A 57,671-nucleotide genomic window follows, 5' to 3' on the forward strand; every position below is an offset into this window, starting at 1 on the left:
ACCATAATAAGCTGCACTTGGTACTTCTTTTTCACCTAAAAAATCTTTTTCTATACGTATATCCTTCGTTGCTATCATTTTTATCACCTATACTTTTTCATTCTAAATCCTTATCCAAAAAATCCGCCCTCTAAAAACACGAGTATCATTCAGAAGAATTTTTCAGTATCCACCTTCACTATATAGCACCTTTTTTGAAAGCGCAAACATTTATTTTTCTGTATATCCTTTTTATTAAAGTTTATAGAAAATCATTCTTCTACTTTCCTTATTTCCACTCGTTTAATTTGATGCATATCCTTTTCAAGGACTTTAAAATAAAAACCGTGTTTCTCAATAATATCTCCTTCAGCAACGATTTGTTTTTGTACCATAATCCAGCCACCAATTGTATCTACATCATCAGCAATTAAATGTATGCCAAGCAAATCATTTACTTCACTAATAAGCACTTTTCCCTCTACGATTTTATAACCTTCACTTACATGCTCTATAGGAGGATTCTCATCTTCATCGTATTCATCTCGAATTTCTCCAACAATTTCTTCTAAAATATCTTCTAGTGTAACAATCCCAGCTGTACCACCATATTCATCATACAATACAGCTAATGGAATGTGTTTTCTTTGCATTTGTAATAGTAAATCATGAATTGGAATATTTTCTAGCACTTCAATAACTGGCCTTGTATATGGCATAATCGAGCACTCCTCATCCCGATTACCATCCATATAACGAATAAATAAATCTTTTACATTAACCATCCCAATAATTTCATCTTTATCTTCACCAAATACAGGATATCTCGTGTACTTTTCTTGCGCGATTACTTTAATATGTGTTTCAAATGGTTCATCCTCATATAAGCCTACAACTTCCGTACGAGGTACCATAATTTCTTTTGCTACTCTATTATCAAATTCAAAAATATTATTTACATATTTAAATTCCCTTTGGTTAATCTCTCCGCTCTCATAGCTCTCAGATAAGATTAACCTTAATTCTTCTTCTGAATGAGCTACTTCATGTTCAGAAGCTGGATGTAATCCGAATAAACCAGTTACAACCCTCGCTGAACCATTCAAAGCCCAAATAAACGGATACATAACTCGGTAAAAATAAATAAGTGGTTTCGATAACAATAAGCTAACTTGTTCTGCTTTTTGTATAGCAAATGTCTTTGGAGCAAGTTCCCCAATGACAACATGTAAAAATGTAATTACTGCAAAGGCAATAATAAATGAAACTGTACTGGAAATTGCAGGTGAGAATTTTAATTTTAAAAACAACGGCTCGAGTAAATGTTTAATGGTTGGTTCCCCTAACCACCCAAGCCCTAAAGCAGTAATTGTAATACCTAGCTGACAGGCCGATAAATATTCATCTAAATTTGAAGTTACCTTTTTAGCTGCCAGTGCACCTCGTCTTTTTTCGCTAACGAGTTGATCAATACGACTGCTACGTACCTTAATAATTGCAAATTCAACAGCCACAAAAAATGCTGTTAACCCAATAAGAATGACTACCATCAATAATTTTAAAATATCCACATATGCTCTTTAGCTTTCTTAGCTAAAGTTACACCTCCTTTTAAAAAGAAGTTTCACTTTAGTTTCTTCAATTATTGGAAAGCAACTCTATATAAAATCCACCAATTTTCAAACCTCATACAATTCTAAAGGTAAACCATCAGGATCTTGGAAAAAGACGAATTTCTTCCCCGTTATTTCATCAATACGGATTGGTTCCGTCTCAACACCACATTGGTTTAAATGCTTCACAGCTTCTTCTATATTTGTAACAGCAAATGCTAAATGTCTAAGACCGGCTGCTTCTGGAAAACTTTTGCGCTCAGGCGGATTTGGAAATGAAAATAATTCGATTTGATACTCTTCTCCTACACATAAATCTAATTTATAAGAATCTCGTTCCTTTCTATATACTTCATTTATCTCTTTAAACCCTAATATCCTAGTATAAAAATCCTTTGACGTCTCATAATTCGAACAAATAATTGCAACGTGATGCACTCTACATATATTCATGCTCTCTCTATTCCTTTCTTTACCAAAGATGCATATTCTCCCTTGAAATGAAAAACATATATAGCAGAATATCTCTTTTAGGGGGCTTACCATGAAATTCATTACTTTTTTCGTCGGACTAATTGTTGTTTTCTTGCTCGCTTATATTGCTAGCAATAATAAGAAGCATATTAAATTTAAACCAATTTTTATCATGCTTATTATACAGTTAATTTTAACCTATTTACTATTAAATACAGAAATCGGCCTCATACTTATTAGAATCATTTCCAGTTTGTTTACCAAGCTACTCGAGTATGCTGCTGATGGAATAAATTTCGTATTTGGTGGTCTTGCAAATAAAGGTGAAATGCCATTTTTCCTTACTGTATTATTACCAATCGTCTTTATTTCTGTTTTAATTGGTATATTACAACATTTCAAAATACTACCATTTTTTATTCGTTGGATCGGGTACTTTCTTAGTAAAATAAATGGTCTTGGTAAATTAGAATCTTACAACGCTATCGCCTCTGCCATTGTCGGCCAATCAGAAGTTTTTATTACAGTGAAAAAACAATTAGCTCAAATTCCAAAACACCGTCTTTATACACTTTGTGCCTCTGCTATGTCAACCGTATCTATGTCTATCGTAGGTGCCTATATGACAATGATTGAACCTAAATATGTAGTAACTGCACTCGTTCTCAATTTATTTAGCGGTTTTATTATCGTACTCATCATTAACCCTTACGACGTTAAAGATGACGAAGATATTTTAGAAATCAAAGGTGAAAAACAAAGCTTTTTTGAAATGCTTGGAGAATACATTCTTGATGGTTTTCGTGTAGCCATTGTTGTCGGCGCTATGCTCATCGGATTCGTCGCATTAATTAGTTGTATTAATGACCTGTTCCTCATTATATTCGGTATTACGTTCCAACAATTAATCGGCTATGTATTTGCACCTATCGCATTCCTTATCGGTGTACCCAGTTCTGAAATTGTCGCGGCTGGCAGCATTATGGCAACGAAGCTTGTAACGAATGAATTTGTCGCAATGATGGACCTTAGTAAAATTTCTAATAGCCTTTCTCCCCGTACAGTTGGTATTATTTCTGTTTTCCTTGTATCTTTTGCCAATTTTTCTTCCATTGGTATTATTTCAGGTGCGGTAAAAGGATTAAACGAAGAACAAGGAAACGTTGTTGCGAGGTTTGGCCTTAAATTACTATATGGAGCTACTCTCGTTAGTATTTTATCTGCAATTATCGTAAGCATTATGTTGTAATTAGGTAAAATTTTATCATTTTCTTATCCCTATCTTTTGTATACAATAACGAATAGGTGTCTTATAAATAATCAAGACATCTATTTTTTATACATGTACAATCGCTTTTATTTAGCGTAAAATATTTTTTATGTGTTTGAATACACTTCTAAATGTATACACTTTGATAGTTTTAAAGGAGAAAAAATGATGAAATCCGACACGAACAACAATACGCGAGCCAAAAAAGGACGCTCAAAGAAAAAACGCCTACTTTGGTTCCTTCTTATTCCATTACTAATTGTAGCACTTGGAGCAGGAGGCTACTCCTTCCATATATACAGTAAAGCAAAGTCCGTCTTAAATAATGCTTATGCTGAACTAGGTCGAGGAGATAAGTCCAGTAAACGTGAAAAAGCTGTTAAACCTATGACCGACAATATTTCCGTACTAATTATGGGTGTTGATGAAAGTGATATTAGGGAAAAAGGTTATGGAAAAGCAACTCGAACAGATGCGTTATTACTTGCAACAATTAATAAAAACGATAAATCCGTTAAACTTGTAAGCATTCCACGTGACTCACGCGTCTACATTAAATCACGTGATAAATACGATAAAATCACACATGCGCACGTATTCGGTGGTGTAGACAGCACAATTGATACGGTAGAGAACTTTTTAGATGTTCCAGTTGACTACTATGTAAAATTCAATTTTAAATCCTTTATTAAAATTGTTGATTCTCTTGGTGGTATTACTGTAGACGTTCCAGTTGAGTTCACAGAGCAAAATAGTAAAGATGAAGCAGATGCCATTCATCTAAAAAAAGGACGTCAACATTTAAATGGAGAAGAGGCACTGGCACTAGCTAGAACTCGTCATATCGATAGTGATTATATGCGTGGTCAACGTCAACAGCTTGTATTAGAGGCCATTGCTGAAAAGGCACTATCTCTTAATTCCATTAATAAAATCGGTGGCCTACTAGACGCTGTCGATAAAGATTTAAAAACCAATTTAACTTTTGATGATATGATGACAATTACAAAAAATTCAATGGATTCAAATTTAAAAATGGAAAAAATGCAAGTAGAGGGTACAGATAAATATATAGGTGGTATTTATTATTACGTTCCAAATGAAAAAAGCGTCGATACTATTTCAACTACCCTTCAAAAACATCTCGGTGTTACGAATAAAAATGAACATAAAAAATTATAATAAAAAGGCTGCTAGATCTTTCTAGACAGCCTTTTTATTATATTTTTCAACATATTTTTCATACACATTGTGACAAGAAGTGACAATTATTACAGCGGTGTAACATTTTTTATGAAAACATTACACATACAGTGAAAATAATAGTATACTAGTACGTACATAATGTTATTTTCATCATTTTTATACAAAAAATGTAATACATATATTTATACATAAATTTCTGGGGGGAAATAAATGAAGCTAAGTAAAATACTGATTGGTTCTGCAATTGCTGGGGGCATATTACTTTGTGTAGGCGGTGTTGGGGGATATCAATATGTATCCAAATTAAATAATCAATTAGATACTACTGCATTACCAAATACTACATTTGAAGGTATTTCTCTCGACGGAAAAAATAAGAAGGATATTCAAGCAATTATTAATCAAAAGGTAACTGAGTTAGATCAAAAATCCCTTACCTACATATTCCAAAACGATAAACAAACTTACACATGGAAAGATTTAGGGATAAATTATAAAGAGAAAGATATTATTGACAAAATCTTCAAAGAACAAGAAGGAAACGTAATGAATCGTTATAAAATGCGTAAGCAAGCTGAAAACGGTGAATTAAAACGTGACTATAAATTAACACCACAATTAAATGCAACAGCTTATGAAACCTTTATAAAAGATAAATATAATGAAACATTAAAAAATCCTGTTAACGCAGAATTAAGTATTGAAGGCTCAACAGTAAATATTAGTCAAAGCCAAAACGGAGAAAAAATTGATAAAGGGAAACTAAGCGGTTTAACAAATGAAGCTATTACTACTGGTAAATCAGATGTTACATTACCAGTTACATTCATAAAACCAGAACGTTCTACAGAAGACATACAGAAAATGGGTATTAAAGAAGTCATTGCTGAATATTCTACTCCAATGGCTGGCCGTAACGGAAATCAATCATTTAACGTAAATAAGTCAGCTAATACTTTAAGTGGGGTTATTGTCGCACCTGATGAAACATTTAGTTTTAACGGTCGCGTTGGCGTAACTGATGCTGCACATGGTTATAAATCTGCAGCAGTATATTCACAAGGTAAAGTAATACAAAGTGCAGGCGGAGGAGTTTGCCAAGTCAGTAGTACATTATACAGTGCAGCTTTAAGGGCAGATTTAGGCATTGTTTCTCGAAGCAATCATTCTATGCCAGTAAATTATTTACCACTTGGGCAAGATGCAGCAGTAGCAGATTATGGTCCAGATTTAAAATTTAAAAATAATACAGGCAATCATATTTATATTCAAGCATTTTCAAATGGAGGTAGTATTACTACACGCATTTTCGGTACAAATACTGGTAAAAATGTTGAAGTTTCTTCTCAAGTAATTAGTAGAACTAGTGATAAAATCACCGCGGTTACGTATAAAAAAGTAACACAAAACGGGGAAGTAATATCAAATGGACAAATTTCAAAAAGCGTATATAAAAGCGCTCCAAAAGAATAGATAATACCAACCGAATAGCATAAAGAAAAAGGCGTGATTAAATCACGCCTTTTTCTTTTGCAGTAATAGTAAAAAAGTTTCAAGATGGTCTTTCGTTTCTTCTAAAGACCACATACGATTTCCTTGCTTCGCAGCTAATACACACGCCTCTTCCCACGCGTTCTTTTTCTTCATATTTATTAATTCATCACGTAATTTCAAAACAATTTCTTCGTCTTCTTGTTCAATAAACTCTTCCATCACGCTTACTATTTCATCCTCATGAATACTTAACGTACAGTACGATTTAAGAAAGTATTGTAATGTCGTATACATAATGTACTCCCCCTTCTTATTTATCAGATGGATAAGAAGTAATAATCTTAAACCCTAATTCTCCTGACTTATCTCTTGCTAAAACAGTAACAGTTTTTACTAACTTGTCTTTTACACTCATATTTTTCTTTATTACCGTTTTTCCAACAGGAAATGAATGAGTTGTATTTAATACGAGACGAGCCTCTTTAGAATTTTTTAACCAATCTTGAATTTCCTTGTCATGTTGCTTCAAGCTATCTTTTACAGCTTTCGTCGCTGTTTCTTTATCATAGTATGTACTTGCGGCTGACACTTTATCTGTCTTCAAGCGATTCTTCAAATCCTCTTCTGACTTGCCTACATGTCTTTCAATCGTATGACCATTTTTAGGTGGTCCTTCCATTTCATCTAAAATATTATCACTAATTTTTTCTACCGATGTAGCTTGATTCCCTGTCTGTTTCTCTGTTTTTTGTTCTTTTCCTGCACATCCGCTTAAGATCAGCATTAATACCAATAAACTACTGAAGAAAAGACTACTTATTCGTTTCATCATATCACCTCTTCCATGATTATTATCGCAACTTCACTAAAAGTCAATTTCACAACGAAAAAATCTATCAGTTTTCATTTTTTTTATCTATTTTTCCATATTTACCCCAGCAATTTCATCAACCCTCTATTTTTCGCCTTTTATAATATATACCCCCTATATTTTTCGATTATTTCCCAGATGAAATCACCGATAACATAACTATAAAACTCTTTTATACAAAGGTTTTTATAGTATTTTTAAAAACATTTTAAAATACCCCTATTTTCATATACCCAATACCCATATAAGGTATAAAATGCCCTTCTTATCAACGTTTTTCTACATTATGTAAATTTCTCCTTGCCTATACAAACGAAATGTGGTGTAATGCAAAAAAAGATAAAGGATTTTAAACAATGGCTGAAACGATTCAAAATTTCTTAACAGAATACTATTCAATCGCAATTCCACTTAGTATCTTAATTAACATCATCATTAGTCTTTTAGGTTTTATCCCTAGTATTTTTTTAACCGCCATTAATATACAGCTCTTTGGCGTAACAAATGGTACTGTTATTTCGATCGTAGGCGAAGCATTAGGGGCTATTATCTCGTTTTATATTTACCGCATGGGCCTTCAAAAGTTCACTCACGATAAAGTAAATAAATACCCAAAGGTAGAGCGTCTTCTTTATGTAGAAGGTAGAGAGGCCTTTCTACTCGTTCTATCATTTCGCTTGATACCTTTCATCCCATCAAGTATCGTGACTTTATTTGCGGCTCTAGGTAAGATGTCATTACTCTCCTTCAGTATTGCCAGCACAATAGGGAAAATACCGGCATTGTTAATCGAAGTATATTCTGCCTATCATGTCATGAACGGAACAAATGAAGCAAAGTGGATTGTAACAATCGCAGGCGCTATTGGATTGTTTTATTTGTGGAAAAAATGGAGAAAAAAAAATAAAGAAGGAGCATAGGCTCCTTCTTTATTTTTGAGGTATTTTATTAATAGCTATCCTTTTTAATCCTTAGTTAATACCAACAGCACTAAATGATTGCTTAACTGCTGCTACTTCCGCAGAAGTCGCACCATATAAATCAGCTGCAGCTTGTACTGCACCAGCACGAGCTTGGCTAAATGTAGTAGATTGCGTGAAATATTGTGTGTTTGCACGGTAATAAATTGCACCTAACTTATCTTTACCAATGCCCGTTACAGTTACACCCGAATGCGTACCACCATTTGCTAATAAATAAGCTTGTTTGTTAATGATACCACTGTTTGTATGAACCCCACCGTTATCACTAGTACCAGTGTAACGCTTAGAATAATGGTCTGGATCACCGTATTTCGCTGGATCACTCATAGAGCGAAGCGCATCTCCTGCTTTACCAGGCGTATAAATATCTTCACCAATCTCCCAATCCGGGTTACGGTTATCATAGAATTCTACTAAAGTACCAAAAATATCAGAAATTGCTTCATTTAGCGCTCCTGATTCATTTTGATAAATTAAGTCCGAGCTATTTTCAGTAACAGCATGCGTTAATTCGTGACCAATTACATCAATTCCACCAGATAATGAAGTGAATGTTACACCATCACCATCTCCGTATACCATTTGTGAGCCATTCCAGAATGCATTATTATACTTACTTCCGTAATGAACTGTCGATTTTAACGGAGCTCCTGCATCATTAATAGAGTTTCTGTTAAATGTAGCTTTATAATAATCATATGTTCTACCTGCATAGTAATGAGCATCTACTGCTGCTGCATCATACGCTGCATTAAAAACATTATCTGCATCTACCCATAAAGTTCCTGGCAATGTAGTACGATTTTTCGCATCATATGTGAAAATTGTTGCCCCGCGCGTATTATCTTGTAAGTAGTAAGATGAACCAGATAACGTTGTATTAAGCGACTTCGTATCTCCTAATACACCTTTACCAGTTCCTACTTTATTTGTTCCTGTTACAGGTTTTACTACTGCTTTCGCATCCTGTTTAGGAGCCTCTTGCTTAACTGGTGATTTATCTTCATTTGTTACATGATCCAATTTATTATATTTATTTAATACTTTACCGCTGTCTGCTTCAATGAAATAGTAGTAGTTTCCTGGACTTGGATCTAAGAAGTTTAGATTTACAACGTATGCATATGTTGTTTCTTCACCATTTTGATATACATATAAGTCCGCTTTTGGTTCTACCTCATATTTCGGTGTTACCCCTAAATCTTGCTGCGCGATTTCAATTGCTTTTGCGCCTTCAATCTTATTTTTATTTTTCAACTTTTCCTTTTTGTCTAAATCAGGTGCAACTGTTCCAGACAATACTTTTAAAGAACCGTCTTTACTTACGTGAGCCACTTGAGTAGAACCCCATACAGGCACTCCTTCGTAAACTTGTTGCATACGTACTACTGTTGAATCAGTTACAGCATCTTTCTTCACTTGTTTCACTTTGAAAGAATCTTGCGCACTCTTTTCCCCTAGCTTGTAATCACCTTTTGCTGCATTTAAGTAATCAAACACAACAGATTCCGCTTTCTTACCAGTCGCTCCAGTTAGATCACCAGAAATAAACTCAGGTGACTGTACTGTCTCATTGTACTTCTTCGTAGAGAGTACATTTTTAGAATCCGCAAATGCAGAGCCTGTCCCTCCAAATGTTGTAACTGCCATTCCTGTCGCTAACACTAACGCTAAACTTTTCTTTTTCATGAACCTTCCCCCTAATAAAAAATTTTTTTGAAAAAGAGTAGTTTTATATTAGCATTATGTTTCCACTATTAATATACTAAAAATTCAAATAATTATTTTCTCAAGTTTTGTAGAATTTTGAGGAACAAATATTGAAAAACCCCTTTCCGATTGGAAAGGGGTTTCTGTTAAGAATTTATTAATTCTACTACTTTTTCGCCTTGACCATAAATATCCGATGTCCAAGCATATTGCGGTTCCAATACCACTAATACAGCTACCAAAGCCAAAGCACCAATAATTATTTTTTTCATATTATTTTCCTCCCTTTTCTTCTAATAAATTAATTGCTAATTTATAGTAGTTATTACTTTCCTTAAATTCTAGTAATTCCTCGTGATATCCTGCTAGTTCTAAATACACCATTTTTAATTCCTTTTTATTTTCTTCGCCTCTAAAAAATGGGATTGCCTCAACTTCTAAAAATCTTTTATAAACATCTTTCGTTTCAAAGTATTTATTCTTAAGCATTGAAAGTATATATAGCATACTTTTATACTTTTCATCCCTCTTGGCAACATCTATTCCTTTATTAATCCAATCTTTCGCTTCTTCAAATTCTTTTAATTCAATACACTGCAAAGCGATCTCATACACTGCATCAATATAATTTAAATCCTCTTCCTTTTTGTACTTTAGGCATTGTAAATAATAATCTTTTGCTTTTGCATAATCTTTTAAGTTATAGTACAAGAAGCCTAAATTATTTAAAGCAATAGCTGTTATACTTTCTTTATCAGCAAAAGAATTTGCTTCCCTCAAAATATTATTATAAATAGATAGTGCCTCATTATATTGCTTTTTTTGTATATAACTCAACGCAATAAGTAACTGGCAATTTATCACATAACGGAATTTATATTCATTCTTAAATCCTTCCATTGCTACATTAGCAAAATGTAAAGTCATATGTTCAACTTCTAATTCATTATAAACAAGAGCCAAATTGAAATATATTCCATTCTCATGATAACCTTGTTCCTTTGCCATTACTTCTGTTCGAGTCAAATACTCCAATGCCTTCTTATATCTATGTTGTAAAAAATAATATAACCCTTTGCTATACGTATATAATAATTTTTGGAATGGTGAATACTTTTTGTACATCTTCTTTAAGCTCTCTAACTCTTTTTCGACAGCAGGAAAATCCCTTTTCATAATTAAATAACGTGTATACAGCAGTTTATAATAATTTATAATTTCAAAATCCAACACATGCTTCATTTCACCTTGCAACTCTTCATATATACGTTCTACTTGTTGCTTGTCTAAATGAACTAGTGCATTCAACCATTCATCCAGCTTCCCCTTCACATCTTCTTCTACATCCCTCAAATCCGTCACGGCAATTTCTAATCTTGCGCAGAGCAATTGTAGAATTTCTTCTGATGCTTCAATCTTTCCATTTTCAATCTTACTTAAGTATGAGACAGAACAAATGCCCTGACATAATTCTTCTTGTGTCATTTTTTGCTGTAGCCGTTTATAAAAGACTTGTTTGCCTATTTTTTCTAATGTTTGTTGCATTGTCCTCCTCCATTCTCATTACCCCCATTACTCTAATAATACATAAAATCTGCAGAAATATAAATTGATAAATATAAATTTTCTAAAAAATATGCATAATTTCATTTTTTTCTCTCTTGACTTCACATCAATATCTCTTCTTTGCTACGAATGGTGAAAAATTGGTATACTATAACCAAATTATGGAGGTGTTCTCGCGATGACTCATTATAAAGACGATAGTTATGCCTTACATACAGACCTATATCAAATCAACATGGCTTATACATATTGGAAAGATGGTATTCATAATCGCCGTTCTGTTTTTGATTTATATTTTCGAAAGCTTCCATTTGAGAACGGCTACGCTGTTTTTGCTGGCCTTGAGAAAATTGTAGAGTACATAGAAAATTTCAGTTTTACTGAAAGCGATATCGCTTATTTAGCAGAATTACAATTTGAAGAAGAATTCCTTCATTATTTACAAAATATGAAATTCACTGGGACGATTCGCAGTATGCAAGAAGGTGAAGTTGTATTTAATAACGAGCCTTTATTACGTGTTGATGCACCACTTGGTGAAGCACAAATTATTGAGACTGCCCTCTTAAATATTGTGAATTACCAAACATTAATTGCCACAAAAGCAGCACGTATGAAACATGCTGCAAGTAATGATGAGCTTTTAGAGTTCGGCACAAGACGTGCCCATGAGTTCGATGCTGCCCTTTGGGGGACGCGTGCTGCCTTTATTGGTGGTTTCTCCTCTACAAGCAACGTTCGTGCTGGGAAACGCTTTGGGATTCCTGTAGCTGGCACACACGCTCACTCTTTCGTTCAAGCATATCGCGATGAATACGTCGCGTTTAAAAAATACGCTGAAACTCATAAAAAGTGCGTCTTTCTCGTTGATACATATGACACATTGAAATCTGGTGTTCCAAATGCGATTCGTGTTGCAAAAGAATTTGGGGATCGTATTGATTTCTATGGCATACGTCTTGATAGTGGTGATATGGCTTATTTATCGAAAAAGGCACGAAAACTATTAGATGAAGCAGGGTTTACAAATACAAAAATTATCGCTTCTAGCGATTTAGATGAATACACAATTATGCACCTTAAATCTCAAGGAGCAAAAATTGACGTATGGGGCGTTGGGACAAAATTAATTACGTCCTTTGAGCAACCTGCATTGGGGGCTGTTTACAAACTAGTTGCGATTGAAGATACTGACGGAAAATTAAATGATACGATTAAAATTTCATCTAACCCTGAAAAAATTACCACTCCAGGACTGAAACGAATTTATCGTATTATCAATCGGGTAAACGATCATGCAGAAGGCGATTATATTGCGTTAGATTCTGAAGAACCTGGAAAAGAAGAGCGCTTAAAAATGTTCCATCCAGTTCACACATATATAAGTAAATTCGTAACAAACTTTGAAGCCCGTGAACTGCATAAAGATATTTTCGTTAACGGTGAAAGAACATATGAACTACCAAGTATATTAGATATTCAAAAATATAATGAACAGAGTCTCTCTCTATTTTGGGAAGAATATATGCGAACTTTAAATCCTGAAGAATACCCTGTCGATTTAAGCCAAGAGTGTTGGGATCATAAAATGAATTACATTCAAACTGTTCGAGAACAAGTTGAAAAAAACATACAAAAGTAACCAGAGAAGTTTCTCCTTCTCTGGTTTTTTCAATACTATATGGATATTTGTAAAAAATATATTAAAATAATAAGACGAATGTTTTTAATTTGTAAATTTTAATATAATACTATTTAAAAGCAAAATAATATTTGATATTATTTTATTGAATCAATTTCAACAAAATCACTAATAAAAAAGGGGACGCAGGTTGCGTCCTCTTTTTTATAAATCTTTCACTCGTAATACACGCATTGCATTTAACACTGCAAGTAGTGTTACACCAACATCTGAGAAAACAGCCTCCCACATTGTTGCAATACCAAAGGCACCAAGTAATAAAACGATCCCTTTTACACCTAGAGCAAAGATGATATTTTGCCACACTATACTTCTTGTGCGTTTTGCAATTTTTACAGCTGTCGCAATTTTTGAAGGCTCATCAGTCATAATAACGATGTCTGCCGCTTCAATTGCTGCATCTGACCCTAAACCACCCATCGCAATACCAACGTCTGCACGGGCTAATACTGGTGTATCGTTAATACCGTCACCAACGAAGGCAATTTTTTCTTTTCCGTGCTTCGCTGCATCAATTTTTTCAATCTCTTCTACTTTTTGTTGCGGTAGTAATTCCGCATGAACTTCATCTAAGCCTAATTCTTTACCAACAGCTTCACCAACTGGTTTTGCATCACCAGTTAACATTACTGTCTTTTTAATACCTAGTTCTTTTAACTTTTGAATCGCTTGCTTCGAATCCTCTTTTACCTCATCAGAGATAACAATATAACCTGCATATCTTCCATCTACAGCAACGTGAACTAATGTACCTACTGTTTCTGGTTGCTTAAATTCAATATTTTCTTTTCTCATTAATTTTGCATTACCTGCAAAAATTTCTTTTCCTTGTACTTTTACGACTGTACCGTGACCAGAAATTTCGTTATAATCATCGATTATTTTTTCATCAATTGATTTTCCATATGCCTTTCGAATAGATTGGGCAATTGGATGGTTAGAATATACTTCAGCAAATGCCGCATACTCTAATAACTCTTCACTTGTAGTACCTTCGCTCGGTTCCATTTTTGTAACTTTGAAAACACCTTTTGTTAATGTTCCTGTTTTGTCAAAAACAATATATTTCACATCATTTAAAGCTTCTAAATAGTTACTACCTTTTACTAACACACCACTTTTAGATGCACCACCAATACCTCCAAAGAATCCAAGAGGAATGGATACAACTAACGCACATGGACAAGAGATTACTAAGAACACTAAAGCTCTATAAATCCACTCAGAGAATGTAGCTCCTTCTAAAATAAGTGGTGGAATAAACGCCATGATTGCCGCTGTAATAACTACAACTGGAGTGTAGTAACGTGCAAACTTCGTAATAAAGTTTTCCGTTGGTGCTTTTTTACTGCTTGCATTTTGAACTAAATCTAAAATTTTCGATACAGTTGATTCACCGAATTCTTTTGTAACTTCAATTGTCAACACACCGTTTTGGTTCACAAAGCCACTTAATACATCATTTCCAACTTCAACTTCACGTGGTACAGATTCACCTGTTAATGCTGAAGTATCTAACATTGATGTTCCTTCAATTACTTTTCCGTCTAACGGCACTTTCTCACCTGGCTTAACGATAATATAATCGCCAATTTGTACATCTTCTGGTGATACTTGTTTCGTTTCATTTCCAACCTTTACATTCGCATAATCAGGACGAATATCCATTAATGAAGTAATTGATTTTCGAGAGCGGTTTACCGCAATGCTTTGGAATAGTTCTCCTACTTGATAAAATAGCATTACTGCTACAGCTTCTGAGTATTGTTGAATTGCAAAAGCCCCTACAGTTGCAATTGCCATTAAGAAGTTTTCATCAAATACTTGGCCACGAGTTATGTTTCTTACCGCTCTCCAAACGATATCTCCACCTATTAATAAATAAGCAAGGACGAATAACGGAATTGTTACCATTTGTGGTAAGTCCGCTAATGCAGCAATCGCTGTCAAAATTCCGCCGACCACTAATCTCCCTACCATCTTTTTCACATTTGCTTCACCATGATCATGACTATGCCCGTGGTCATGACCGTTCTTCTCTTCACGAACAACTTTCACATCTGGCTCTAACTTTTGAACGACATTTGTTATATTTGCTACAGTCGCTTCTAGTTCTCTTTTATTCGCAACTTCTACTCGTAGTTTCTTCGATACGAAATCAACAGTTGCTTCTGAGACAGCTGGCATTTCCTTCACTTTATTTTCAATTTTCATTGCACAGTTCGCGCAATCTAAACCTTCTAATATAAATACTTCTTTAGCAATTTTATTTTTTTGTTCTTCTTGCACTTTAATATGCGGTTCTAATTTTGTAACGAGTTGTTTTGCTTCCGTAACAACTTCGTTTTCTTTATTTTGTGCCGTTTCTAAAATCATTGTCTTTGTTGCAAAGTTTACAGAGCAAGAATTTACTCCTTCTATACTCCCAACACCTTTTTCAATTTTCATTGCACAATTCGCACAATCTAAACCTTCTAACATCAGTTTCTTTTTCACTAACGCTTCAGCCATCGTTCTCCCTCCTCGCGTTCTTTTTATTCTTCTTCGTTTACGTGTTCAAACGCTTGCTCGAAGATATGAATTACGTGCTGGTCAGCTAACGAATAATAAACAACCTTTCCTTCTTTACGATTCTTCACAAGTTTCGCTTGCTTTAACACACGAAGCTGATGCGAAATAGATGATTGTGTCATTCCTAATAAATAAGCTAAATCACAAACGCACATTTCAGCTTCAAATAGCGCATGTAATATTCTCGTACGTGTACGGTCACCTAACACTTTAAATAGTTCTGCTACTTTACTTAAACTTTCATCAGTTGGAATTGTTTGTTTTACTTGCTCTACAACTTCTTCATGAATTATCGTTTGAGAACATGTCTCTTGTGGTGTTTCTACTTTATTTCCAGCCATTATAGCTCACCTCTTTAATTGAACATATGAACAATCATTCATATATCTTATACTCTTATTATATGAGCGCCTACTCATATGTGTCAATGAAATCTGATTTTTTTTTATGAACTTTCCGTTCACATTTTAATAAGTCATATACATATTTTTCGCATCCTCTATATTCTCATACAAAAAAGGATGCACAATTCGCACACCCTTTTTACTTACTTTTCATTTTCACCGCATCCACAATTAAAGAAACAAATCCTAACTGATTATCCCGATTTCTATGGTCAAAACGTTTCGAACGATAAATAAATCCATCTTTCTCATTCCAATCATTATAGTGAAACTTACCATTCTCATCACAGTATTCTAAGAGCCTCACTTGAAAACCTGCTGATTCAAATATGGACGTGATTGTTTTATAGTTATGAACAATTTTATGGCTTGCTGCAGGATGATCTAATGGACCAGGTCCACCTACTTGTACCCCTTGCTGATATTCTTCATCTGGAAAAAATGCATCTGGTACTGCACAACGAATATATCCATTCTCCATTAAAAACTCATAACAAATTTTTGCAGCTTCAATTCCTTCTTCATATGATAAATGCTCCCATACATGTTCTGCCAAAATTACTGATAAAGAATTAGGTTGAAATTTATCAAGCCAAGTTTCTCTCCGTAATAAATTTAATTCTTCTTCATTCGTATGTAACCAACCAGGGTTATTATTATAACCCTCTGCTCCAACTACAACTTTTGTTTCTTCCATTTTGCTCCCACCCTTTTTTCATATTCCGACATAAAAATTCAACAAAGTAATATATATTCCCTTTATTTCAACAAAAGAAAAAGCCTTGCGCGCTCCCTAGACGCACAAGGCTTACTATACTTATATCCCTTTTAATTAAGCTTTTAATTAGCTTGTTCTAAATTATCCTGCGAACTTCCATCGTCTTTTAAATGACTATGTTTTTTCGAATAAACAAAGTATACAACTACTCCAATTGCTAACCAAGCACCGAAGTACATCCATGTTTTTAATGGTAGATTTACCATTAAGAATAGACAACATGCAATCGAAATAATCGGCAAGATCGGTACAAGTGGTACCATAAATCCACGTTGTAATTTTGGATGTGTTTTACGAAGAATAATAACTGACACACCAACCATCGCAAATGTTAACAACGCTCCAATATTCGCTAAATTCGACAATTCTTTTAAATCGATAAATCCAGCAATTAAAGCACTACCAATTCCTGTTAACCAAACTGTAAATGTTGGCGCTTCTGTCTTTTTATTAATTTTCGCGAAAGATTCTGGCAATAAACCGTCACGGCTCATCGCAAAGAATACACGTGTCGTTGCATAAATGTAAGCAAAAATTACTGCCATAATACCAATTACAGCTCCAATTGCAATTACACCTGCTACTTTATCTTGTCCTACAACTTCTAACACATATGCCATAGCTTCTGGTACATCTAATTCTTTATAAGAAACCATACCCGTCATAACGAGACAAACTACAACATAAATGATTGTACAAATGACTAACGAAGCGATAATACCAATCGGTAGATCACGTTGCGGATTTTTTACCTCTTCAGCAGAAGTTGCTAATGCATCAAATCCTAAGAAAGCAAAGAATACTGCTGCTCCCCCCGCGAAAACTCCACTTAAACCGTACGGTGCAAATGGTATCCAGTTTTCTGGTTTCACGTAGAATACACCAACTGCAATGAATAAAACAACGATACCAATTTTAATTAATACCATTATGTTATTCACGCGTTTACTTTCTTTCGTACCTCTTGATAATAACCAAGTTATAACTAATGTAACGATAACTGCTGGTAAATTCACCATACCACCTTGAGACGGAATCGTTAGCAGTGCTTTTGGAATTTCAAGCCCTAATCCACTCACTAAGTTATGGAAGTAACCAGTCCATCCGCCAGCTACTGCGGCAGTCGTTACAACATATACGGATAGTAATGTCCATCCCATTAAATGAGCTACAAACTCACCAATTGTTGCATATGAGTATGTGTACACACTACCTGAAACAGGAAGTGTAGAAGCAACCTCTGCGTAACATAATGCTGCAAATCCACAAACGATGGCTGCAATCATGAATGAAAAAATAACTGCTGGACCAGCATCTCTTGCTGCTACTAATCCAGTTAATACTAGAACTCCTGTACCAATTATCGCACCAATCCCTAGCATTGTTAGGTCAAATGCCCCTAGCGTTTTCGTCAAAGTTTTACTTTTACTTTCCCCTAACAATTGCGTAACGGATTTCTTTTTAAATAGGTTGGCCACGATGTATGCCCCCTTTTGCCAAGAAGAGCTAAGAGATCTTCACTCTTAGCTCTTATCATGTTGTTTTATATATTGTTCGATTTTGTTTTGTATAATGCTTCTATTAGCAAGATACTGTTTCTGCTTCTAATAATTCTTTAGCACCTTTGTACTCTACACCGTGAGCTTCTGCAACTGCTTCGAATGTTACATAACCATCTAATGTGTTAATACCTTTTAGTAATGCAGAGTTACCTAGGCAAGCTTCTTTGTAGCCTTTGTTAGCAATTTGTACTGCATATGGTACTGTTACGTTTGTTAATGCAAGAGTTGATGTACGTGGAACCGCACCTGGCATGTTTGCAACTGCATAATGAACAACGCCGTGTTTTTCGTAAGTTGGGTTATCATGAGTTGTAATACGGTCAGTTGTTTCGAAAATACCACCTTGGTCAATCGCGATATCTACAACAACAGAACCTGGTTCCATTGATTTAATCATTTCTTCTGTTACAAGTTTTGGAGCTTTTGCACCTGGGATTAATACTGCACCGATTACAAGATCAGACTCTTTAACAGCTTCTGCAATATTGTAAGGATTAGACATTAAAGTTTTTACTTGGTTTCCGAAAATGTCATCTAATTGACGAAGACGTTCTGCACTTAAGTCGATGATTGTTACATCCGCACCTAGTCCAACTGCAATTTTAGCAGCATTTGTACCAGCTTGTCCACCACCGATGATTGTTACTTTACCACGTTTAACCCCTGGAACACCTGCAAGTAAGATACCTTTACCGCCTTTGTTTTTCTCAAGGAATTGTGCACCAATTTGTGCAGCCATACGACCAGCTACTTCACTCATAGGTGCAAGTAATGGTAATGAACGGTTTTCTAATTGTACTGTTTCATATGCGATAGAAACAACTTTTTTCTCGATTAAAGCTTTTGTTAATTCTGGCTCTGGAGCTAAGTGTAAGTATGTGAACAAGATTAAGCCTTCACTGAAGTGTTTGTATTCGCTTTCAATTGGTTCCTTAACTTTCATAACCATTTCCATATTCCAAGCTTCTTCAGCTGTATCAACAATTTTTGCTCCCGCTTCAACATACTGAGCATCTGTGAAACCAGACCCTAAACCTGCACCCTTTTGAATGAATACTTCGTGATTGTTACGAATTAAATGTACAACACCTGCTGGTGTCATTGCCACACGGTTTTCGTTGTTTTTAATTTCTGCTGGTACCCCAATACGCATAATGAAATGCCCCCTTATAATTAACAGAAAAAAGAGATTCTTTTTTCTTTTTGTAATAATTAATAACTTATGTCCTTATTCTAGCATAACTTAAAAGTTATGAAAACGCTAACATATCATTTTCCTAAAGTTTTTATATTTAGAATAGTGTAAATATAAAAAACATTGATTCTATTAGAGGTTTCGTGTCATTCCATTATCTTTCACTCTATTTTTATTATACTGCTTCAAAATAAACAGCAATCATTTATTATTTGACAATAATTTAACAATGTAAGAAACCTAAGCGATAACGTATACATATACAGTTATTACTTTACTCAATACTTTAGAGATATATTCTTTTCACAAAAAAACAGCTGCTAGCATTTAGCTAGCAGCTGGGTAACTTATAAATAACTTAGAAAATAAATCATCTGTCGTTTCAGTAATTTTATCAAACAGATCACTTTCTTCCGCTTCTTGCTCTTTTAACATCTTAATTGTTTCACGTGCATCTTCAGGGTAATCGGTTATGATACCATCTACGTTTAACTTATAATATGCCTTTAAATTTTCCATATCATTTACTGTCCATACGTAAATTGGTTTGTTTAACTTCCTTGCTTCTTTTACTAATTTCTTATTTAACATATATTCTTCTGCTACGTAAAAGTCAGCCTTCACATTCTTTAAGTTAGCTCTACTTGCATACAGTATATACCCTACTTTTATATCTGGATTTGCACGCTTAAACTCTTTAATAAGTGGATAGTGTAACGTTTGAATTACACATTGCTTCTCAAATTCATTATCTTTAATCGTTTTTAAGACTTTGTTTACAAAATCTTTTTCGCCCCCATGAAGCTTCACTTCTATATTAAGTTTGATTTTGCCATTTGCTAGCTTAATGATTTCATCAAGTGTACTTATTTGTCCTGAAAGTCCATCTTGACTAAGGGTAAGCTGCCTTAACTCAGCCATCGTTAAATCTGACACATGTACATTGGCATTTGCGAGACGTTTCAGCTTCAAATCATGTATAACCGCTAGCTCACCGTCTTTCGTTTGTAATACATCTATTTCAGCGTAGTCTGCTTTTGCATCAATAGCACCTTGCACAGCTTCTTTCGTATTTTCTACGCCTTTTGATATATACCCGCGGTGCGCCATAATAATCGGTTCTTTATACGAATTTGAAATAAACGTTACAATGAAGGCAACGACCATTCCCGCAGTAATAATCCCTACAATGTATACGCCAATGAATTTCCAACGATGTTTTTGGAAAAAGCATTTATCTGCTTTCGTTTTCGAATAATCTAATCCTTCTTCTAATAAAACATCTTCAACCGGTACCTTTTGTAAGTATAATCGCGTAATCGCCATAATATAAAATGGCGTCACGATAAAGCTGAATAAATACAATGTGCTCGTTAAAAATACCGAAATCGTTGATTCAGCTAATAATGCAAATGTTCCTTTCGGGCTTGTAAATTCATAAATACCCCATAGGCACAATAAATACATTCCCAAAAACATGACATATACAATTCCAATTGAAATAAAAAATCCTACTAAAAAGAATAGTACTTTAAAAAAGCTTTCCTTTACTAAAGTTGCACTTTTACGTGCTGCCACGCGAAATGGTTTTTGCTCTAAAACAACAATAGGTAGAACGAAAATCCATCTAAGATTCAAATACGCGACTACAGCAAAGAACATGTAATAACCAACTTGTCCCATCGTTGTCTTAAACAGCTCTCCTGTAATAAAGTTAGGAATTTGAATTTGCGGGATTAATGCCGTTTCATATCCCATATTTAAAAGAGGCAACAATACGACAGCATATAAAATAAATCCTGGTAAGCAATATGTGAAAAGAGTAGGTAAATACGTTACCGTTTTATATAAAATCGGACGTAATTTCACCTTCTGTCTTTTATGAGCGAAATACGAAATAATAATAAGCACCGCAAATTCTGTAAAGATAAGAAACAGTGCTAACAATGATAAAATTACGATTGCTAAGATGCCATAAGGCGTCTTTAAAAACGCTAATAATTCATCATTTGTCGCATTTGCATAACCACCAAAATACAATAACTTATTAAAAATGATTCCAAATAGCGGAACAAACACAATCGCTGCTAATAATTTATAAGCAAGTTGAAAAGTTAATACATTCCAAAAGGCAAATTTAACTGTTTGAAAGGAATGTCTCATTACTCCTGGTATAGATAGTTTTTTACGGTGTTGCATATATTCCTCCAAATTCTAAAACGGTATTTGAGATGGATTCCATATTTCCAGTTCTAATCCATCTTTTTAATAATAATATATTCCGCTTAACATGAACACACTTATACATATAATGAAAAAAGTGATGGCTACTTCCCATCACTTTTTCATTTATTCTATTTTTTCTCTAGCCCTTGTCCAAATGCTTTCAAGAAGCTAAAACCGAATGTAATAGCTCTATTGATATCTGGATCTTTTAATACTTTAAAGAAATCCATCACTTTTGTTTTTTTACCACTATTTAATTCATCTGTTGCAAATTGCAATCCTGTAACTAAACTTGACGTAATTTGCTTCGTTATTTCTGGGTCAACTGAAGATAACGCTTCTCCTGCCCCCATCATATTATTTAACGCATTTTTAACGGGTTCACGATTTAATTGCTCCACAGCGATTTTTGAAACATCTTCCTTCGCAGCAAGTAAACTAATTGCCGCATCTAATATACCAGCCTTCTGCAACTGTGCTAAAAGCTGCATCGTTTCTTCTACTGCTTCACGATTATTAGATAGCTCATTTAGAAGTTCATCTGCTACTTGCTGTTTCTGTTCTTCCTCTGTTACAACTTTCTTTTTAATTACAGTAATTTCTTTCGCCACTATCTCCGCCCCCTAGTCCACAAGTGATACGTATTGTTTTCTTTGCCATTTTTGCTGGATTTCAACACCGTTTTGCGGATTACGCTTTTTATCTCTCGGGTTTGAAGATGGTAACGGACGATTCCCTTTTTCACGTAGTACACGCATCTTTACCATCGTTTGTTTGTACGCTGGTGTACACGTATAAAGATCTGTCGCCGTTCCAGTTAAAATATTGATTGCCTCTTCATTTACCGTTGCATGCATCGGTAAATATAGCTCTTTCCCCGTTACACGATCTGTAACAAGTGCCTGTACTTTAATTTTCCCAAATGGTGATGCTAATTCTACAAGGCCACCATCTTTCACATTGCGCTCTAGGGCAAGTTCAGGCGAGATTTCAACGAACACTTCAGATACTTTAGATAAAATACCAGCCGATTTATTCGTCATATTCCCTTCGTGGAAATGTTCTAACATACGACCATTATTTAAAAGTAAATCATACTCATCTGGCGCTACAACTGGTGGTACCCATTCATCTAATGATAGACGAGCTAGTTTATCCGGGAAGTTAAATCCGTCCACATATAATAGCGGTGTATCGCTACCATCATGGCTACCCCAACATAAACTATTCCATCCTTCTAAACGATCGTATGTTGCCTGAGAATATAAAGGTGCAAGCGATGCAATTTCATCCATGATTTCACTTGGACTTTCATAATTCCAGTCCCCGCCAAGCGCACGAGCTACTTTTTGTAAAATCCACCAGTCTGGCTTTGAATCACCAAGCGGCTTCAATACTTCATATAATCTTTGAATACGGCGCTCTGTATTCGTAAATGTTCCCTCTTTTTCTAAGCTTGGTGCTGCCGGTAAAATAACATCAGCAAAACGAGCTGTTTTCGATAAGAACATATCTTGAACAACAAGGAAATCTAAATTCGCTAAAATATGTTGTACATGGTTGGCATTCGAATCTACTAAAGCCATTTCTTCACCCATAACATACATACCACGCAGTTTTCCTTCATCTGCCGCAAGTAACATTGCAATATTATTTAAGCCTGGTGCTTTCGGAATTGTAGTACCGTATGCTTTTTCAAATTTCGCACGGAGCGCATCATCTGAAACCGCTTGGTAACCTGGAAGCCAGTTTGGTAATGTTGCCATATCACAAGCGCCTTGTACGTTATTATGTCCGCGTAATGGATATGCTCCTGCACCAGGACGACGATAATTACCCGTAACAAGCAATAGATTTGAAATTGCTGCTGAAGTTGTACTTCCTCCAGTATTTTGCGTTACACCCATTCCCCAAAGTACACAAGTACCATCTGCTTCATATACCATACGAGCCATTTCTTTCAGATTTTCTTTCGAAATCCCCGTAATTTCTTCTGTATAATCAAGCGTATACTTTTCTACCATTTTGCTATATTCATCAAAATTCTTCACATTTTCAGCTATGAACTTTTTATCGTGCCAATCTTGATCAATAATATATTTCGTAATACCAGCGAGCCATACGTAATCAGTTCCTTGGCGCGGATGAATGAATAAATCCGCACGCTCTGCCATTTCATGTTTACGAAGATCCGCCACAATTAATTTTTGGTCATGTAATTTATGAGCACGTTTTACACGCGTTGCAAGTACAGGATGTCCTTCTGTCGGATTTGCTCCAACGATAATGACAAGGCCTGCTTCCGCAATATCTTTCACTGTTCCAGCGTCCCCGCCCATACCGACAGTTTTAAATAAACCGTCTGTTGCTGGAGATTGACAATAACGGGAACAGTTGTCTACATTATTCGTTCCATATATTTGACGGGCTAGTTTTTGCATAAGATAATTTTCTTCATTCGTTACTTTCGAAGAAGAAATAAACCCAAATGCATCACTTCCATATTCTGATTTAATATGCTGCATATTGGATGCAACAACTTCAAGAGCCTCTTCCCATGAAGCTTCAACAAACATATCCCCTTGGCGAATTAATGGCTTTGTAATACGATCTTCACTGTTTACAAAATCCCATCCAAATTTGCCTTTTACACATGTGGAAATACCGTTAACCGGCGCATCTGAAACAGGCTGCACTTTCAAAATGTGGCGGTCTTTCGTCCATACTTCAAATGAACAACCTACACCACAAAATGTACAAACTGTTTTTGTTTTATTCACTTTCGTCTTACGCATCGCAGCCTCTACTTCTGAAACTGCTAAAATACTACTATATCCCGGCTCTACATCCTTTACAAAATCAATCATCGGATCTAACACATCCGGTTTCAATCCAGTCATGAATCCAGCTTCACCTAACATTGATTTCTCCATCAACGCATTACATGGACATACTGTTACACATTGCCCGCAACTTACACAAGATGAGTCATTTATACTTACACCATTGTCCCATATAACACGTGGACGGTCTAAGCTCCAGTCTATCGATATTGTTTCATTAACCTGTAAGTTTTGACATACTTCTACACACTGTCCACAAGCAATACATTGATTTGGATCATATCGATAAAACGGATGTGACATATCCACTTCACACGCACTTACTTTTGGCTCATACGGATATTTCTGTTCCTCAATTCCCATCATATGTACTGTATTGTGGACTTTACAGTTACCATTATTGTTATCACAAACGGTACAATACAGTAGATGATTCTCTAATATTCGATCCATTGCCTCAGTCTGTGCCTCTTTTGCACGCTGGGACTGCCTTTCGATATGCATACCGTTCTCTAATTTCGTTGAACAAGCACGCAATAACTTTCCATTTACTTCTACAATACACGTATCACAAGTTTGAATTGGATCTACTTCTGGTACATGACAAATTTGAGGATGTTCCAAATTACTCTCGTTAAATAATTGTAGTATCGTCTTTTCACCTGATGCAGAAAATTCTTTACCATCGACGGTTACACGGACTGTCTGTTCTGCCATAGTTTCCCCTCTCCTTACAACCAACTGTACAACACAATTATGAATCCGTTTTCAAAACCGCATTACTGTACATATTTTTGAAACGCTCTACCCAAATACTTTCTTATGAAGTCGATTCTAGATGTTATAAGGTATAACTACGAAAGCTTGAAAATATCACTATTCTACAGTTCTATTATATCGTACATATACAATAATAACCAAAATAATCTGTGATCTTCTTGTTAATAGGTGTTTTTATTTTTCCCATTGTTTTATGATAAATGTGGGAGAGAAATACATATAAAAGGGGAATTAAATATGGGGCCTACGCAAGAGACTTATACAATTGTACGTTATCAATCTGGTACATTTTCAAAACAACTTGACGAGATTGTTACAGAATCTCCTATTACTATTAAATTGAATGGTGAAGAATATGTAACAGTCGTATGCACACCAAATTATATTGAAGATATGGTAATTGGTTTTTTAATTTCTGAGGGGATTATTTCTTCCTATAACGATGTTGAAGAAATATGGGTTCAAAAAGATAACGGAATTGTCCATGTAAAATCATCAAAAGTGAATCCGCTCTATCAAACTTTATATAATAAACGATACATCACTTCTTGCTGCGGAAAAGGTAGACAAGGTTTTATTTTCATAAACGACGCAGCAAAAGCAAAAGACTTACATGATATACACGTAAAAATTACTCCTGAAGAATGTTTTTACTTAATGAATACTTTACAACAATCTTCCACTACCTTTCGCCAAACTGGTGGTGTTCACAATACCGCGCTATGTGATCGAAATAATATCCTTCTATCAAGAATGGATATCGGAAGACATAATGCATTAGACAAAATATACGGTCATTGTTTACGCAATGATATATCTGTTAAAGGAAAAATTATCGCATTTAGCGGACGTATTTCATCTGAAATTTTACTCAAAGTTTCAAAAATCGGATGTGAAATTGTTCTATCTAAATCTGCCCCAACAAAACTAGCATTGCAACTCGCTCACGATTTAGGCATTACAGTCGTAGGATTTATCAGAAATGAATCCTGCAATATTTACACACATCCACATCGAATTGATGGTTATCAATCGAATAACTAAAATAACTCCTCAATTGAGGAGTTATTTTAGTTATGAAAATGTAATATATTAAAGACTTGAATAGTTAATAAAGTTAATATATAATTTCATTACATATTAAAAAACAAAACATTGTAGCATATATCTTTTCATTCTTTTACAAATTAAAAGAGACTGCTAACAAAACACATACACACTCTTATAAAAGTAATGGATTTATTTTATTTGAAATCGACCAAGGAGGTTACAACTATGGAAATTCGCTTATTAACGACAGAGGACGCAGAAATATATTTAAAAGTTTGTATGGAAGGTTTAACGAAGAACCCGGAAGCTTTTAGCTCTTCCTATGAAGATGTTTTGAAACATGAGGATCCTGTAGCTGCTATGGCAAAACGATTAAGCAATCCGGATAAGTATACTCTAGGGGTCTTCAAAGATGATGATTTAATCGGCATTGCTACTTTAGAAACAAAGCCTTTTATTAAACAAGAACATAAAGCAAAAATCGGTTCCGTTTTCGTTTCCCCAAAAGCGCGTGGCCTTGGAGCAGGACGAGCTCTTATTAAAGCAATTATTGAAAATGCCGATAAATTACATGTAGAACAACTTATGCTCGATGTTGTAGTTGGTAACGATGCAGCAAAAAAATTATATGAGTCATTAGGTTTCCAAACTTACGGCGTACAAGAGCGTTCATTAAAACATAACGGTCAATATTGGGACGAGGAACATATGGTTCTGTTCTTAAATGATTAATACTTCAATATAAGGTGAAACTTTACTCAGTGGGGGAGTTTTCCAAAAACATCTTTCTTAATAAGAAAGATGTTTTTTTCATTACAACAATGTAATCTTCATGTCACCTTTATCGATCGTACCAAACCTTTCCATTCATTATACTAAAAATATAAAGTGAAACTTTACTCAGTGAGGAACTACATCCCACGCTGATCGCATGTACTTGATATGTAGAGGAGAATGTGACATGAAACAAAACAAACGAGCTATGCTTTTAATATTTACTACAGCAATTGTAACTTCTGGATTAGCAATTTTACCTTGGTTTATTATATGAACACTCCCCCTAACAATGAAAAAAGCTGATTGCTTCTTAAGAAGCAATCAGCTTTTTTTATATTATAAAATCCCCAAAATTTTATTTACGCAACTTATAATAATAACCATAGATACGGCAACGCACATGACAACCGTATTACGATCTTGCTTTTCTTTTTTTGAAATTTCTTCTTTTGAATTCATGTGTATGATCTCCTTTTAAAAAAAGTGTGAGATAGGAAATTTTTCTTATCCGATGCGAGGTGAATACGAAAACCCTCTCTATCTCACATACACAATAGAATGGAATTGTCATTTTATAAATAAAATGACATGACGTTATGTCGCAACATAGGGTATTTTGTGTCGCTACGTTTTCTATTATAAAAAATAGTTGTGCAAAACTAGTGCATTTTTTATGTCAATTACTCTGAGCGAAAAAATCAGCCCTCCATTCAATCACATAAAAAGAGTTTTTTATTATTTTCATGTAAACTATACAAGTAGAATGAACAGTTTGGGGTGCACAAGATTATGGCAAAAATTTTATTAGTAGACGATGAAGAACGTATGTTACGATTATTAGATCTGTTCTTAAGCCCTCGCGGCTATTTTTGTATGAAAGCTACCTCTGGCCTTGAAGCACTAAAATTAATCGAACAAAAAGAATTCGATATTATTTTATTAGATGTTATGATGCCAAGTATGGATGGATGGGATACTTGCTATCAAATTCGTCAAATTTCCAACGTTCCTATCATTATGTTAACAGCTCGCAACCAAAACTACGATATGGTGAAAGGCCTCACGATGGGCGCAGATGATTATATTACAAAACCATTTGATGAGCATGTATTAGTCGCACGAATCGAGGCTATATTACGCCGTACAAAAAAAGATGGCTTTGTTAGTTTCAATGGTATTGAGTGGGATAAAACGAAACATACTGTCACAGTTTATGATGAAAAAATCTCATTAACTCCTATCGAATTTTCGTTACTCGGACTATTTTTACAAAATACAAACCGTGCTTATAGCCGAGATGATTTAATCGAAAAAATTTGGGGCTATGAAACAGATATCGAATATAGAACAATTGATTCACACATTCGTAATATCCGTGATAAACTACGCAAAAAAGGATTTCCTATTGAAGATTACCTAGAAACGGTCTATAAAGTCGGATATAAATGGAAAAGTGAATAATTACTTCGGTCAGTGGGAAATCGTATACCACTGACTCTTTATTATGAATAAGGTATGGTGAAAAAATGAGTAAACTTTCCCTTAAAATTGGGACATACTTTTTAATATTAGCTTTATGTATTGAAACAATTGCCTTCGTATCTTTTTATAAAAGCCTTTCAAAAATGCGTATTGTAGAGGAAACAGATGCTCTTTTAGAGAAAGGTAATCGCTATAGTAAAAAAATTAAAAGCCGCGAGAGACGGGATGAATATTATAAAGAAATGAAACACGCTGAACATAATAAAAATCCTAAACGTCCTGTGTACCCTGAGTTCGATATTACGAATGAGGCTGCACACTTAGTTGAATCGGAATCAATTTCTAACTCCGATATAGCTATCATTATTACTGACCATAACGGCAAAATTATTTCCACCTCAGAACCCGTAACAAAAGATATGCAAAAACAACTTACTTGTAAAACAGAAACTGTCCCAGACGGCGGATTGGTCGTTGAAAGGAACTGGAAAAAATCAAAGTTCATCACAACAGTAAGCCCACTTAACACAACAAAGTTTCAAGGAAAGCTATATATGTTATTAAAAACATCTTTCCTAGAAAATATGTTACTTAAACTCATGAACCAATTTCTTATCATTAGTGTTTTAACAATTATTTTAACAACAATTTCTGTCTTTGTTTTTTCACGCGTTATTACAGAACCACTTGTAAAAATGAAGAGAGCGACAGAAAAAATGTCAAAATTAAACAAGCCAATTCAATTAGGTATTAAACGAAATGATGAACTCGGAAGTTTAGCAAAAACAATTGAAGATTTATCGAGTGAACTTACGTATATGAAAAAAGAGCGCAATGAATTTCTCGCTAGTGTCGCTCATGAACTATTAACTCCATTGACCTATATGAAAGGTTATGCGAAGGTAGCAAAGAGAGACTCTTTAACAAAAGAGGAGCGAGAAGAATACTTACAAATTATTGAGGATGAAACGGATAGTGTAACCGATCTCGTCCAAGATTTATTTATGCTTGTACAATTAGAACAACACCAATTTGTTATAAAAAAACAAAAAGTGCTTCTTCAGCCATTTTTAGAACGAATGGTTGAAAAAACAAAAACAACATTAACGAATAAGCAAATGCAACTTCATGTATATTGCAAAGATGATTTAGAAGTTTGCATAGACGAAAGACGGATGGAACAAGTTATGTTAAATTTATTACACAACGCTTATCAACATTCGCCAGAAAACACATCCATTACGATACGTGTACTCATGGAAACAGATTCTTTTACAATAAGTGTACAAGATGAAGGTGAAGGTATTCCTGAAGAAGATATCCCGCATATTTTTGACCGTTTTTATCGTGTTGATAAATCCAGAACACGAGCTACAGGCGGAAAAGGCATCGGGCTAGCTGTTGCAAAGGAAATTGTAGAATTGCATAACGGTTCTATTCTAGTAACAAGCCAATTAGGAGCGGGAACAAACTTTATAATCGAGCTACCTTTTGAATAATATGCGTGTGAAAACACCAGTAGTAGTAAACACTACTGGTGTTATTTTGTTCATAAAAACAGCTCATATAAGCTAAGCTTTTGAAATTATTCTTATTTCAATATAAAATAAAGGTACATTTGCAAAGATTTGGAGGGTGATATAATTGGATATCCATGTATTAACAAAAGACGAAGCAGAAATTTACTTAGAACTTCGCGTAGAAGGATTAAAGCAAAACCCTGAAGCATTCAGCTCTTCTTATGAAGATATTATTAATAAAGAGTGTGCGATTGAATATAAAGCACAAAAATTAGCACAAGATGAAAACTATACGCTAGGTGCATTTAAAGATGGAAAATTAATCGGGGTTGCAACACTGGAAACGAAACCATATGTAAAACAAGAACATAAAGCTAAAATCGGTTCTGTATATGTATCTCCAAAAGCGCGCGGACTTGGAGCAGGAAAAGCACTTATTAAAGAATGTCTTGAGCTTGCTAAATCTTTAGAAGTAGAACAAGTTATGCTTGATGTTGTTGTTGGCAACGATGGAGCGAAAAAACTTTATGAATCATTAGGTTTTAAAACATTCGGTGTACAAGAACGTTCATTAAAATATAACGGACAATATTGGGACGAAGAGCATATGGTCTTATTCTTAGATGAAAATAAATAATAAAAAACATCCTCATGTTTGGAGGATGTTTTTTATTTTCTTGTAAACCATGCCGTGTGTAATAATTGAATCGCTTTCGCAATTTCTTCCTCTGATAATATCGCAAACCCAAGTAAAACTACATTCTCAGGCGCCGTACCGTCTTTATAGTACGTAGACACAGGATATATTTTGATACTATGTTTCGCAGCTTCTTGAATTAATTCTTCTTCCCGCATTCTATTATGCACTTTTAATAAAATGTGTAATCCCGAATCTTCTCCTATCACTTCAACACGATTAGAGAAATATTTCTCTATTTCAAAAACAAGTCGATCTCTCTTCTTTCGGTAGACGACACGCATTTTATGAATATGTTTTTCCCAATAGCCTTCATTTAAAAATCTTCTAATCACTTCTTGGTCCATTCTTGAAACACTTTGTGTATAAAATAAATATTGCTGTTGATACTTTTTAATTAATTTCTTCGGCAACACCATATAGCTCATCCGTAGCGATGGTAATAATGCTTTAGATAGCGTCCCCATATAAATAACTTTCCCCTCTGTATCTAACCCTTGCAGCGCCGGTATAGGCTTTCCAGAATAGCGAAATTCACTATCGTAATCATCTTCAATAATATACCTGCTCTCTTCTTTCTTTGCCCATTGTAAAAGCTGCATCCTTCTCGTAATAGGCATAATCATTCCATATGGAAACTGATGGGAAGGTGTAACAAATACAACATTCGCATTGCTATTTTCTAAATCTGCAATACAAATTCCATCTCTATCTAAAGATAACATTTGGACTCTTGCTTCTCCCTGTTCAAAAACAACCATCTTTCTATGATACCCTGGGTTTTCAACTGCATAATTGCTTCCCTTTAACAATTGAAACAATAGTTTCACTAATATTTGTGTTCCCGCTCCTAATACAATTTGACTAGCTGAACAACGTACACCTCTAGATTCATACAAATAATTCGTAATCTCTTCTCTTAAGCTCGCTTCTCCTTGAGGGTGTCCTAGAAAGAGAAGTTCGTTATTATGCGGCTGCCATATTTCATTTACAATTTTCCGATACATATTGAATGGAAAAGCATTTGTATCAATTCCTGTTTGTGTAAAATCAAATTTATAACTCTTCTCCTGAAACGGTACTTCTTCTATTCTCTCTCCGCTATCCTCTACATGAGCCATTTGCTCAATCTTGCATACAAAATAACCTTTTCTCGATATCGACTCAATATAACCTTCTGCAAGTAATTGTTCGTACGCTGCCTCTACTGTATTTTTACTTACTTGTAAATGTATCGCTAACTTTCGCTTAGCCGGTAATTTCGTAAAAGGGACAATTGATCCATCTTTAATCTCTTTTTTTATATACTCATACAATTGCACATATAATGCCTTTTTACTATTCATATTTAAATTAGGCGTTAATTCTAACATAGTATCTGACCCCTTAATAAAACTAAAATCTGATACTTTTTACAGTACCAGAAGTTATATATAATTCCTATTATCATGTCACACATAAAAAATCAAATACCGGAGAGGAGAAACATGATAATGAACAATGGTAGACGTATCGGACTTATTATGATTATTACAGGGGCTACATTATGGGGATTATCTGGTCCAATGATTCAGTGGCTATTTCAGCATACTAATGTATCCTCAATTGATTTTTTAACAATTCGATTGTTGCTTGCAGGAATATTTATTTTGTCTTTCTTACTTATAAAGAAACAAAATATATTTCAAATTTGGAAACACCCTAGATATTCTATACAACTTATTATTTTTTCTATTCTCGGCATGCTCGGTGCGCAATACGCCTTTATCGAAACGGTTCATATTAGTAATGCAGTCACAGCAACGCTATTTCAATTTCTAGGTCCTGTTCTTATTACCATGTATGTTGCATTTGAACAAAGAAAATTCCCTGCTTCCATGCAACTATTCGCAATTATAGCCGCGCTAATAGGAACATACTTTATTATTACAAATGGCTCAATTGAAAATATTGTTTTATCCAAAGAAGCTATTATTTTTGGACTATTAACAGCAATCGGATTTGCATTTTATACCCTTCATCCGGCTTCTCTCATTAAAGAATGCGGGACAACTGTAGTAATTGGTTGGGGGATGTTAATCGGAGGAATTGCACTACTTATTTATAATCGTTCATTCGGGTGGAATCAATTTTCACAAACCCTTACACTAAAAACTTTTTCTATGCTTATTCTTATCATTATTAGTGGTACCCTTTCTTTCCTTCTATATATCGGTAGTCTTAAATATTTAGCAGCAACAGAAACAAGCATTTTATCTAGCATTGAACCCCTTGTAGCTGCCATCGTTTCAATCACTTGGCTAAATGAATCTTTTGGAACATATCAATTATTAGGCGGCGTATGTATCGTTCTGTCCGTTATTTTTTTGACGATGCCTCAAAAAGAAACCGAACCAACCTATACAACGGAACAAATATAAAATGAAACTTTAATTAGTGGGGACTATCTCCCACTAATTATTAACCTACACCAATCGGGCTTTTACGTGATAAAAATGTCAAAAGAGGTCGTACAAAACTTACGACCTCTTTTTATACTTTAAAGGAATTGTCCCGCCTTCTAGCAAATACAATTACACTAACAATAAAAACTAGGAGTGTGGCACCATGAAAAAAATCGGAACTATGCTACTTCTCTCCTTCCTCATCACTGGATGTACACAAACGCAACCGGATTCAAAAGAACAAAAAAAAGACGTAATAGCAACGTCATCCACTCAAGTGAACGCACCTTCCTTCTTTCACCTTAGTGTTTTAAAAGATGTAAATTGGGAAGAAGCACCCTCATTCATAGACGGAAAAATACCTTTAAAAGGCATCGAAGGTAAAGTCGCAATGGCTGATAGTCCTATTATCGCAAATGAACAAAATGAAATAATGTGGTACTTTCTAGATTCTGAAATACCAATTGGAAAATTGTCTATTATTGCGCTAAAACAAGGATCTGTAACTCCAACACCAGTACTCTTTCAAAAAGAAACTTCCAAACAAACTTGGACTACTTCAAATACAATCGATTCTACTACAAGCGAACTCCCTCTCGCTATGTCACTACCTTCATCTGGATTATGGTTATTAAATATATATGTGAATGAAAAATATTATAATCAGTTTGTAATCACCGCTGAGTAAAGTGACAAAAATAAGCCACTTTCTTACAACAATGTAATTTCTACGTCATGTACTTCGATAGTTGAATTATCTCTCTTCTCTTATACTTAAAGTAAGAAATGAAACGAGGAGAGATGAGAGATGAAAAAAATGATGGAAGTGATCGTAGCAGTAACTGAGGTTTTAGTGAATGGTAAACAAGTTGCAATGGAATTAAATAAATAGTGAAGAAACATAAATAATTCTACACTTCTTCATTATTTTGATTTCTTATCTCAAAAAAGCAGTGCCTTTTAGGCACTGCTTTTCGCTATTAATAACGTGGTATTTTCGTAATTTGTGCCACGCCTGAATCAATAGCTGCTTTCGCTACTGCTTCTGCAACACTTGGAACAACTCTTTTATCTAATGGATTCGGAATTACATAATTCGCATTACGTTCTTCATCAGTAATGATGTTAGCGATCCCATATGCTGCCGCTAATTTCATCTCTTCTGTAATATCAGTTGCGCGCACATCTAACGCACCGCGGAATATTCCGGGAAACGCCAATACATTATTTACTTGATTCGCATAATCCGAGCGTCCAGTTCCTACTACAGCTGCCCCAGCCTCTAATGCATCCTCAGGGAAGATTTCTGGAATTGGATTAGCCATTGCAAACACAATTGCTTTCTCATTCATCGTCTGTACAAGTTCTTTCGTTAATACGTTAGGAGCAGATACGCCAATAAAAATATCAGCTTGGTGAATTGCTTCTTTTAACGTTCCACGCACATGTTCACGATTTGTCTTTTTTGAAACTTCAATTTGTGCTTCGTTCATCCATGTTTCACCTTCACAAACAATACCTTCTAGGCTAACTAGCGTAATGTGCTTTGCACCAGCCTTTAATAATAATTTTCCAATTGCAATTCCTGCCGAACCCGCACCGTTAATAACGATTTTCACATTATCCATTTGTTTGCTAACAACTTTTAATGCATTAATAACAGCTGCTAAAACGACAATAGCTGTTCCATGTTGATCATCATGGAATACAGGAATATTCGTTTCTTCTTTTAATCGTTTTTCAATTTCAAAACAACGCGGTGCTGCAATATCTTCTAAATTAATCCCTGCAAATGTAGGCTCTAAATTTTTTACAAGGGTAACGATTTCATCTACATCCGTTGTGCCTAAACATAATGGGAAAGCATCTACATTCGCAAACTTCTTAAACAAAATACTTTTTCCTTCCATAACAGGCATAGCGGCTTTCGGTCCAATGTTTCCTAAACCGAGTACCGCTGTTCCATCTGAAACAACTGCCACCATATTGCCACGTGCTGTATAGTCATACACTGTTTCTTCATCTGCCGCAATCGCTTTACACGACTCCGCTACACCTGGTGTATACGTCAGGCTTAAATCATCCGCTGAATTTACCTCCACTTTACTTGTAATTTCAATTTTCCCTACTAATTCTTTATGCAATAACAATGATCTTTCATTAATTTGATTTGCTAACATACTTATAATCTCCCCTTAATTTGACAAGCTAGCTATACGAATATAGCTAGCTTGTTTGATCATGAAAACATTTTTAATAATATTGTCGCCGTTACAACCATTGCCGCCCCGCCTAAACGAGTTGAAATTTGCGCGAACGGCATTAATTCCATACGATTTGAAGCCGATAAAATAGCAACATCTCCAGTTCCGCCTAAACCGCTATGACATCCAGTTACAATCGCCGATTCAACTGGATACATCTTCATCACTTTCCCTACAAGAAAACCTGATGCTACCATTGTAAGAACAACCGATGCGCACACAACAACATATCCTACTGAAAGAACTGCTGCTACGTCTTTTAACGGAATATATAGCAATCCTAATCCAACCATTAAAGGCCAAGTTAAATTCTTCGAAATAAATTTATATAAATGGAATGCTCCTTGCTCCATTTTTGCTGGCATTAATTTAAAGTATTTCACAAGTGCTGCTGAAAAAATCATAATGATTGCCCCAGGAATACCGATGAACTTAGAAGCAAATCCTCCGAAGATGAAGAACGTACACGCAATTAATAAACCTGCTCCCATTAATGAGAAGTCAATTGGCTTCTCTGTATTTTGTTCTTTTAATAATTCTGCTTGATTGTCTGTTTTCACTAATACACCGTTACCACTAAGCTCCGGTTTCTTCTCACCTAAACGCTTCATATACCCTGCACTTACAATTGCGAACATATTTCCAATAATAGCTGCTGGAATAAGCTGTGATACAAACGTCGCTGATGATTCATTTAAAATATCACTATAAGCTAGCGACAATGGTAAAATCCCTTCCCCGATACCACCACTCACAATTGGTACGATGATAAAGAAGAATGTGTGCTTCATTTCAAATCCAAATAATGAACCGACCAATAATCCTACTGCTACAGAAGCTAATGTCCCTACTACTAAAGGAATAAACATGCGAACGAAACCTTGTACTAACACTTTACGGTTCATTCCTAAAATACTTCCGACTACTAAACAAGAAATATATAAATATAAAAAGTTCGATTTTTTCATTAACATAGTCGCAGCTTCCATTGAAGCTGGATTCATCCAGTTAAAAAATACAAGTAATGATGGAATAAATAACGAAAGTATTGCTGGACCGCCGATATTTTTTAAAATTGGAATTCTCATCCCAATATCGCCTAAGAAAATCCCCATGATCATAATAACTGCAAATCCACCAATCATATCTGCTGGCAATTTATTATATACAGATGCCCCATAAATAATAGCAGCCAATACTACATATAACGGTAAAGGTATAACACCGATTTTTACATTCATAATTTTAGAAGCGAAAGATTCTCTTTGTACTTCATTTCCTTCAGAAAATGATACCGCTTCCACATTCTTTTGAATTCCCATATGGCACCCCCTCGTTTTCTTAATAACAATATTAAAACGCTTTCAATAGTAAAAATAGTTTTTGTAAGTTTTGTAATTGATTTTGTAATTAAAAAAAGTATAAGCGACTTATATTAAGTCGCTTATACGTAAAACTCTATTTTCTTTTGATCAACACATCTTAATTTACTTACAGGTCTGCCCACATGTTGGTACATCATTTCGTTTTCTAACACCCCAATGTCAGTCAAAAACATTACATATTTTCGAATAGAAACTCTTGAAATTCCAACTAATTGTGCCATTTCATCTGTTGTAAACACTCTTCCATTCAACGACTCGATCTTCTGCCAAATTAATTGCAACGTTTGCTTCGTTAACCCTTTCGGAAGCTCTTTCGTGACAGTAGGCTCCCTTTTTTCTTTTTGTAAAATTAACGAATCTAATTCCGATTGACTAATTTTTTGTTGTTCTTTCATGAAAGTAAGTTTTTCTCGATATATAGTTAATGCCTCTTTAAATCGTTCAAATGTAAATGGTTTAATTAAATAATCTACTACACCATATTGTAATGCTTTTTTAATACTTCCCATATCATGTACAGCTGAAATCATTATAATATCGATTTCTTTTTCTTGGTTCCGGATATACATTAAAAGCTCAAAACCAGTCTCTTCAGGCATAAAAATATCAAGTAATACTAAATCTACTCGTGATTTCTCTAATATTTCGATCGCCGACTTTACTGAGTTAACTGCTTGAACAAGTTCAAATCCTCCTACTTGCTCTAAATAATGCGTATTTAGCATTGCTACCATCGGGTCATCTTCTACAATTAAAACTTTAATCATATTTGCCTCTCATCCCTACCTTTAGGTATTTCAATTGTTATCGTTGTTCCCTTACCTACTAATGAATGCATATGAATTTCCCCATTTATTCGCTGTATACTTTCTTTTACAAGATACAAACCATAACCGCGGTTATCTCCCTTTGTGGAATAACCTTTCGTAAATAATTCCTCTATTTCTTTTTCTTGTATACCTTTTCCCGTATCTTGTACTGTAATAGTTAGTATATCCCCATGTTGTATCTTAACTTCAACTCGCTTCTTTTCACAATTCGTAACTGCCTCTAATGCATTATCAATTAAATTTCCGACAATCGTAATAAGTTCATGAGTAATACTTTCATCATCTATTTCCGGCATATAAGAATCTTCACTTATAATTAATTTTATATTTTTCTCTCTAGCATAGCTGAGCTTACCTAGTAAAAAACCAGCAAATACTGGACTTTTTATTCTTTTCATAACTCCACCAATTTCATATTGATGCTCTGATACCATGCCGCTTATATACTTCTGTAATTCTTCATACTGCTTCATATGTGTAAGCCCTAATACGACATGCATCTTATTCATAAACTCATGAGATTGTGCCCGTAATGCTTCTGCATATAGTCTAATACCAGTTAGTTCCTCTGCTAGTTTTCTAATCTCTGTTTTATCACGAAATGTTGCAATTGCACCAACTATTTCTCCTTTTACATATAAAGGAACTCGATTCGTCACAATCGTAATTCCATAAATATTTTGTTCTTCGTTTAATTGTACTTCTCCCGTTTGCAATACTTCTTTTATACGTGAATTTGGCATATACAACTCAACATCTTTACCGATAAAATCTTCTTCAAGTCCGCTTTTTTTAAATAGACGTTTCGCTTCATTATTAATTAATGTTACTCTAGCCTCTTTATCTACAGCAATAATACCTTCCTTTACAGATTGTAGCATCGTATTTCTTTCTTCAAGAATTTTTGCTATCCTGTGCGGCTCAAGACCGAATAAACTTTTCTTTATATGTCTAGCTAGCAATATTGCTCCTATAATTCCGACTAATACACCAACTCCGACACCAATATAAATGATATGTCTACTTTCCTTAACTCTCTCTTTTACATTATCTGCTGAAATACCAACAGCCACAGCTCCAAGTTGTTCACCTGTTTCAGAAAATATTGGTACAAACACTCGCATGGAAATACCTAAAGTTCCTTCTGCTAACGATACATGTTCTTTTCCTTTCAATGCAGGCCCTTCATCTCCCCCAATAAAATGATGCCCTATTTTTTGAGGATTTGGATGTGACTTTCTTATTCCATTCATATCCATAACTACAATAAACTGAACACCTGTGTTTTGTAATATTCTATTTGTATACGTTTGGATTGCAGAGGTATCTGCTTTCCCAACCAAACCATCGATTACAATCGAATCATTCGCCACAATGTGTGCAATTGTTTTTGCCTTCTCTGCTTGGCTATCCTCCGTCGTCCGTTCTACATTATGACTAATTAATATATCTGTCACAAGTAAAGAAAAAATTACAACTGTACAAACTAACAATGTAATCGTTTTCCATAAATTCCATAGTCTTCTTCTTTTTTTCATCCCGTTAATGACTCCCCTAATTGCTGAATAGAAAAATAAGTAAGGTGATATTATTTTCACCTTACTTATCTGCTGTTATTATACTTTAAATTTACTAGTCATCGCTTGTAGTTCTTCTGCCATCTCAGCTAAGTTTTGCGAAGCTGAACTAATTTCCTCCATGGAATTAACCTGTTCTTCTGTTGAAGCTGCAACACTTTGCATACTAGCTGTATTTTCTTCTGCAGCAGCTGCAATTTCATCAATAGCATTTGTCACTTCATTTGCATCTCCAGCAATTCTCTTCGTTGTTTCTACCATTTGATTAACTTGAGAAACAATATGTGTAGTAGAACTTAAAATTTCCGTAAAACTTACTTTCGTTTTTGTTACAACATCAAGGCCCTGTTGAACTTCTCCATTCACATTATCCATCGCCTTAACAGTATGTTCAATATCCGCCTTAATTTCTGCAATTAAATTTGCAATCTCTCCAGATGACTCTCCTGATTGCTCTGCTAATTTTCTAACCTCATCTGCTACAATAGCAAATCCTCGCCCCTGTTCACCTGCTCTTGCTGCTTCAATAGCCGCATTTAAAGCTAATAAGTTTGTTTGAGTTGCGATGTTTTGAATTGCTTCAGAAATAGCTCCTACTTGCTTTGATTTCTCATCAAGCAGTTTAATAATAGCATCTGACTCGGATACCGACCTAGAAATAGACTGCATTTGTTTTGCAGTTTGTTCAACTAAATCTTCTCCCTCTTCAGCTCTTTCTCGCGCATGTAATGAGGAAATAGAAATTGACTCTGCGCTTCCAGTTACATCTTGAATTGCTGTATTTACTTGTTGCAATGTAGCCGCACCTTCTTCAACACCTTGACTTTGTGATTCAGCCCCACCTGATACTTGTTCCATTGCAATTGTAATTTGATCTGTCGCATCATTTGCTTGCTGTACGCTCGCTGTTAACTCTTCTGCCGATGCTGCAACATGTTCTGCTGAAAAGCTAATTTGGGTAATAACATCTTGTAAAGACGTAGACATTTCATTAAATGAATTCCCTAATTTCCCTATGTCATCCTTGGAATGGATTGTAATTTTCTCTGTTAAATCTCCCTTACTAATTTTATATGCCGATTCAGCTATTTTTCGTAATGGCCTTGTAATAGACTTTGTAATGAAATAAATTAATATACTACCAAATGCAATAGCGATAGCAATGACAATCAAAGTCTTATAAAACACTGGACTGGCAGCTTGGGTAATTTCTTCATCGAACATAACACCAACTACTTTCCAGCCCGTTTTCTCATTTGTTGCAAAGATTAAATTCTTTTTATCATCTTGTTCTGTATAAGACACATTTCCTTGTTTATCTTCATAAATTGGTTTAATCCAAGGATCAGTAACTTTTGCACCTGGTTTTCTAGATGGATGACTAACAATTTGCTTATTTTGATCTAAAATAACTGCATAACCTTTTTCACCAATGTTAATCATTTTGGAAATTTTTAAGATGTTATCTAAGTTTAAATTAATTCCTATAACACCTTTACCATCTTTTACTTCTTTTGCAATTGTCACTACCATATTTTTTGTAGATGCTGACTGATATGGTGCAGTAACAATTACTTTTCCTTTATTTTCATGTGCTTCTTTATACCAAGATCTATCTGTTGGATTATACCCATCAGCCATCTGGATAAATGGTTCTCTTATAAACTTTCCCGTCTCTGTTCCAATATAAATACCTTCTACTTCTGGATGAAGCTTTATATATTGCGCTAACTTCGTTCTTACTATTTCTTCTTGTCCGTTTGGATATGTATCCTCTGTTAAGATGTCTGCAAAGTACGTCGCATCAACAAATTTCTCTTCTATATTTTGAGAAATAACAGTATTTAAAATCGAAATATTCTCCTTTGCTTTAGCTGTCATTTGATGTTCAAAATTTGTTTTGGCAGTTTGATATGAAACACCACCGATAATAATTCCTGGTATAGTTAAAATAATAAAAAATGAAATGATTAATTTTTTATTGATACTCATACATTTAACCCAGTTAAATATTTTTTGCATAATAAGCCTCCTTTATGTAATGTGGATACTTGTGTCATTTTATACAATTAATATATATAAAACAATATATAATGATAACATGTAATTTTTTCGTCAATTATGCATTTTTGCATATTCACTCCTTATACGTATTTTAATCATAAAAATAAGAGAACTTTAGCATTATATATGCTAAAGTTCTCTTATTTCTTAACAGCTTATACTCTATAAAACTTCTCTTATAATCCTCAAATCTTTATCCTTCGCCTTATAGTCATATTACTAAAACTCTTCGTCCTAATTTATTTGACGCTCTTTACATAACTAATTGCCTGACTTCCCATTTGCGCCCATGCCTGTTCAAAGGTTTCTCTCGGTACTTTTACATCTAAGCTACCCTCAAGTGGATCTCGAATATATACAGATTCCTGATCATACCCGATAAGTACAATACAATGTTCATTATACGTAATAGAAACATCTCCACTATTTGTTTCCCATGTAGTAAATTCATCTGCATCTAATGGTGCAAATGTTGCATTTGTGATCATGACTACAGGTTGCCCTGCTTTTATACTCTTATAAATTTCTTCTATATTCTTCCCTGTTAAGTCTACAGCTTTATTAGGTAAATATTTTTCCGCTAACTGAAAAAGTGGCCCATGATATACACCATATCCCGATTCAGAAAATGTATAAATATTACCTACAAATCCTTCATTTGGATTCCCGCGCACACCATCGTCTATAAAATCAACTTTTTTTATTTCATTTGCTAATGTCATCTTATCCACTGAAACACCAGCGTATTGTAACATCATCGCTAAACTCGTCACTTCACAGCCTCTATCCAATTCTGGTAACTGCTGAATTAAGGGAACATTTGATAAGATGACTTTTTCATCGTTATTACTAAACTCCGTTTCTTTTCCTCTTTGTATATTTGAGAATGTTAACTTCTCTACATACTTTGGAATTCCATTTGTATATACACTCCATATTGCTGCACCTAGTAAAGCTGTACATATATACCACTTCAATTTTCTTATCGCTTTCACACCCTTATTAATTCGTTAAATAAGAATAAAATGCGTCAGCATCCGTTCGTACCATCGGTACAAAATTTAGTTCTTTTCCTTTTTCAGGCTGATCTTTTTTTATCTTTTCCGCTAACTCTTGAATATTCATATTCATTTTATCCATATTAAGCTCATCTGCCATTTGTAGCACCTTTTGTTCATTAATTTCTCTTAATATTTGATATATATCTTTACCATACAAATCAATATGATGTTTTTTTGCTTCTTCTTGTACTTTTTGTTCGTACACTTCTTGTGCTAACTCTTCAATTTCTTTTCCTTTTTGAGAAATGTCTAGCTTTTCTGCTTCTTCTCTTACTTTCTTTCCGTAGATTTCTTCCGCGATGTCTTCGATTTCTTTTCCATCTGTCGAAATACCTAATTTATCTGCTTCATCTTTAATTTTAATCGCATTAATTTGAGTAATTAAATCTACAATTGATGTATTCTCTATAGATATACCTAGCTTTAACGCTTCTTGCTTTACTTTTGTTTCATAGATTTCTTCTGACAGCGTCCCAACATCTTTTCCTTCAATCGATATGCCTAACTGCTCTGCTTCCCTTCCTACTTCTGTTTCATGAATTTCTTTTTCTAGTGTAATTTGTTCTTTTCCTTCCGTTTCAATACCTAGTTTCTCTGCTTTTTCTTCTGTATGCACTGCATGTATCTTACCATTGTTCAATTGTTCTTTACTGCGCTGCGTGTAATCTGTCTTTCCTTTTTGTGTTTCAGAAGGAGAGGCACCCCCTAATATACTTAAACTCATTACTCCAATAGTGAATACCGTCATCATTTTCTTTTTCAAAATTAATTCCTCCCTCTTATACTTTCTTTCCCATCATTCCCCTAGTTTTTTTAATACTATACATACATCTCATCGCTGCTTGAGATAACATTATGATTGATAACCCCCACTCACATACACCTAGTCTCTTCTTCATGTAACGAACTTTCTTTATGCCATACATAATATAAATAGTTTCTTAACTTTACCTTAAAAAAAGACGACCCTGTAAAAACAAGGTCGTCTTCTTACTTATATTTTTTGGTTTTTAGGGAAAATCACTTCAAAACAAGTGCCATCTCCCCATTTGCTCTCTACTGATATTTTTCCGTAATGCTTTTCTACAATCCAATTTGCGATTGAAAGACCTAATCCAGCTCCTTCTGACGTACTTCTTGCTTTATCCCCTTGATAAAAACGATCAAATAATTTCGGAATATCTTCTTCTTTCACTCCTATCCCGTCATCTTTCACCTGTATGCGAATTGAACTACTCGTTTGCGTGCAATCAATTTGAATATGCCCACCTTCGTTTGTATACTTCATCGCATTATCTAACAGTATGACCATCATTTGATGAATCCGCTCTCTATCAGCCATAAAAGATACACCACGTTCTACTTTTAGCATCATTTCTTTTTCTTGATAAGAAGCAATCTCTTTATATGGAGCTACTATTTCTTCTAACAATTTATCAAGTTCAAATGTTTTCTTATCCATCTCAATTTGATTAGAATCAGAACGTGCTAGCAATAATAAATTACTAACGAGTTTCGATAACCGCCTACATTCTTTTGAAATTGTAGAAATATCCATCGCTTTTTCTTCTATCGTAGCGGATGGTGACTGGAATAAAACATCCGTTTTTGATTGAATAACTGCAAGTGGTGTCCTGAGTTCATGTGATGCATCAGAAACGAATTGTTGCTGTTTCTCCCATGAACTTTGAATAGGTACAAGTGCTCTACCAGCTAGGAAAAAGCCAATACCTATCGCACAGAGGCTTCCTATGCTACAACCTATAACGAGAATTAAAAATAAAGTATTTAACATTCCTTCTTCCGCTGTTATATCTCGCACGATTTGAACTATTTCTCCATCTTTTTGAAGCGAAAATGCTCTAAAATATCGTCCTTGTATTTCAATATCTTGTAACTCCTCTAATTTTTCGGGAGAAAAACTTTCCAAATTCTCTTCAAAAATAGAACGGAATTTACGGTTATCGCCCTCTATTTTCACTATTTTTCCATTCCAAGTTATTCTAGTTACTCGCGGATCTCCAATTTGGATATTCTCCATGCGTTTTCTTGGTGGTATTTTAACATCTAATTTTTCTCTATACTGAGCCATCATTTTTATAGATTGATCCACTTCATTATAAATACGCTTATATGTGTATGAATAAATAATACTACCTAATATACCTATTAATAGAATAAATACTAATGAGTTCACTATAGTCAAACGAATGCGTGTTTTTTGAAACATACTTCCTTTTTTCATTGTTCTTTTAATATATATCCAATACCTCGAACGGTTTGAATATCTTTCTGATAACCGAATGGTTCTAATTTTTTACGCAAATGATGCACATATACTTCTACAATCGCTACTGTAGTATCTGAATCAAATCCCCAAACACGATCAAAAATTTGTTCACGCATTAAAATCTTCTCGCTATTTTGAATGAGATACTCTAGTAGCTCATATTGTTTCAATGTCAACTTAATACTTTGTCCATCTACTTGAACGTCTTTATCTTTTCCGAACAATTCAATCCCTTTATAACGAATTGTTTGCTGCGTTGTTAAACTACCACTTCTGCGTAGTAAAGCACGAATTCTCGCTTTTAATTCAGGGGCCTGAAATGGCTTAACAATATAGTCATCTCCACCAAAGTCCAATCCCTTCACCCGATCTTCTAAAGAATCTCTCGCTGTCAAAAACAGGACTGGTGTTTCAATCTTTTCATCTCGTATTTTTTGAATCACTTCAAATCCGTCCATCCCTGGCATCATCACATCCAGCAAAATTGCATCATATATATTTTGAAGAGCTAAAAACAATCCATCTTCTCCATTTATTGCCGTATCTACTTCAAATTCATCACGTAAAATTTGTACGATAGACTCTAATAACGAAGCATTATCTTCTACTACAAGTAAACGCATGCTCTCACCTTCCATCAAATAGTTCAATTCTATTTATTATTACATTTCTTCTCTTTATAACAAAAGAATGTAGTTATATTACGTAATTTCATTTTTAACTATTTCCTTCTAAAATTTTGAAGTTTTATTATAAAAACTTTGTCTTAAATTTAGCTTAATAAAAAATTGAAAGAAATAAGATTCCTCTTATCTCTTTCAATTTTTTATTACATATACCTTTTTACTCGGCAACTCTAAACAATTTAGCTGACCGCCATACACAGCCCCGCCATCAATCCCAATAATACGATTACTACCAAAATACACTCCGCAATCCTCACTACCATGAAGCGTTTTTGTTTCCGTATGCCCAAATACAACAACCTTTTCACCGCTATATCCATTATGAAATTCATTACGGATCCACATTAATGTATATGGTTCAGATTCAGAAACTCGTTTCATCGGTTCAACCCCAGCATGTACAAATATATACTCTTCTGTTTCAATGTAATGATCTAATTCTTGAATAAACTTTATATGTTCCTCTAATACACGAGAGTGTAAAATCGGTTTTTGGAAGTCTTTCTCATTAACCGCAATATCTTCTTCTACAAATCCATAGCTATATAATGTCTTATCTCCACCATTTCTTTTTACCCAATGGTTCCATGAACGTTCCTCATTTGTCGTTAACGCCTTAATCATCATATCTTCATGATTTCCTTTTAAAATGAGTGCTCCCTCTTTTTTCAATTCTCTTACCTTTTCAATTACAGCACGCGCATTTGGACCACGATCTACATAATCTCCCAGTAAGATTAATTGATCCTGTTTCGCATCATATTGAGCTTCTTCCAATAACTGTTCGAACTTTTCTATCTCTCCATGAATATCACTAATAACAAGAATTCTTTTCATATTATCCCCCCTCTTTCTAATTATAGTTCAAAACGACAGAAAGTTCAGAATTGAAATCCCGCATTAACGGGCAGTAAGCCCTCCACTGATTACAGTTTCACTTTATTACAAACTAAACTATTATCCTTACAACAATGTAAGTCTCTTGTCATCCAATTCGATAGTTGTAATTACTGTATTTCCTTATACTGAGAGTAAGAAATGAAACAAAAAATAAGGAGAGATGAGAGATGAAAAAAGTAATGGAAGTTGTAGTAGCGGTAGTAGAGGTTTTCGTAAATGGTAAACAAGTCGCAATGGAGTTAAATAAATAATGAAAAGGACAACATTCACTCTAGACCCTTTACTCATATAAAAGAGATAAGACTTCATCATTTCTTTGATCCCTTATCTCCCTATAAAGAAAGCCGTATCCCTTTTAAGGATACGGCTTTCTCTTATTTTTGACTCGTACGAGCTGAAATGCTAATTGCTCTATCTGTTGCTTTGGCAGCTTCATCTAACGCTTCTTTACTATTCTTCCCGTCATACATCGCTTCTAATGCTTTTACAACTGCATCTCGTGATTCTGGGAATACACTAATTAAAGCCCCTTGTGTTGCTGGAGATTGCTTCGTCGCTTGCAATTGATCTACTGTTACTTTCAACTGTGGATATTTTTCATATTGCTCTTTTACTAATGGCTCATTATATGCATCTGGATTAATTGAGAAATAACCTGTTGCAGTATGCCATTTTGCTTGTACGTCTGGCTTCGTTAAATATTTCATAAAGTCCCAAGCACCTTGTTGCGTTTCTTCTGAAACCATATTCGTCATCCATAATGATGCTCCACCAATAACAACACCATTTTGTTTCGAATCCTCTGGATACGGAATATATGAAACACCTACATTAAACTTAGATGCATCGATTAAATCACGAACACCTGCTGAAGAATCTAAATACATAGCAACTTGTCCAGATTGGAACGCGGCACGAATATCATCCCAACTTGCTCCATACTTTCCAAGGGCGCCAGCCTTATTTAAATCATCTAACATTCCAAATACTTTCTGTCCTTCTTTACCGTTGAATACCGCCTTCTTTGCAGCATCCTTACGACCGTTTTCGTTATCTACATATAAAGCACCTTGTGTCGCTAACAATTCTTCAAAGAACCAACCGTAGTTAAGCATGGAGAATCCATATTGTTTTACATTTCCGCCTTCTTTAATCGTTAACTTTTTCGCTGCTTCTTGTAATTCCGCATATGTTTTTGGAGCTTTCTCTGGATCTAAGCCCGCCTTTGCGAAAGCATCTTTATTATAAATTAATACTGGTGTAGATGAATTAAATGGCATAGAATACATTTTTCCATCAACTGAATAATAATTTGTAATTGCTTTTTCTAATTTTGACGTATCGTACTTATCTTTTTTTATCCAGCTATCAATTGGTGTGATTTTTTTACTATCAATCATATATTTCGTTGTAATTTCACTCGATTGAACAAGAGCTGGCGCTTCTTTCGTTGCAGACATCGTTCTAAATTTCGTTAAAGACTCTTCATATGTCCCTTGGAACTCTGCCTTTATCTCATATTTATTTTGCGACTTATTATAGTCTGCAACAAGACCATCTAATACTCCTTGTGTTTTTCCACCCATCGCATGCCAGAAGCGAATTACAGTTTTATCACCATTTTTTTCAACTGGTGCTACTTTTGCCTGTGCTTCAGGTTTTCCCTCTGTTTTACTATTTGAACAAGCTGCACTAGATAATGCCATTGTTGCTACCATTAATAGAGCAGCACCTTTTTTAACTAGACTCATTTAAATCCCACCTTCTCTTAGTTATTTAATTGCACCTTTTGTTAATCCTTGTTGTAATTGCTTTTGCCCTAAAAATAGTAAAATCAATGTTGGAATAACGATAACCGTAACACCGGCCATCACGCTTCCCCAATCAGTTGCAACTTCTTGAGACTGAAGCTGCTTTACACCGATTTGCACTGTTCTTACTTTTTCATCAGTGGTCACTAAAAGTGGCCATAAATACATATTCCATGTTGTTAAAAAGCTATATACTCCAAGCGTAATAAAACTCGTTTTACAATACGGTATTACAACGCTGAATAAAAATCTTATATTTCCAATCCCTTCAATAAAAGCAGCTTCTTTCAGTTCATTCGGGAGTGTCATAAAATGTTGGCGTAACAAGAAAATACCGAAAGCTGTTGCAAAAAACGGCACTGTCATCCCGGCGAAACTATTGATCCAGCCAAAGTTTTGAATCGTTAAAAAGTTAGGCACCATCGTTGCTTCCCACGGAATAAGCATCGTTGAAATAAACAGGAAGAAAATTAAGTTTCTCCCTTTAAACTGAAGAAAAACAAAAGCATAAGCTGCTAAACTTGATACGATAAGTTGTCCAATCATAACGACTGTCGATACAATTAAACTGTTATATAAGTATGTAAAAAGCGGTACTTTTTGAAAAATATTAATGAAATTATCAAAAGTAAACTGGGTCGGAAATAACCTTCTCATTTGAATATCGTCTGGTGTCATAAAGCTTATTAAAAATGCATACAGTACAGGAAAAAATACCATCACTGCACTAATAATGAGTAGCATGTATAATAGGAAATTTTGTTTCCACTGTTTAACAATCATTTATAATGCACCTTTCTCTCAGCAAACTTAAATTGAAGTAATGTAGCAACGAAAATGAAAACAAATAATACCATCGCTTGTGCACTCGCTGTTCCAAATTGATGATTCACAAACGCCTCTTTGTAAATCGAGTACACAATTAAATTCGTTGCATCATTTGGTCCACCGTGCGTTAAAATATCAATTTGTCCAAAGCTTTGGAACGCACTAATTAATGTTACTGTTACAATAAAGAATAAAGTTGGTGATAGCATCGGTAATGTAACACGGCGAAGCTTATATAAATAACTAGCGCCATCTATAGATGCACTCTCATATAAAGACGTATCAATATTTTGTAAACCACCTAATATAACTAAAAATGCAAAACCTGTATTCACCCAAACTGTTGTAACTGATACAGAGAATAGTGCCCAGTCCGGACTCGTTAACCATGCGATTGCAGGAAGGTTCATAGAGGCTAATATATTATTAAATAATCCTACACTTGGATGAAATAAAAATAGCCAAATCACTGCACTAGCAGCTACTGATATTCCCATCGTCGAAGAAAACAGAACTCGGAATAACCCAATACCTCTTACCTTTCCATTTGCAATCAATGCAAGAAACAAAGCAAATATAATACTCGTAGGAACTGTATATAAAACAAATAATAAAGTTGATTTTATACTTTTGTAGAAGGCTGGATCAGAGAATAAATATTGATAATTTTCTAAGCCAACGAAAAGATTAGCTTCTCCATGTATATCGGTTAAATAAAAACTATAATAAATCGTCCTAAACAATGGATAGAACAGAAAAATCGAAAATAGCAAAATAGATGGCGCCAAAAACAATAATCCTATTCTTAAATCTTTCGTTCTCTCCCATAATTTTTTCTTTTTTGACACCTTTGTTTGAACTGGTAACTTACTTACTTCGATCATTATTTCGCCACCACTTTCAACTCTTCTTCAGCTACCACTTTTAAGCGTTCATTCGTGTTTTCGTTAAAGAAGCATAACTTTTCTTGCGAGAATAATAATTTTACTTTGTCACCTTTGTTCAGGAGTAACTGTCCGATAACTTTCGCACTCCAAGTTGTTCCATTTACCGCAAAGTTCAATATAGATTCATTCCCTAATACTTCTACAGATTGCAACGTCACTTCTTGTCCCTCCTCAGACAGTGCAATATGCTCAGGGCGCATGCCTATGCGAATTGTTCCTTCTGGTAATTGCTTTAACTGTCTAATAGATAATGGAATTTGCAATTGTCCTATATGTAATACACCTTTTTCTTTATTTACTTCCCCATCATTTATATTCATAGAAGGAGAACCTATAAAGCTTGCAACAAATTCGTTTGCTGGTTCGTTATATATGTTAAGTGGTGTTCCAACTTGCTGTATACTTCCTTTATTTAAAACCATGATACGATCACCCATAGTCATCGCTTCTATTTGATCGTGGGTAACGTAAATCATCGTAATTCCTAATCGCTGCTGAATTTCTCTAATTTCAATTCTCATTTGCGCACGTAATTTCGCATCCAAATTCGAAAGTGGTTCATCCATTAAACAGATTGGCGCTTGACTCACAATTGCCCTGGCAAGTGCAACACGCTGTCTTTGTCCGCCTGATAATTGGCCTGGTTTCATTTTCACATACTCTTTCAGTCCTACCATTTCAATAGCTTCCATTAATCGCTTTTGTCGCTCTTCTTTTTGTACTTTTCTTACCTTAAGTCCAAATAAAATATTTTCTTCTACAGATAAGTGTGGATATAATGCATAATTTTGAAATACCATTGATAGATTACGGTCTTTCGGCTCTAGATCATTTGCAACACGTTCATTAATAATTAAATCTCCTGAAGAAATCTCTTCTAAGCCAGCGATCATTCGTAATAATGTGCTTTTCCCGCATCCCGAAGGTCCAACTAAAACAAAAAATTCACCCTTCTTAATATGAACCGATACGCCTTTAACCGCTGTCTCTTCTGCATTTTTATATACCTTTGAAACATTTTTCAATTCAATCACAAGGTTGCACTCCTTTTTTCTTCTTGTATCCATACTTCATAATGACTTGTTGAAATCGCACTTGCTCCTGCACGAATTGCAATTTCCGCATCTTCTCGCGTTTGAATCAGCCCTCCTGCAATAATAGGAAACTCTATTTCCTCTACTAGTTGCTTAATAATAGAAGGCATAATCCCCGGCATAATCTCTACTGCATTTGGTTTAGTCGTTTTACAATTTTCAATTGATTTAGTAAGAGATAAAGTATCTACAATAAAAATACGTTGAATTGTTTTCAATCCAATTTTATTAGCATTTCGAATTGTTGAACCCTTTGTTGAAATAATACCTTGTGCCCCGATAACATCTTGAATATACAAAAGCGCTTCCTCTGTATTCGTATTTAAGCCTTGTATAAAATCACAATGAAGAAATACATCATGTCCATGTTTCTGCAATTCATATACACGCTCTGGTAATTCCAGCATTGAACCAGTCATAAGAAAAACTGTTTTCGGCAATTTTTTGTATGCTTTGTATCCTTTCCAATCCTTTATCATCGCAATATAAGGTTCTTTAAACATTTATTCCACCTAACTGTTCTATTTTTATCCAAACTAAAAACACCTACTTACATAGAACGCCTTTCTCCTTATTTGAACTCTAGGGAATAGAGCACACCTAAGAAAGTGGCACATTATATGTAAGTGGGTGTTCTCAAATGTTCTCTACCCTAGTTATTTTGTTACCTTTACTATATTACGCATTTATTAAGTCAGTTTTGATAGATTGTTAATTAGGTGTTAATCGAATGTTAATATTCACCATATCATTATTTACATTAATCTAGATATTAAAATATAAATAAATAGAACGAAACAATACTTAAAATTCAATCAATATGTAAATTCATTCCATAGTTAATGATTTTTAGTTTGCTTGCCACTGCTTGCAAACTAAAGTTATCCCAAGCAGTACTATAAAGTGGAATGCGCCTTTTCTCTTGTATTGATATGGCCTAGGCTGTAACAACATCAGTACCATATCCGTTCCCTTGAAACTCAGCTAAAGTTTCCACACTTGCCTCAGCAGCTACGGGCGTACTTCTGGCACTGCAACAAACAGAAACTACTTTTTCATTTTTTACAATTGCCAAATAAGGTTGCCTCCTTATTTACTCCATTTACCATCCATTCATAATCTATTTTTCATGTTCAAAATAAAAATCCCATTCAAATACACATTACTGAATCCATCATACTAACTGATTTCTTCATTCTGTCTATCTAAATGGGATTATTTTTCGTTTTTTACTCTACTGGTTGTTGTGGCTGTACTACTTCATTCGCTCCAGCTACCCTCAACATATTTACAATATCTTTAAAACCTCTTTTTTCAGCGTATTGCAGTGGTGTCAGATGTTCCTTGTTAGCCATGTTTACATCTGCACCGTGATCAATAAGTAATTGAATTACTTTCTTATGGTTTTCACTACCATTTCCTAATACAATTGCTTCTAATAACGCTGTTCCACCACGTTCATTTTTATAATTCACATCAATATCTGTATGCTCTAATAATTCTTTAACAACCTCTACATGGCCACGCTCAGATGCAGAAATAAGTGCTGTCCCACCTGACCTAGTCGTTTCTTTCGTATTAACTCCTGCATTAATTAATACTTTTACAATATCCGTATATCCTTCTCTACTTGCATAAAGAAGTGGATTACTTTTTTTCTCATCTTTAATTTCAATATTAGCACCTGCACCAATTAATGCTTTAACTGTCTCTACATGATTTTGGTACGTCGCTGCAAGGACAGGCGTTTCTCCGTTGTCACCTTCTACGTTTATATTCGCTCCATCCTGAATCAACTTCATAGCTGTCTCTGTGTCTCCAAGAGTAGCTGAAAGTAACAACTGTTTGTCCATTAAATTTATACTTTTCTCTTCTTTAGATTCTTCCTGTTCTTTATGCTTCTCTTTTTTCTTCTCATTTTTCACATGAACCGGTTTCGATTCTGGTTCTTCTTGCTTATCACAAGCCACTACCGTCATTAAAAGTCCTAATAAAATACATAATAAAATTTTTTGTTTTCTCACAACTACAGCTCCTATGAAAGATAATGTTTTCTTAACCATTCCTCCATCACATACAATAACTCTTCTTGAGTACATTTATCCATAAGCCCTTTAGATTCCTTCTTTAATCGGATTATCTTAAGCTTATACTATGTTTCTCAACCTATTGAAATGATACGCCTGATGGCCCCATCATTAACATTATGAAGCAATTAGTTTAGCACGTTTTTACCGCATTTGTATACATTTCTAAAAAGTACATAAAGTGAAACTTTAATTAGTGGGGGTTTTGTTCATCCACCACTAATTATTAGCCCACACCAGTTGGGCTTTTACGGGCAGCCCGACTCCACCTAACTTCTTTGCTTTCACTAAATTTTGAGGTGGGGATCTTACCGCCCGTTAATGCGGGATAAATGATTGCTTTAGGTTACTATATTCCATTGTAACCGTTCTTCTAAAAATTTTACACCTTTTCTATATTTGCACCTGAGTAATAATAGAAAAAGACAACTATATAGTTGTCTTTTTCTATTATTAATGATGTCCACCATGATTTCCTGCCTTCGGTTTCCCCATCATCTCTTTATTCATTTCCCATTTATGCTCTGCTAGCTCTTTATACGAAAGAACTTTCCCCTTATAGTTAGATACAAAGCTCTCTGCATCTTTTTTATTTTTAAATGAGATGACATTATAAGCCATCGGTGTCGTTATTGTTTTATCATATACGTAAGTAGCGTCTTCTAACGAAATCCAATCTTTCGAATCATAATCTCGGACAAATTTCTCTTTCGTCTTTTCATCTGAGTTGATCTCCATCCATTTATACATACAACCGATATCATCAAACTTTAACGCTTTTCCATTTTCTAAAATAATTTCTGTTGCAAATTGATTATCTGTTACCCCAATTTGGCAAATATCACATTTATCATGTTTCTCATCAATGGCAACAGCTGCTGTTTCCTTTTTCCCACACCCGACTACCGTAAATACGAAACATAAACATATAGCAAGTACGACATATTTTACTTTCATCAATATTCCTCCCTAGAAACCGTATACTCCACGAAAAGAATACCAAAAGGTTGTGTGAGATTTGTGAAAAAACAATGTGCTTTTTGTAATATAGGAAACAAAAAAAGATGTGTAGTTATTTCTACACATCTCTCATCACTCGCAACCTGTAATTAACAAATCATCTTCTAATTTAACTAATAATGTATCCGCACTAATTTCCTGTCCAACTTCTACATTTACCAATCTTATATTTCCACTAATCCCGACTGCAATTTTTTTAAGCTCACCGTCATTTTTTCGGATCATCAGTAATTTTTCCCATTCATATACGTAAGAAGATTCATTAATAAAAATCTCCTCTACTTTTCCTTCATAAGAGCTATAAATCTCTTCAATTCTCGTTTTCATATAACATCTACTCCCTATTTCACACTTCACTATTTTCATCTTATTCTACCATTCTTACGAGAAGCAGCTTACTTTTTAAAAATTCAAATTAACTACCGTGAACAAAATGAACAAAATAAAAATTATGCTTCTAATGATGTTATTTTTCAAATTATTTACCATTTGAATAGATGCTTTTATTATAAATAAAAAACCTTTTTCTGAATTTTTATTCTATTTTGAAAGCGCAATCATTCTTTTAAGGGGGAAATTACATGTTAGCACTACTTGGATTTGCGATGGTATTTGTCTTTATGTTTTTAATTATGACGAAACGTATGTCAGCGCTAGTAGCATTAATATTAATTCCGAGTGTTTTTGCATTAATTGGCGGATTCTATGCCAATATGGGGCCTATGATGTTAGAGGGGATTCAAAAATTAGCACCTACTGGTATTATGCTTATGTTCGCTATTTTATATTTTGGGATTATGATTGATAGCGGTTTATTCGATCCTGTCATTAGTAAGATTTTAAAATTTGTAAAAGGAGATCCTTTAAAAATCGTTGTCGGAACGGCTATATTGACTATTATCGTTTCTCTAGATGGTGATGGTACAACAACATACATGATTACAGTTTCCGCAATGTATCCACTATATAAGCGCCTTGGAATGAACCCCCTCATATTAGCTGGAGTTGTTATGTTAGGGGCAGGGGTAACAAATCTTACACCTTGGGGTGGACCGACAGCTCGTGTTATGAGCGCACTTGGACTTGAGGCTTCCGAATTATTTACACCTCTTATTCCAGGAATGATTGCTGGTGCAATTTGGGTTGTTTTCGTTGCCTACTATCTTGGAAAAAAAGAAAGAAAACGTTTAGGAATTATGGATGTACAGTATTTAAAACAAATGCAAACAATGGATGAGCAAGCTGCAACTGTCGAAGCAGCAGTGCATAAACGCCCTAAACTTCTATGGATTAACTTTTTATTAACCGCCACATTACTTGTCTGTCTCATACTAGAAGTTATGCCGTTACCTGTTTTATTTACAGTCGCTTTTGCTATCGCTGTTATGATTAACTATCCAAACTTAGAGCAACAGAAAGAACGTATTGCTTCTCATGCTGGGAATGTATTAGCAGTTGTTTCTCTCGTATTTGCTGCCGGTATTTTCACTGGTATTTTATCTGGAACAAAAATGGTAGATGCAATGGCTAACAGTGTAGTAACTCTTATACCAGATGCACTTGGACCACAATTGCCAATTATTACAGCACTTCTCAGTATGCCATTCACATTTTTCATGTCTAATGATGCATTTTACTTCGGGGTATTACCTATTTTGACGAAAGCTGCTGCTACTTACGGAATTAGTGCAGCTGAAATGGGGCGTGCTTCCTTACTTGGGCAACCCGTTCACTTATTAAGTCCTCTTGTCGCTTCCACTTATTTATTGGTCGGAATGGCAAAAGTTGATTTCGGTGAACATCAACGCTTCACTTTATTATGGGCCGTTGGAACGACAATGGTTATGTTAATTACCGGAATTGTAATTGGGATTATTCCAATATAAGATGCAAAAAAAAACAGTAGAAGGAATAAAATCCTCTACTGTTTTTTATTATGAAGAAACAAGAAAATAACGTCTCTCCGGTCTCCCAACACTTCCATATATTAGCTCTGCGTGGACTTTCTTCCCAGATATCAAATACTCTAAATAACGCCTTGCAGTTGATCGGCTTACGCCTACCATTGAACTTAGCACCTCTGCTGTAATCCCTTCTTCATTAACTGTTAACATATGCTTTTTTATTTTCGCTAAAGTTAAAGGATCTATCCCTTTCGGGGCATATTCTATTTGATCTCCCTTCACCCCTCTTTGAGACCATAAATATTCAATTTGCTCCGTAGATAATTGATTATTTTTCTTTAACTGTATAATCTTTTTTTGATAGCCTTCCAGACTTGCTTTAAATCGGTCAAACATTAGTGGCTTTACGATATAATCTGTTACTCCGCCCCGCAGGGCGTGCCTCACTACATCTGTTTCCGATGCCGCTGTAATCATAATAATATCTGTATCGTGCAAATGATGCCTAATATATGTGACAAGTTCCGTTCCTTGCATATCAGGTAAGTACACATCTAATAAAACAAGCTGTGGCTTCACAAGCTCTAGCCATTCTTTCGCTTGTTCTCCAGTCGTTGCCGTTCCAATTACTTTAAATCCCTCAATTTTTTCAGTAAAACGACGATGAATGTCAGCAATCCGAATATCATCTTCTACAATTAATACTTCAATCTCCTCACTCATTACTATTCGCCTCTCTCTTTCGGTAGTGCAATAATAAATAACGCACCACCTAAATCCCCTTTTTCAATTGCAATACTTCCATTTAAATCTTCTACTAACTCTTTCACTTTTGCTAATCCATATCCTCGCTCTCCTCCTTCTTTCGTCGAAAAGCCTTTATAGAATATGCTAGTAATTATTTCATCATGAATCCCTTGTCCTGAATCTTCCACTTCAATTAATATTTCTTCTCCAATATCAGTTACAAACATCCTTACTTTCTTATCATTCTCTTCATTTTTTTCAATTGCTTCAAATGCATTCATAATTAAATTTCCTAAAATAGAAACGACATAATTACTCTCAATATGTGGACTTAATTTGTCTAAACCACTTTCTCTATCTAGCATAAAATCAATCTTCAACTCTCGTGCTCTATTATAAAATCCAATTAAAATTCCACCTAGCCATGGATTTTGAATCCGCTTCATAATAAATTGAACAAAATCTTGATATACCGCTGTTTCCTTATGAATAAGCTCTAAAGCATCTTCATATGATTCTAATTGGATAAGACCTGAAAGCGTATACAATAAATTGTTATATTCGTGCGCTTGCGCTCGTAATGCCTCTGTATATTGCTTCGTCTGAGATAATTCTGCTGTTAACTGATCCATTTCAGATTTCAAACGTAAGCTCGATACAACGCCAGTTACTTTATTCTTTACTTTAATAGGTAGACGGTTCGCAATAACAGCCTGTCCTTTTATATTTAATTGGCGATCAAACTGTTCTTCACCAGTTTGAAGTACATCTAGTATCGTTGAATTAGGAATTACATTTAAAATAAATTCCCCAATAATATTTTGTTGTTTATCTAGCGAAAGAATATCATAAGCTGCTTGATTGACTAAACTAATCATGCCATTTTTATCGATTACAATAATCCCTTCACGTACAGATTGAATCACTGTACTATGCTCTTCATATAAAGATGAAATTTCTTCTGGTTCCATACCGAACA

The 57,671-nt window shown here is 34.6% G+C and carries 51 protein-coding genes and 2 pseudogenes (2 of these 53 cut by a window edge); 13 read left to right on the plus strand and 40 right to left on the minus strand.

Annotated features, from left to right (window positions below; genetic code table 11):
- From aspA to gloA2, 3 genes are all read right to left on the minus strand, one after another.
- Nucleotides 1-78, minus strand: partial view of an aspartate ammonia-lyase gene (gene aspA, locus ACTFRU_RS25535; RefSeq protein WP_000562131.1) — the start only. It extends 1,356 nt beyond the left edge of the window; 78 of the gene's 1,434 nt are visible here — the first part of the coding sequence; the start codon lies at nucleotides 76-78; its stop codon lies beyond the left edge, outside the window.
- Between the two features lie 173 nt (nucleotides 79-251).
- Entirely contained in the window at nucleotides 252-1,550 is a 1,299-nt protein-coding gene (locus ACTFRU_RS25540; RefSeq protein WP_000353314.1) for a hemolysin family protein, read from the minus strand.
- 108 nt (nucleotides 1,551-1,658) lie between these two features.
- Nucleotides 1,659-2,045, minus strand: a complete 387-nt coding sequence (gene gloA2 / locus ACTFRU_RS25545) for an SMU1112c/YaeR family gloxylase I-like metalloprotein (protein ID WP_001017675.1) — start codon at nucleotides 2,043-2,045, stop codon at nucleotides 1,659-1,661.
- A gap of 91 nt (nucleotides 2,046-2,136) precedes the next feature.
- On the opposite strand from gloA2, the gene ACTFRU_RS25550 reads away from it, so the two are divergent.
- From ACTFRU_RS25550 to ACTFRU_RS25560, 3 genes are all read left to right on the plus strand, one after another.
- On the plus strand, nucleotides 2,137-3,315 hold the full coding sequence (locus ACTFRU_RS25550) for a NupC/NupG family nucleoside CNT transporter (RefSeq protein ID WP_006925013.1): 1,179 nt from the start codon (nucleotides 2,137-2,139) through the stop codon (nucleotides 3,313-3,315).
- Between the two features lie 186 nt (nucleotides 3,316-3,501).
- Nucleotides 3,502-4,518: an LCP family protein gene (locus ACTFRU_RS25555; RefSeq protein WP_002163841.1), complete on the plus strand. Its 1,017-nt coding sequence runs from the start codon at nucleotides 3,502-3,504 to the stop codon at nucleotides 4,516-4,518.
- A 234-nt stretch (nucleotides 4,519-4,752) separates the two neighbouring features.
- Nucleotides 4,753-6,015, plus strand: a complete 1,263-nt coding sequence (locus ACTFRU_RS25560; RefSeq protein WP_000777355.1) for a VanW family protein — start codon at nucleotides 4,753-4,755, stop codon at nucleotides 6,013-6,015.
- 42 nt (nucleotides 6,016-6,057) lie between these two features.
- On the opposite strand, the gene ACTFRU_RS25565 is transcribed toward ACTFRU_RS25560, so the two are convergent.
- Both ACTFRU_RS25565 and ACTFRU_RS25570 read right to left on the minus strand, forming a co-directional pair.
- Nucleotides 6,058-6,330, minus strand: a complete 273-nt coding sequence (locus ACTFRU_RS25565) for a hypothetical protein (RefSeq protein ID WP_000288803.1) — start codon at nucleotides 6,328-6,330, stop codon at nucleotides 6,058-6,060.
- 16 nt (nucleotides 6,331-6,346) lie between these two features.
- Nucleotides 6,347-6,865 (minus strand): RNase A-like domain-containing lipoprotein, encoded by a 519-nt coding sequence (locus ACTFRU_RS25570; protein ID WP_000822700.1) that lies wholly within the window; start codon nucleotides 6,863-6,865, stop codon nucleotides 6,347-6,349.
- Nucleotides 6,866-7,263: 398 nt separating this feature from the next.
- On the opposite strand from ACTFRU_RS25570, the gene ACTFRU_RS25575 reads away from it, so the two are divergent.
- Nucleotides 7,264-7,827 (plus strand): TVP38/TMEM64 family protein, encoded by a 564-nt coding sequence (locus ACTFRU_RS25575; RefSeq protein ID WP_000852225.1) that lies wholly within the window; start codon nucleotides 7,264-7,266, stop codon nucleotides 7,825-7,827.
- Nucleotides 7,828-7,878: 51 nt separating this feature from the next.
- On the opposite strand, the gene ACTFRU_RS25580 is transcribed toward ACTFRU_RS25575, so the two are convergent.
- From ACTFRU_RS25580 to ACTFRU_RS25590, 3 genes are all read right to left on the minus strand, one after another.
- Nucleotides 7,879-9,579, minus strand: a complete 1,701-nt coding sequence (locus ACTFRU_RS25580) for a M4 family metallopeptidase (protein WP_000730383.1) — start codon at nucleotides 9,577-9,579, stop codon at nucleotides 7,879-7,881.
- 167 nt (nucleotides 9,580-9,746) lie between these two features.
- Complete coding sequence (locus ACTFRU_RS25585; RefSeq protein WP_000720172.1) at nucleotides 9,747-9,872, minus strand: NprX family peptide pheromone; 126 nt, start codon at nucleotides 9,870-9,872, stop codon at nucleotides 9,747-9,749.
- Nucleotide 9,873: 1 nt separating this feature from the next.
- Nucleotides 9,874-11,145 carry a helix-turn-helix domain-containing protein gene (locus ACTFRU_RS25590; RefSeq protein WP_001187937.1) on the minus strand — a complete coding sequence of 424 codons (1,272 nt, stop codon included), beginning with the start codon at nucleotides 11,143-11,145 and terminating at the stop codon, nucleotides 9,874-9,876.
- A 199-nt stretch (nucleotides 11,146-11,344) separates the two neighbouring features.
- Between ACTFRU_RS25590 and ACTFRU_RS25595 the strand changes: the two genes are divergently transcribed.
- The gene (locus tag ACTFRU_RS25595; RefSeq protein WP_000150184.1) at nucleotides 11,345-12,808 is read left to right on the plus strand and encodes a nicotinate phosphoribosyltransferase; all 1,464 of its coding nucleotides are present in this window, start codon (nucleotides 11,345-11,347) and stop codon (nucleotides 12,806-12,808) included.
- 204 nt (nucleotides 12,809-13,012) lie between these two features.
- On the opposite strand, the gene ACTFRU_RS25600 is transcribed toward ACTFRU_RS25595, so the two are convergent.
- The 8 genes from ACTFRU_RS25600 to fdhF all read right to left on the minus strand — a co-directional run bounded on the left by ACTFRU_RS25600 (nucleotide 13,013) and on the right by fdhF (nucleotide 25,164).
- The gene (locus tag ACTFRU_RS25600; RefSeq protein WP_440037953.1) at nucleotides 13,013-15,379 is read right to left on the minus strand and encodes a heavy metal translocating P-type ATPase; all 2,367 of its coding nucleotides are present in this window, start codon (nucleotides 15,377-15,379) and stop codon (nucleotides 13,013-13,015) included.
- 23 nt (nucleotides 15,380-15,402) lie between these two features.
- Nucleotides 15,403-15,780 carry an ArsR/SmtB family transcription factor gene (locus tag ACTFRU_RS25605; RefSeq protein ID WP_000918378.1) on the minus strand — a complete coding sequence of 126 codons (378 nt, stop codon included), beginning with the start codon at nucleotides 15,778-15,780 and terminating at the stop codon, nucleotides 15,403-15,405.
- 202 nt (nucleotides 15,781-15,982) lie between these two features.
- Nucleotides 15,983-16,540, minus strand: coding sequence for a class I SAM-dependent methyltransferase (locus ACTFRU_RS25610; protein WP_086692378.1), 558 nt, complete (start codon nucleotides 16,538-16,540; stop codon nucleotides 15,983-15,985).
- Between the two features lie 143 nt (nucleotides 16,541-16,683).
- Entirely contained in the window at nucleotides 16,684-18,099 is a 1,416-nt protein-coding gene (locus tag ACTFRU_RS25615) for an amino acid permease (protein ID WP_001284893.1), read from the minus strand.
- A gap of 103 nt (nucleotides 18,100-18,202) precedes the next feature.
- Nucleotides 18,203-19,336 (minus strand): alanine dehydrogenase, encoded by a 1,134-nt coding sequence (ald, locus tag ACTFRU_RS25620; RefSeq protein ID WP_001219742.1) that lies wholly within the window; start codon nucleotides 19,334-19,336, stop codon nucleotides 18,203-18,205.
- A gap of 369 nt (nucleotides 19,337-19,705) precedes the next feature.
- On the minus strand, nucleotides 19,706-21,577 hold the full coding sequence (locus ACTFRU_RS25625; protein WP_088362177.1) for a glycerophosphoryl diester phosphodiesterase membrane domain-containing protein: 1,872 nt from the start codon (nucleotides 21,575-21,577) through the stop codon (nucleotides 19,706-19,708).
- Between the two features lie 155 nt (nucleotides 21,578-21,732).
- Nucleotides 21,733-22,215 (minus strand): DUF1641 domain-containing protein, encoded by a 483-nt coding sequence (locus ACTFRU_RS25630; protein WP_001040540.1) that lies wholly within the window; start codon nucleotides 22,213-22,215, stop codon nucleotides 21,733-21,735.
- Between the two features lie 12 nt (nucleotides 22,216-22,227).
- The gene (gene fdhF / locus ACTFRU_RS25635; RefSeq protein ID WP_000840663.1) at nucleotides 22,228-25,164 is read right to left on the minus strand and encodes a formate dehydrogenase subunit alpha; all 2,937 of its coding nucleotides are present in this window, start codon (nucleotides 25,162-25,164) and stop codon (nucleotides 22,228-22,230) included.
- Between the two features lie 300 nt (nucleotides 25,165-25,464).
- On the opposite strand from fdhF, the gene fdhD reads away from it, so the two are divergent.
- Both fdhD and ACTFRU_RS25645 read left to right on the plus strand, forming a co-directional pair.
- Nucleotides 25,465-26,271 carry a formate dehydrogenase accessory sulfurtransferase FdhD gene (gene fdhD, locus ACTFRU_RS25640; protein WP_440037954.1) on the plus strand — a complete coding sequence of 269 codons (807 nt, stop codon included), beginning with the start codon at nucleotides 25,465-25,467 and terminating at the stop codon, nucleotides 26,269-26,271.
- Nucleotides 26,272-26,502: 231 nt separating this feature from the next.
- Nucleotides 26,503-27,009: a GNAT family N-acetyltransferase gene (locus ACTFRU_RS25645; protein ID WP_016125450.1), complete on the plus strand. Its 507-nt coding sequence runs from the start codon at nucleotides 26,503-26,505 to the stop codon at nucleotides 27,007-27,009.
- Between the two features lie 381 nt (nucleotides 27,010-27,390).
- Here ACTFRU_RS25645 and ACTFRU_RS25650 read toward each other — a convergent pair whose 3' ends face one another.
- On the minus strand, nucleotides 27,391-27,513 hold the full coding sequence (locus tag ACTFRU_RS25650; protein WP_001085006.1) for a hypothetical protein: 123 nt from the start codon (nucleotides 27,511-27,513) through the stop codon (nucleotides 27,391-27,393).
- Between the two features lie 330 nt (nucleotides 27,514-27,843).
- Here ACTFRU_RS25650 and ACTFRU_RS25655 point away from each other — a divergent pair, with 330 nt between their 5' ends.
- The 3 genes from ACTFRU_RS25655 to ACTFRU_RS25665 all read left to right on the plus strand — a co-directional run bounded on the left by ACTFRU_RS25655 (nucleotide 27,844) and on the right by ACTFRU_RS25665 (nucleotide 30,693).
- A complete protein-coding gene (locus tag ACTFRU_RS25655; RefSeq protein WP_440037955.1) occupies nucleotides 27,844-28,515 on the plus strand; it encodes a response regulator transcription factor in 672 nt (223 codons plus the stop codon).
- Between the two features lie 65 nt (nucleotides 28,516-28,580).
- Nucleotides 28,581-30,035, plus strand: coding sequence for a HAMP domain-containing sensor histidine kinase (locus tag ACTFRU_RS25660; protein ID WP_000041024.1), 1,455 nt, complete (start codon nucleotides 28,581-28,583; stop codon nucleotides 30,033-30,035).
- A gap of 145 nt (nucleotides 30,036-30,180) precedes the next feature.
- Nucleotides 30,181-30,693: a GNAT family N-acetyltransferase gene (locus ACTFRU_RS25665; RefSeq protein WP_000351212.1), complete on the plus strand. Its 513-nt coding sequence runs from the start codon at nucleotides 30,181-30,183 to the stop codon at nucleotides 30,691-30,693.
- Between the two features lie 32 nt (nucleotides 30,694-30,725).
- On the opposite strand, the gene pdxR is transcribed toward ACTFRU_RS25665, so the two are convergent.
- Entirely contained in the window at nucleotides 30,726-32,126 is a 1,401-nt protein-coding gene (gene pdxR, locus ACTFRU_RS25670; RefSeq protein WP_065211573.1) for a MocR-like pyridoxine biosynthesis transcription factor PdxR, read from the minus strand.
- 120 nt (nucleotides 32,127-32,246) lie between these two features.
- Here pdxR and ACTFRU_RS25675 point away from each other — a divergent pair, with 120 nt between their 5' ends.
- The gene (locus ACTFRU_RS25675; RefSeq protein ID WP_001059054.1) at nucleotides 32,247-33,173 is read left to right on the plus strand and encodes a DMT family transporter; all 927 of its coding nucleotides are present in this window, start codon (nucleotides 32,247-32,249) and stop codon (nucleotides 33,171-33,173) included.
- A gap of 187 nt (nucleotides 33,174-33,360) precedes the next feature.
- Nucleotides 33,361-33,885: a DUF4871 domain-containing protein gene (locus ACTFRU_RS25680; RefSeq protein ID WP_440037956.1), complete on the plus strand. Its 525-nt coding sequence runs from the start codon at nucleotides 33,361-33,363 to the stop codon at nucleotides 33,883-33,885.
- Nucleotides 33,886-34,177: 292 nt separating this feature from the next.
- Here the strand turns inward: ACTFRU_RS25680 and ACTFRU_RS25685 are convergent, their stop codons facing one another.
- From ACTFRU_RS25685 to ACTFRU_RS25780, 20 genes and pseudogenes are all read right to left on the minus strand, one after another.
- The gene (locus tag ACTFRU_RS25685) at nucleotides 34,178-35,377 is read right to left on the minus strand and encodes an NAD(P)-dependent malic enzyme (protein WP_000880780.1); all 1,200 of its coding nucleotides are present in this window, start codon (nucleotides 35,375-35,377) and stop codon (nucleotides 34,178-34,180) included.
- A gap of 59 nt (nucleotides 35,378-35,436) precedes the next feature.
- Nucleotides 35,437-36,783 carry a 2-hydroxycarboxylate transporter family protein gene (locus tag ACTFRU_RS25690; protein ID WP_000512722.1) on the minus strand — a complete coding sequence of 449 codons (1,347 nt, stop codon included), beginning with the start codon at nucleotides 36,781-36,783 and terminating at the stop codon, nucleotides 35,437-35,439.
- A gap of 122 nt (nucleotides 36,784-36,905) precedes the next feature.
- Nucleotides 36,906-37,613 carry a response regulator gene (locus tag ACTFRU_RS25695; protein ID WP_000598666.1) on the minus strand — a complete coding sequence of 236 codons (708 nt, stop codon included), beginning with the start codon at nucleotides 37,611-37,613 and terminating at the stop codon, nucleotides 36,906-36,908.
- Nucleotides 37,610-39,214 carry a sensor histidine kinase gene (locus tag ACTFRU_RS25700; RefSeq protein ID WP_000747345.1) on the minus strand — a complete coding sequence of 535 codons (1,605 nt, stop codon included), beginning with the start codon at nucleotides 39,212-39,214 and terminating at the stop codon, nucleotides 37,610-37,612. The genes ACTFRU_RS25695 and ACTFRU_RS25700 overlap by 4 nt, the downstream gene beginning before the upstream one ends.
- A gap of 78 nt (nucleotides 39,215-39,292) precedes the next feature.
- Nucleotides 39,293-40,240: a methyl-accepting chemotaxis protein gene (locus ACTFRU_RS25705; protein WP_433846465.1), complete on the minus strand. Its 948-nt coding sequence runs from the start codon at nucleotides 40,238-40,240 to the stop codon at nucleotides 39,293-39,295.
- Nucleotides 40,232-41,275 (minus strand): annotated as a pseudogene (locus ACTFRU_RS25710) (cache domain-containing protein); the annotation flags it as partial. The pseudogene ACTFRU_RS25710 and the gene ACTFRU_RS25705, both read right to left, overlap by 9 nt.
- A gap of 281 nt (nucleotides 41,276-41,556) precedes the next feature.
- Nucleotides 41,557-42,312, minus strand: a complete 756-nt coding sequence (locus ACTFRU_RS25715; RefSeq protein WP_002023225.1) for a C39 family peptidase — start codon at nucleotides 42,310-42,312, stop codon at nucleotides 41,557-41,559.
- Between the two features lie 7 nt (nucleotides 42,313-42,319).
- Nucleotides 42,320-43,141, minus strand: a complete 822-nt coding sequence (locus ACTFRU_RS25720) for a hypothetical protein (protein ID WP_000728587.1) — start codon at nucleotides 43,139-43,141, stop codon at nucleotides 42,320-42,322.
- A 231-nt stretch (nucleotides 43,142-43,372) separates the two neighbouring features.
- The gene (locus ACTFRU_RS25725; RefSeq protein WP_000715832.1) at nucleotides 43,373-44,623 is read right to left on the minus strand and encodes a sensor histidine kinase; all 1,251 of its coding nucleotides are present in this window, start codon (nucleotides 44,621-44,623) and stop codon (nucleotides 43,373-43,375) included.
- On the minus strand, nucleotides 44,620-45,291 hold the full coding sequence (locus tag ACTFRU_RS25730; RefSeq protein ID WP_053565530.1) for a response regulator transcription factor: 672 nt from the start codon (nucleotides 45,289-45,291) through the stop codon (nucleotides 44,620-44,622). The genes ACTFRU_RS25725 and ACTFRU_RS25730 overlap by 4 nt, the downstream gene beginning before the upstream one ends.
- Before the next feature lie 195 nt (nucleotides 45,292-45,486).
- Entirely contained in the window at nucleotides 45,487-46,191 is a 705-nt protein-coding gene (locus tag ACTFRU_RS25735; protein ID WP_000821975.1) for a metallophosphoesterase family protein, read from the minus strand.
- A 437-nt stretch (nucleotides 46,192-46,628) separates the two neighbouring features.
- Nucleotides 46,629-48,005, minus strand: coding sequence for an ABC transporter substrate-binding protein (locus ACTFRU_RS25740; protein WP_000060602.1), 1,377 nt, complete (start codon nucleotides 48,003-48,005; stop codon nucleotides 46,629-46,631).
- A gap of 21 nt (nucleotides 48,006-48,026) precedes the next feature.
- Nucleotides 48,027-48,848, minus strand: coding sequence for a carbohydrate ABC transporter permease (locus ACTFRU_RS25745; protein ID WP_000635946.1), 822 nt, complete (start codon nucleotides 48,846-48,848; stop codon nucleotides 48,027-48,029).
- Nucleotides 48,845-49,777, minus strand: a complete 933-nt coding sequence (locus ACTFRU_RS25750) for a carbohydrate ABC transporter permease (RefSeq protein ID WP_000573797.1) — start codon at nucleotides 49,775-49,777, stop codon at nucleotides 48,845-48,847. Before ACTFRU_RS25750 ends, ACTFRU_RS25745 begins: the two co-directional genes overlap by 4 nt.
- Complete coding sequence (locus ACTFRU_RS25755; protein ID WP_000571390.1) at nucleotides 49,777-50,874, minus strand: ABC transporter ATP-binding protein; 1,098 nt, start codon at nucleotides 50,872-50,874, stop codon at nucleotides 49,777-49,779. The genes ACTFRU_RS25750 and ACTFRU_RS25755 overlap by 1 nt, the downstream gene beginning before the upstream one ends.
- Entirely contained in the window at nucleotides 50,871-51,437 is a 567-nt protein-coding gene (locus tag ACTFRU_RS25760; RefSeq protein ID WP_000472003.1) for a glycerol-3-phosphate responsive antiterminator, read from the minus strand. Before ACTFRU_RS25760 ends, ACTFRU_RS25755 begins: the two co-directional genes overlap by 4 nt.
- A 308-nt stretch (nucleotides 51,438-51,745) precedes the next feature.
- A pseudogene (locus tag ACTFRU_RS25765) lies at nucleotides 51,746-52,021 on the minus strand (GNAT family N-acetyltransferase); the annotation flags it as partial.
- Nucleotides 52,022-52,163: 142 nt separating this feature from the next.
- Nucleotides 52,164-53,033 carry an ankyrin repeat domain-containing protein gene (locus ACTFRU_RS25770; RefSeq protein WP_000287336.1) on the minus strand — a complete coding sequence of 290 codons (870 nt, stop codon included), beginning with the start codon at nucleotides 53,031-53,033 and terminating at the stop codon, nucleotides 52,164-52,166.
- Nucleotides 53,034-53,474: 441 nt separating this feature from the next.
- Entirely contained in the window at nucleotides 53,475-53,978 is a 504-nt protein-coding gene (locus ACTFRU_RS25775; protein WP_000865665.1) for a nitrous oxide reductase accessory protein NosL, read from the minus strand.
- A 135-nt stretch (nucleotides 53,979-54,113) separates the two neighbouring features.
- Entirely contained in the window at nucleotides 54,114-54,368 is a 255-nt protein-coding gene (locus ACTFRU_RS25780) for a hypothetical protein (RefSeq protein WP_000857376.1), read from the minus strand.
- 254 nt (nucleotides 54,369-54,622) lie between these two features.
- On the opposite strand from ACTFRU_RS25780, the gene ACTFRU_RS25785 reads away from it, so the two are divergent.
- The gene (locus ACTFRU_RS25785) at nucleotides 54,623-55,927 is read left to right on the plus strand and encodes a CitMHS family transporter (protein ID WP_000880474.1); all 1,305 of its coding nucleotides are present in this window, start codon (nucleotides 54,623-54,625) and stop codon (nucleotides 55,925-55,927) included.
- Between the two features lie 48 nt (nucleotides 55,928-55,975).
- Here ACTFRU_RS25785 and ACTFRU_RS25790 read toward each other — a convergent pair whose 3' ends face one another.
- Complete coding sequence (locus ACTFRU_RS25790; protein WP_001287988.1) at nucleotides 55,976-56,668, minus strand: response regulator; 693 nt, start codon at nucleotides 56,666-56,668, stop codon at nucleotides 55,976-55,978.
- Nucleotides 56,669-56,670: 2 nt separating this feature from the next.
- Nucleotides 56,671-57,671, minus strand: partial view of an ATP-binding protein gene (locus ACTFRU_RS25795; RefSeq protein WP_076876415.1) — the 3' portion only. It continues 607 nt past the right edge of the window; 1,001 of the gene's 1,608 nt are visible here — the last part of the coding sequence; the start codon falls outside the window, past its right edge; the stop codon is at nucleotides 56,671-56,673.

Source organism: Bacillus cereus group sp. MYBK220-1 (genome assembly GCF_051916445.1).
Taxonomy (GTDB): Bacteria; Bacillota; Bacilli; order Bacillales; family Bacillaceae_G; genus Bacillus_A; species Bacillus_A cereus.

Excerpts from the sequence above, each read along its gene's own strand:
- ACTFRU_RS25695 (WP_000598666.1), bottom strand. The coding sequence starts at position 37,613 with ATGATTAAAGTTTTAATTGTAGAAGATGACCCGATGGTAGCAATGCTA.
- ACTFRU_RS25565 (WP_000288803.1), bottom strand. The coding sequence starts at position 6,330 with ATGTATACGACATTACAATACTTTCTTAAATCGTACTGTACGTTAAGT.
- ACTFRU_RS25590 (WP_001187937.1), bottom strand. The coding sequence starts at position 11,145 with ATGCAACAAACATTAGAAAAAATAGGCAAACAAGTCTTTTATAAACGG.
- ACTFRU_RS25570 (WP_000822700.1), bottom strand. The coding sequence starts at position 6,865 with ATGAAACGAATAAGTAGTCTTTTCTTCAGTAGTTTATTGGTATTAATG.
- ACTFRU_RS25730 (WP_053565530.1), bottom strand. The coding sequence starts at position 45,291 with ATGCGTTTACTTGTAGTAGAAGATAATGCTTCGTTATTAGAGTCTATC.
- ACTFRU_RS25580 (WP_000730383.1), bottom strand. The coding sequence starts at position 9,579 with ATGAAAAAGAAAAGTTTAGCGTTAGTGTTAGCGACAGGAATGGCAGTT.
- ACTFRU_RS25675 (WP_001059054.1), top strand. The coding sequence starts at position 32,247 with ATGAACAATGGTAGACGTATCGGACTTATTATGATTATTACAGGGGCT.
- ald (WP_001219742.1), bottom strand. The coding sequence starts at position 19,336 with ATGCGTATTGGGGTACCAGCAGAAATTAAAAACAACGAAAACCGTGTG.
- ACTFRU_RS25550 (WP_006925013.1), top strand. The coding sequence starts at position 2,137 with ATGAAATTCATTACTTTTTTCGTCGGACTAATTGTTGTTTTCTTGCTC.
- ACTFRU_RS25770 (WP_000287336.1), bottom strand. The coding sequence starts at position 53,033 with ATGTACTCAAGAAGAGTTATTGTATGTGATGGAGGAATGGTTAAGAAA.
- gloA2 (WP_001017675.1), bottom strand. The coding sequence starts at position 2,045 with ATGAATATATGTAGAGTGCATCACGTTGCAATTATTTGTTCGAATTAT.
- ACTFRU_RS25745 (WP_000635946.1), bottom strand. The coding sequence starts at position 48,848 with ATGATTGTTAAACAGTGGAAACAAAATTTCCTATTATACATGCTACTC.
- ACTFRU_RS25610 (WP_086692378.1), bottom strand. The coding sequence starts at position 16,540 with ATGGAAGAAACAAAAGTTGTAGTTGGAGCAGAGGGTTATAATAATAAC.
- ACTFRU_RS25685 (WP_000880780.1), bottom strand. The coding sequence starts at position 35,377 with ATGTTAGCAAATCAAATTAATGAAAGATCATTGTTATTGCATAAAGAA.
- fdhF (WP_000840663.1), bottom strand. The coding sequence starts at position 25,164 with ATGGCAGAACAGACAGTCCGTGTAACCGTCGATGGTAAAGAATTTTCT.
- ACTFRU_RS25735 (WP_000821975.1), bottom strand. The coding sequence starts at position 46,191 with ATGAAAAGAATTCTTGTTATTAGTGATATTCATGGAGAGATAGAAAAG.
- ACTFRU_RS25560 (WP_000777355.1), top strand. The coding sequence starts at position 4,753 with ATGAAGCTAAGTAAAATACTGATTGGTTCTGCAATTGCTGGGGGCATA.
- ACTFRU_RS25690 (WP_000512722.1), bottom strand. The coding sequence starts at position 36,783 with ATGGGAATTCAAAAGAATGTGGAAGCGGTATCATTTTCTGAAGGAAAT.
- ACTFRU_RS25605 (WP_000918378.1), bottom strand. The coding sequence starts at position 15,780 with ATGGCTGGAAATAAAGTAGAAACACCACAAGAGACATGTTCTCAAACG.
- ACTFRU_RS25725 (WP_000715832.1), bottom strand. The coding sequence starts at position 44,623 with ATGAAAAAAGGAAGTATGTTTCAAAAAACACGCATTCGTTTGACTATA.
- ACTFRU_RS25785 (WP_000880474.1), top strand. The coding sequence starts at position 54,623 with ATGTTAGCACTACTTGGATTTGCGATGGTATTTGTCTTTATGTTTTTA.
- ACTFRU_RS25555 (WP_002163841.1), top strand. The coding sequence starts at position 3,502 with ATGATGAAATCCGACACGAACAACAATACGCGAGCCAAAAAAGGACGC.
- ACTFRU_RS25650 (WP_001085006.1), bottom strand. The coding sequence starts at position 27,513 with ATGAATTCAAAAGAAGAAATTTCAAAAAAAGAAAAGCAAGATCGTAAT.
- ACTFRU_RS25660 (WP_000041024.1), top strand. The coding sequence starts at position 28,581 with ATGAGTAAACTTTCCCTTAAAATTGGGACATACTTTTTAATATTAGCT.
- ACTFRU_RS25680 (WP_440037956.1), top strand. The coding sequence starts at position 33,361 with ATGAAAAAAATCGGAACTATGCTACTTCTCTCCTTCCTCATCACTGGA.
- ACTFRU_RS25655 (WP_440037955.1), top strand. The coding sequence starts at position 27,844 with ATGGCAAAAATTTTATTAGTAGACGATGAAGAACGTATGTTACGATTA.
- ACTFRU_RS25775 (WP_000865665.1), bottom strand. The coding sequence starts at position 53,978 with ATGAAAGTAAAATATGTCGTACTTGCTATATGTTTATGTTTCGTATTT.
- ACTFRU_RS25595 (WP_000150184.1), top strand. The coding sequence starts at position 11,345 with ATGACTCATTATAAAGACGATAGTTATGCCTTACATACAGACCTATAT.
- fdhD (WP_440037954.1), top strand. The coding sequence starts at position 25,465 with ATGGGGCCTACGCAAGAGACTTATACAATTGTACGTTATCAATCTGGT.
- ACTFRU_RS25645 (WP_016125450.1), top strand. The coding sequence starts at position 26,503 with ATGGAAATTCGCTTATTAACGACAGAGGACGCAGAAATATATTTAAAA.
- ACTFRU_RS25760 (WP_000472003.1), bottom strand. The coding sequence starts at position 51,437 with ATGTTTAAAGAACCTTATATTGCGATGATAAAGGATTGGAAAGGATAC.
- ACTFRU_RS25625 (WP_088362177.1), bottom strand. The coding sequence starts at position 21,577 with ATGCAACACCGTAAAAAACTATCTATACCAGGAGTAATGAGACATTCC.
- ACTFRU_RS25750 (WP_000573797.1), bottom strand. The coding sequence starts at position 49,777 with ATGATCGAAGTAAGTAAGTTACCAGTTCAAACAAAGGTGTCAAAAAAG.
- pdxR (WP_065211573.1), bottom strand. The coding sequence starts at position 32,126 with ATGTTAGAATTAACGCCTAATTTAAATATGAATAGTAAAAAGGCATTA.
- ACTFRU_RS25700 (WP_000747345.1), bottom strand. The coding sequence starts at position 39,214 with ATGAAAAAAAGAAGAAGACTATGGAATTTATGGAAAACGATTACATTG.
- ACTFRU_RS25575 (WP_000852225.1), top strand. The coding sequence starts at position 7,264 with ATGGCTGAAACGATTCAAAATTTCTTAACAGAATACTATTCAATCGCA.
- ACTFRU_RS25790 (WP_001287988.1), bottom strand. The coding sequence starts at position 56,668 with ATGAGTGAGGAGATTGAAGTATTAATTGTAGAAGATGATATTCGGATT.
- ACTFRU_RS25600 (WP_440037953.1), bottom strand. The coding sequence starts at position 15,379 with ATGGCTGAAGCGTTAGTGAAAAAGAAACTGATGTTAGAAGGTTTAGAT.
- ACTFRU_RS25780 (WP_000857376.1), bottom strand. The coding sequence starts at position 54,368 with ATGAAAACGAGAATTGAAGAGATTTATAGCTCTTATGAAGGAAAAGTA.
- ACTFRU_RS25740 (WP_000060602.1), bottom strand. The coding sequence starts at position 48,005 with ATGAGTCTAGTTAAAAAAGGTGCTGCTCTATTAATGGTAGCAACAATG.
- ACTFRU_RS25705 (WP_433846465.1), bottom strand. The coding sequence starts at position 40,240 with ATGTCTACGTCTTTACAAGATGTTATTACCCAAATTAGCTTTTCAGCA.
- ACTFRU_RS25585 (WP_000720172.1), bottom strand. The coding sequence starts at position 9,872 with ATGAAAAAAATAATTATTGGTGCTTTGGCTTTGGTAGCTGTATTAGTG.